The organism is Pedobacter sp. GR22-6, assembly GCF_037402555.1.
GTDB lineage: Bacteria > Bacteroidota > Bacteroidia > Sphingobacteriales > Sphingobacteriaceae > Pedobacter.
Window position 1 is genome coordinate 173,015 of record NZ_JBBEUC010000003.1, and the last position, 57,671, is coordinate 230,685.

At 47.2% G+C, this 57,671-nt stretch carries 53 protein-coding genes (2 of these 53 running past the window's edge); 31 read left to right on the forward strand and 22 right to left on the reverse strand.

Annotated elements, in window-relative coordinates; genetic code table 11:
* The 5 genes in view from WAE59_RS14540 to WAE59_RS14560 are tightly spaced (at most 44 nt apart) and all read left to right on the forward strand, a layout consistent with a single transcriptional unit that may run on beyond the window.
* On the forward strand, nt 1–54 hold the 3' end of the coding sequence (locus tag WAE59_RS14540; protein ID WP_337856705.1) for a hypothetical protein. Its footprint begins 840 nt before the window's first position; 54 of the gene's 894 nt are visible here — the last part of the coding sequence; its start codon lies off the left edge, out of view; it ends in the stop codon at nt 52–54.
* A 44-nt stretch (nt 55–98) separates the two neighbouring features.
* Nucleotides 99–782, forward strand: coding sequence for a DUF4129 domain-containing protein (locus WAE59_RS14545; RefSeq protein ID WP_337856706.1), 684 nt, complete (start codon nt 99–101; stop codon nt 780–782).
* Entirely contained in the window at nt 779–1,960 is a 1,182-nt protein-coding gene (locus WAE59_RS14550) for a DUF4350 domain-containing protein (protein ID WP_337856707.1), read from the forward strand. The genes WAE59_RS14545 and WAE59_RS14550 overlap by 4 nt, the downstream gene beginning before the upstream one ends.
* Before the next feature lie 3 nt (nt 1,961–1,963).
* Complete coding sequence (locus WAE59_RS14555; protein ID WP_337856708.1) at nt 1,964–2,941, forward strand: AAA family ATPase; 978 nt, start codon at nt 1,964–1,966, stop codon at nt 2,939–2,941.
* 11 nt (nt 2,942–2,952) lie between these two features.
* Nucleotides 2,953–4,299, forward strand: coding sequence for a DUF58 domain-containing protein (locus WAE59_RS14560; protein WP_337856709.1), 1,347 nt, complete (start codon nt 2,953–2,955; stop codon nt 4,297–4,299).
* On the opposite strand, the gene WAE59_RS14565 is transcribed toward WAE59_RS14560, so the two are convergent.
* The 8 genes from WAE59_RS14565 to WAE59_RS14600 all read right to left on the reverse strand — a co-directional run bounded on the left by WAE59_RS14565 (nt 4,296) and on the right by WAE59_RS14600 (nt 12,748).
* The gene (locus WAE59_RS14565; protein ID WP_337856710.1) at nt 4,296–5,723 is read right to left on the reverse strand and encodes an L-serine ammonia-lyase; all 1,428 of its coding nucleotides are present in this window, start codon (nt 5,721–5,723) and stop codon (nt 4,296–4,298) included. The genes WAE59_RS14560 and WAE59_RS14565 overlap by 4 nt on opposite strands.
* A gap of 66 nt (nt 5,724–5,789) precedes the next feature.
* On the reverse strand, nt 5,790–7,430 hold the full coding sequence (groL, locus tag WAE59_RS14570) for a chaperonin GroEL (RefSeq protein ID WP_337856711.1): 1,641 nt from the start codon (nt 7,428–7,430) through the stop codon (nt 5,790–5,792).
* A gap of 44 nt (nt 7,431–7,474) precedes the next feature.
* The gene (locus WAE59_RS14575) at nt 7,475–7,765 is read right to left on the reverse strand and encodes a co-chaperone GroES (RefSeq protein ID WP_337857423.1); all 291 of its coding nucleotides are present in this window, start codon (nt 7,763–7,765) and stop codon (nt 7,475–7,477) included.
* A 230-nt stretch (nt 7,766–7,995) separates the two neighbouring features.
* Nucleotides 7,996–8,349: a preprotein translocase subunit SecG gene (gene secG / locus WAE59_RS14580; protein ID WP_337856712.1), complete on the reverse strand. Its 354-nt coding sequence runs from the start codon at nt 8,347–8,349 to the stop codon at nt 7,996–7,998.
* 14 nt (nt 8,350–8,363) lie between these two features.
* The gene (locus WAE59_RS14585) at nt 8,364–9,404 is read right to left on the reverse strand and encodes a hypothetical protein (RefSeq protein WP_337856713.1); all 1,041 of its coding nucleotides are present in this window, start codon (nt 9,402–9,404) and stop codon (nt 8,364–8,366) included.
* Nucleotides 9,405–9,437: 33 nt separating this feature from the next.
* On the reverse strand, nt 9,438–9,935 hold the full coding sequence (locus WAE59_RS14590; protein ID WP_337856714.1) for an LptE family protein: 498 nt from the start codon (nt 9,933–9,935) through the stop codon (nt 9,438–9,440).
* 3 nt (nt 9,936–9,938) lie between these two features.
* Nucleotides 9,939–11,177 (reverse strand): sigma-54 interaction domain-containing protein, encoded by a 1,239-nt coding sequence (locus tag WAE59_RS14595; RefSeq protein ID WP_337856715.1) that lies wholly within the window; start codon nt 11,175–11,177, stop codon nt 9,939–9,941.
* A gap of 23 nt (nt 11,178–11,200) precedes the next feature.
* Nucleotides 11,201–12,748: a MiaB/RimO family radical SAM methylthiotransferase gene (locus WAE59_RS14600; protein WP_337856716.1), complete on the reverse strand. Its 1,548-nt coding sequence runs from the start codon at nt 12,746–12,748 to the stop codon at nt 11,201–11,203.
* Nucleotides 12,749–12,927: 179 nt separating this feature from the next.
* Here WAE59_RS14600 and WAE59_RS14605 point away from each other — a divergent pair, with 179 nt between their 5' ends.
* The 12 genes from WAE59_RS14605 to WAE59_RS14660 are packed head-to-tail and all read left to right on the forward strand — an operon-like array spanning nt 12,928 to nt 27,585.
* Nucleotides 12,928–13,728: a methyltransferase, TIGR04325 family gene (locus WAE59_RS14605; protein WP_337856717.1), complete on the forward strand. Its 801-nt coding sequence runs from the start codon at nt 12,928–12,930 to the stop codon at nt 13,726–13,728.
* Nucleotides 13,721–14,734, forward strand: a complete 1,014-nt coding sequence (locus tag WAE59_RS14610) for a glycosyl transferase (protein ID WP_337856718.1) — start codon at nt 13,721–13,723, stop codon at nt 14,732–14,734. The genes WAE59_RS14605 and WAE59_RS14610 overlap by 8 nt, the downstream gene beginning before the upstream one ends.
* Nucleotides 14,718–15,104, forward strand: a complete 387-nt coding sequence (locus WAE59_RS14615; RefSeq protein WP_337856719.1) for a sugar 3,4-ketoisomerase — start codon at nt 14,718–14,720, stop codon at nt 15,102–15,104. Before WAE59_RS14610 ends, WAE59_RS14615 begins: the two co-directional genes overlap by 17 nt.
* Before the next feature lie 38 nt (nt 15,105–15,142).
* Nucleotides 15,143–16,183 (forward strand): DegT/DnrJ/EryC1/StrS family aminotransferase, encoded by a 1,041-nt coding sequence (locus WAE59_RS14620; RefSeq protein ID WP_337856720.1) that lies wholly within the window; start codon nt 15,143–15,145, stop codon nt 16,181–16,183.
* Nucleotides 16,184–16,239: 56 nt separating this feature from the next.
* Complete coding sequence (locus tag WAE59_RS14625; protein WP_337856721.1) at nt 16,240–16,725, forward strand: hypothetical protein; 486 nt, start codon at nt 16,240–16,242, stop codon at nt 16,723–16,725.
* A gap of 4 nt (nt 16,726–16,729) precedes the next feature.
* Nucleotides 16,730–17,377, forward strand: coding sequence for an RNA polymerase sigma factor (locus WAE59_RS14630; RefSeq protein WP_337856722.1), 648 nt, complete (start codon nt 16,730–16,732; stop codon nt 17,375–17,377).
* A 10-nt stretch (nt 17,378–17,387) separates the two neighbouring features.
* Nucleotides 17,388–18,380 (forward strand): FecR family protein, encoded by a 993-nt coding sequence (locus WAE59_RS14635; protein ID WP_337856723.1) that lies wholly within the window; start codon nt 17,388–17,390, stop codon nt 18,378–18,380.
* Complete coding sequence (locus tag WAE59_RS14640) at nt 18,361–20,919, forward strand: TonB-dependent receptor (protein ID WP_337856724.1); 2,559 nt, start codon at nt 18,361–18,363, stop codon at nt 20,917–20,919. Before WAE59_RS14635 ends, WAE59_RS14640 begins: the two co-directional genes overlap by 20 nt.
* A 3-nt stretch (nt 20,920–20,922) precedes the next feature.
* A complete protein-coding gene (locus WAE59_RS14645; RefSeq protein ID WP_337856725.1) occupies nt 20,923–21,777 on the forward strand; it encodes a DUF4249 family protein in 855 nt (284 codons plus the stop codon).
* Nucleotides 21,778–21,827: 50 nt separating this feature from the next.
* The gene (locus tag WAE59_RS14650; protein ID WP_337856726.1) at nt 21,828–23,660 is read left to right on the forward strand and encodes a hypothetical protein; all 1,833 of its coding nucleotides are present in this window, start codon (nt 21,828–21,830) and stop codon (nt 23,658–23,660) included.
* Between the two features lie 13 nt (nt 23,661–23,673).
* Nucleotides 23,674–25,494, forward strand: a complete 1,821-nt coding sequence (locus tag WAE59_RS14655; protein ID WP_337856727.1) for a hypothetical protein — start codon at nt 23,674–23,676, stop codon at nt 25,492–25,494.
* 45 nt (nt 25,495–25,539) lie between these two features.
* Entirely contained in the window at nt 25,540–27,585 is a 2,046-nt protein-coding gene (locus WAE59_RS14660; protein ID WP_337856728.1) for a prolyl oligopeptidase family serine peptidase, read from the forward strand.
* A gap of 35 nt (nt 27,586–27,620) precedes the next feature.
* Here WAE59_RS14660 and WAE59_RS14665 read toward each other — a convergent pair whose 3' ends face one another.
* The 3 genes from WAE59_RS14665 to WAE59_RS14675 form a co-directional block, all read right to left on the reverse strand.
* A complete protein-coding gene (locus WAE59_RS14665; protein ID WP_337856729.1) occupies nt 27,621–29,681 on the reverse strand; it encodes a S9 family peptidase in 2,061 nt (686 codons plus the stop codon).
* A gap of 98 nt (nt 29,682–29,779) precedes the next feature.
* Nucleotides 29,780–31,144 carry a hypothetical protein gene (locus WAE59_RS14670; RefSeq protein WP_337856730.1) on the reverse strand — a complete coding sequence of 455 codons (1,365 nt, stop codon included), beginning with the start codon at nt 31,142–31,144 and terminating at the stop codon, nt 29,780–29,782.
* Nucleotides 31,141–31,695: an RNA polymerase sigma factor gene (locus WAE59_RS14675; protein WP_337856731.1), complete on the reverse strand. Its 555-nt coding sequence runs from the start codon at nt 31,693–31,695 to the stop codon at nt 31,141–31,143. Before WAE59_RS14675 ends, WAE59_RS14670 begins: the two co-directional genes overlap by 4 nt.
* Before the next feature lie 143 nt (nt 31,696–31,838).
* On the opposite strand from WAE59_RS14675, the gene WAE59_RS14680 reads away from it, so the two are divergent.
* Nucleotides 31,839–32,750 (forward strand): class I SAM-dependent methyltransferase, encoded by a 912-nt coding sequence (locus WAE59_RS14680; protein WP_337856732.1) that lies wholly within the window; start codon nt 31,839–31,841, stop codon nt 32,748–32,750.
* A 42-nt stretch (nt 32,751–32,792) separates the two neighbouring features.
* Here the strand turns inward: WAE59_RS14680 and WAE59_RS14685 are convergent, their stop codons facing one another.
* Genes WAE59_RS14685 through WAE59_RS14695 form a run of 3 tightly spaced genes read right to left on the reverse strand, consistent with a single transcriptional unit; the run spans nt 32,793 to nt 36,165 of the window.
* Nucleotides 32,793–33,860: a branched-chain amino acid aminotransferase gene (locus WAE59_RS14685; RefSeq protein WP_337856733.1), complete on the reverse strand. Its 1,068-nt coding sequence runs from the start codon at nt 33,858–33,860 to the stop codon at nt 32,793–32,795.
* A gap of 26 nt (nt 33,861–33,886) precedes the next feature.
* Nucleotides 33,887–35,185, reverse strand: coding sequence for an HAD-IB family phosphatase (locus tag WAE59_RS14690; RefSeq protein ID WP_337856734.1), 1,299 nt, complete (start codon nt 35,183–35,185; stop codon nt 33,887–33,889).
* A gap of 8 nt (nt 35,186–35,193) precedes the next feature.
* Nucleotides 35,194–36,165: an NAD-dependent epimerase/dehydratase family protein gene (locus tag WAE59_RS14695; RefSeq protein ID WP_337856735.1), complete on the reverse strand. Its 972-nt coding sequence runs from the start codon at nt 36,163–36,165 to the stop codon at nt 35,194–35,196.
* A gap of 75 nt (nt 36,166–36,240) precedes the next feature.
* Here WAE59_RS14695 and WAE59_RS14700 point away from each other — a divergent pair, with 75 nt between their 5' ends.
* Nucleotides 36,241–37,422, forward strand: coding sequence for a formimidoylglutamase (locus WAE59_RS14700; RefSeq protein ID WP_337856736.1), 1,182 nt, complete (start codon nt 36,241–36,243; stop codon nt 37,420–37,422).
* A gap of 66 nt (nt 37,423–37,488) precedes the next feature.
* On the forward strand, nt 37,489–38,628 hold the full coding sequence (locus WAE59_RS14705; protein ID WP_337856737.1) for a TlpA disulfide reductase family protein: 1,140 nt from the start codon (nt 37,489–37,491) through the stop codon (nt 38,626–38,628).
* Nucleotides 38,629–38,845: 217 nt separating this feature from the next.
* Here WAE59_RS14705 and WAE59_RS14710 read toward each other — a convergent pair whose 3' ends face one another.
* Together WAE59_RS14710 and WAE59_RS14715 are read right to left on the reverse strand one after the other, a co-directional pair.
* Nucleotides 38,846–39,478, reverse strand: coding sequence for a DUF6266 family protein (locus tag WAE59_RS14710; protein WP_337856738.1), 633 nt, complete (start codon nt 39,476–39,478; stop codon nt 38,846–38,848).
* A gap of 221 nt (nt 39,479–39,699) precedes the next feature.
* Nucleotides 39,700–40,176, reverse strand: coding sequence for a YdeI/OmpD-associated family protein (locus tag WAE59_RS14715; protein WP_337856739.1), 477 nt, complete (start codon nt 40,174–40,176; stop codon nt 39,700–39,702).
* Nucleotides 40,177–40,407: 231 nt separating this feature from the next.
* Here WAE59_RS14715 and WAE59_RS14720 point away from each other — a divergent pair, with 231 nt between their 5' ends.
* Both WAE59_RS14720 and WAE59_RS14725 read left to right on the forward strand, forming a co-directional pair.
* The gene (locus WAE59_RS14720) at nt 40,408–41,253 is read left to right on the forward strand and encodes an AraC family transcriptional regulator (RefSeq protein ID WP_337856740.1); all 846 of its coding nucleotides are present in this window, start codon (nt 40,408–40,410) and stop codon (nt 41,251–41,253) included.
* Between the two features lie 48 nt (nt 41,254–41,301).
* Nucleotides 41,302–41,889, forward strand: a complete 588-nt coding sequence (locus WAE59_RS14725) for a sigma-70 family RNA polymerase sigma factor (protein WP_337856741.1) — start codon at nt 41,302–41,304, stop codon at nt 41,887–41,889.
* Nucleotides 41,890–41,902: 13 nt separating this feature from the next.
* Here the strand turns inward: WAE59_RS14725 and arsB are convergent, their stop codons facing one another.
* From arsB to WAE59_RS14745, 4 genes are read right to left on the reverse strand one after another with little or no spacing between them, the layout of a single operon-like run.
* Nucleotides 41,903–42,943, reverse strand: a complete 1,041-nt coding sequence (gene arsB / locus WAE59_RS14730) for an ACR3 family arsenite efflux transporter (protein WP_337856742.1) — start codon at nt 42,941–42,943, stop codon at nt 41,903–41,905.
* Nucleotides 42,940–43,353 carry an arsenate reductase ArsC gene (locus WAE59_RS14735; protein WP_337856743.1) on the reverse strand — a complete coding sequence of 138 codons (414 nt, stop codon included), beginning with the start codon at nt 43,351–43,353 and terminating at the stop codon, nt 42,940–42,942. The genes arsB and WAE59_RS14735 overlap by 4 nt, the downstream gene beginning before the upstream one ends.
* 28 nt (nt 43,354–43,381) lie before the next feature.
* Nucleotides 43,382–43,951 (reverse strand): DUF6428 family protein, encoded by a 570-nt coding sequence (locus WAE59_RS14740; RefSeq protein ID WP_337856744.1) that lies wholly within the window; start codon nt 43,949–43,951, stop codon nt 43,382–43,384.
* A gap of 38 nt (nt 43,952–43,989) precedes the next feature.
* Entirely contained in the window at nt 43,990–44,319 is a 330-nt protein-coding gene (locus WAE59_RS14745) for an ArsR/SmtB family transcription factor (RefSeq protein ID WP_337856745.1), read from the reverse strand.
* Nucleotides 44,320–44,557: 238 nt separating this feature from the next.
* Between WAE59_RS14745 and WAE59_RS14750 the strand changes: the two genes are divergently transcribed.
* Nucleotides 44,558–45,820, forward strand: a complete 1,263-nt coding sequence (locus tag WAE59_RS14750; protein WP_337856746.1) for a FecR family protein — start codon at nt 44,558–44,560, stop codon at nt 45,818–45,820.
* 795 nt (nt 45,821–46,615) lie between these two features.
* Here the strand turns inward: WAE59_RS14750 and WAE59_RS14755 are convergent.
* A complete protein-coding gene (locus WAE59_RS14755; protein ID WP_337856747.1) occupies nt 46,616–46,939 on the reverse strand; it encodes a phage holin family protein in 324 nt (107 codons plus the stop codon).
* A 105-nt stretch (nt 46,940–47,044) separates the two neighbouring features.
* A complete protein-coding gene (purD, locus tag WAE59_RS14760; protein WP_337856748.1) occupies nt 47,045–48,316 on the reverse strand; it encodes a phosphoribosylamine--glycine ligase in 1,272 nt (423 codons plus the stop codon).
* A 135-nt stretch (nt 48,317–48,451) separates the two neighbouring features.
* On the opposite strand from purD, the gene WAE59_RS14765 reads away from it, so the two are divergent.
* From WAE59_RS14765 to WAE59_RS14800, 8 genes are all read left to right on the forward strand, one after another.
* On the forward strand, nt 48,452–48,754 hold the full coding sequence (locus WAE59_RS14765; RefSeq protein ID WP_337856749.1) for a hypothetical protein: 303 nt from the start codon (nt 48,452–48,454) through the stop codon (nt 48,752–48,754).
* A 132-nt stretch (nt 48,755–48,886) separates the two neighbouring features.
* A complete protein-coding gene (secA, locus tag WAE59_RS14770; protein ID WP_337856750.1) occupies nt 48,887–52,198 on the forward strand; it encodes a preprotein translocase subunit SecA in 3,312 nt (1,103 codons plus the stop codon).
* A 15-nt stretch (nt 52,199–52,213) separates the two neighbouring features.
* Complete coding sequence (locus WAE59_RS14775) at nt 52,214–52,657, forward strand: SPOR domain-containing protein (protein WP_337856751.1); 444 nt, start codon at nt 52,214–52,216, stop codon at nt 52,655–52,657.
* Nucleotides 52,650–53,837: a M20 metallopeptidase family protein gene (locus WAE59_RS14780; protein ID WP_337856752.1), complete on the forward strand. Its 1,188-nt coding sequence runs from the start codon at nt 52,650–52,652 to the stop codon at nt 53,835–53,837. Before WAE59_RS14775 ends, WAE59_RS14780 begins: the two co-directional genes overlap by 8 nt.
* Before the next feature lie 8 nt (nt 53,838–53,845).
* Nucleotides 53,846–54,793 (forward strand): hypothetical protein, encoded by a 948-nt coding sequence (locus WAE59_RS14785; RefSeq protein ID WP_337856753.1) that lies wholly within the window; start codon nt 53,846–53,848, stop codon nt 54,791–54,793.
* 22 nt (nt 54,794–54,815) lie between these two features.
* Nucleotides 54,816–56,816 carry a DNA primase gene (gene dnaG, locus WAE59_RS14790; protein ID WP_337856754.1) on the forward strand — a complete coding sequence of 667 codons (2,001 nt, stop codon included), beginning with the start codon at nt 54,816–54,818 and terminating at the stop codon, nt 56,814–56,816.
* Between the two features lie 4 nt (nt 56,817–56,820).
* Nucleotides 56,821–57,183 carry a YraN family protein gene (locus tag WAE59_RS14795; RefSeq protein WP_337856755.1) on the forward strand — a complete coding sequence of 121 codons (363 nt, stop codon included), beginning with the start codon at nt 56,821–56,823 and terminating at the stop codon, nt 57,181–57,183.
* On the forward strand, nt 57,164–57,671 hold the beginning of the coding sequence (locus tag WAE59_RS14800) for a glutaminyl-peptide cyclotransferase (protein ID WP_337856756.1). Its footprint extends 584 nt past the window's final position; the window shows 508 of its 1,092 coding nt (coding positions 1–508); the start codon lies at nt 57,164–57,166; its stop codon lies beyond the right edge, outside the window. Before WAE59_RS14795 ends, WAE59_RS14800 begins: the two co-directional genes overlap by 20 nt.

Sequence of the window (57,671 nt, forward strand, 5' to 3'; positions counted from 1 at the left end):
GATCAGTTTGGTAAGCCTGATGCTGATTTTAACGCTAGCTCCGAGGAATATTAGGTATGCGGGTTGCTTTATTGTGTGCCTTTTTGCTCTGCTTTGGAATGCAGGTTTCTTTTGCTGATACCACAAAGGTATCGGCTAAGCGTCCCATTGTGGTACGGCTGGACAGTACTAAACTGCAACTGCGGAGTTTTGATGCGGCCACACTCAAAGCCTACAAAACACAAAAAGAATTTATCTATGATGATGAAGCTCCGGTATCGGACAGCCTTTGGGACCGTTTCTGGGCTTGGTTCTGGAAACTGGTCGACCGCATCTTTGGAGATCGGGTTTCCGGCAAGCTCGTCAAATACCTGGTCATCGCCGCTTTTGCGGCCCTGCTGGCCTTTATTATTGCCAAATTGAGTGGCATCAACCTGATGATGTTTTCAAAGCGGTCTAAAGCGGTCGCTGTGCCCTACCATGAGGCGGAAGAAAACATCCATGAACTCAATTTCGCTGAGGAGATTGAAAAGGCAACATCCGCCGGCAATTACCGCCTGGCCATTCGCTTGTTTTACCTGCTGTCACTCAAAAAACTGAGCGACCGTCAACTAATCCACTGGCTGCCGGAAAAGACCAATCAGCATTACCTGGATGAATTGAAGGATGAAGGGAAAAAGCAGCAGTTTGCTTTGCTCACCCGACAGTTTGAGTATGTCTGGTACGGCGAGTTTATGATCAATAAAGAAGTTTTTAACCAGTTCAGAGCTTCCTTTGAGCAATTTAATGCGGACTTGTCATGAAGGGACTGAGAAGATACCTCATCGCCAGCGCCATCCTCCTGGTCGGCTACCTGCTCGCACAGTACTTCCGGCCGGTACCTACCGATTGGAAGGCTACTTATCTGAAGGAAGATAAGATCCCTTTTGGTACCTATGTGCTTTATCAGCAGCATGCAAACATTTTCCCTAAAGCGGAAATGCTGGTTACCAACAGGCGGTTGTACAATAACCTCAAGGGGAAAAGTTTCAGAAACACCAACTTGCTCTTGCTGGGTACTGCAGTGGATCTCGATAAAAACGACCTGCAGCAATTGCTGCATTTTGTCAGGGCTGGCAATGCGGTGCTGATCGCCTCCTTTGACCGCAGCACTCACCTGGAGAAATATTTCTCCATTGCTTCCAGTTCTTCCTTTGAGTATGCGAGGAAAAAGAGCATCGCCATTAACTTCACCAACCCCATGCTGCAAAGGGCTAAGGGCTATGTATTTGATAAGGGGCTGGGCGACCAGTTCTTCAGTAAATTCGACAGCGTAAAAGCGGTAGTGCTCGGGAAAAATGCGGAAGGGAAGGCCAACTTTCTCCAATATCCTATCGGCAAAGGGGCAGTCTATTTTCTGCCAAACCCACAGTTGCTGACCAATTATAACCTCCTCAATCCGGCGGGCGCCGACTATGCAGCTAAAGTATTGTCTTACCTCCCTCCGGCCAAAACCTTTATCTGGGACGAGTTCAATACCCGCGCTTACGAGGAGGACACCTCTGTGCTGAGGGTCATTTTTGGAAACCAGATGTTGCGCTGGGGCTATTACCTGGCATTGTTTAGTCTTGTCGCCTTCGTCCTGTATGAAATGAAAAGGAGGCAACGCATCATTCCCATTATCGAGCCGCTGAGTAATTCCTCGGTCGACTTCGTTAAAGTGGTAGGCAAGGTGTATTACCAGCAGCGCGACAACCAGGACATTGCCCATAAGAAAATGAATTACCTGCTGGAGCATATCCGGAGTACTTACCAGCTCAAGACGGCGGAACTGGATGCGGAACTCGGAGCAAAGCTTGCACAGCGCTCCGGAGTTTCGGAAGAGACCATTAGCGCAGTTTTTCAACTGATGCGCCAGCTCCGGGCGGGCGCCTTTGTGGATGATCAGATGCTCATCAGCTTCAATAAATTAACAGAACAATTTTACCAACAATCTCAATAAGACATGGAAACGGAAATGTTTAACGAAAGAACGGATTTAAGCCAGCTCAATATCGCAGTAGATCAGATCAGGAAAAGCCTGGGCAGCATCATCATCGGGCAGCTGGAAACCATCGACTTCCTCATAGCCGGGCTGTTGGCAGATGGGCATATCCTCCTGGAAGGTGTACCGGGTGTAGCCAAAACGCTCAGCGCAAAGCTGGTCGCCAAAAGTATTGATGCTTCCTTTTCCAGGATCCAGTTTACACCCGATCTCATGCCTTCCGACGTATTGGGTACCTCTGTATTCGATCCGCGCAGCGCTACTTTCGAGTATAGAAAAGGCCCTATCTTCGGACATATTGTATTGGTCGATGAGATCAACCGCGCCCCGGCCAAGACACAGTCGGCCTTATTCGAAGTCATGGAGGAAAGACAGATCACGGTCGACGGGCATACCTATCCCATGGATGAGCCTTTCATGGTGCTCGCCACGCAAAACCCGATAGAGCAGGAGGGTACCTACCGCCTGCCAGAGGCTCAGTTAGACCGTTTTCTGTTCAAAATAGAAGTGAAATACCCTACACTGGAAGAGGAGATCCAGATCCTGCAAAATCAGCATCACCAGAAGCTGGATGTAGAGATTGCGGAAGTGAAGCCCGTGCTCAGCATCGCCCAGATCAAGGCCTGTCGCGACATCATCAAAGCGCTCCATGTAGAGCCGAAGCTGATCGAATATGCCGCAAAGATTGTACATGAAACGCGGAGCAACAAATCGCTCTACCTGGGTGCTTCACCCCGCGCTTCCCTTGCGCTCATCAACAGTGCGAAGGCCATCGCCGCCATGCAGGGCCGTGATTTTGTAACTCCGGAAGACATCATTAAGGTGGCAGCCCCGGTGCTTGCACACCGCATCATGCTTACGCCAGATAAAGAGATGGAAGGTATCAGTGCTGCTGATGTAGTGGCCCAGATCATTCAGAAAATAGAAATCCCCCGCTAAACAGGACCAACTTGAAGCATCTTTTCAGCACCTATTATCGGGACCTCTTTTTAAACAAACGGCTTTTCATCGGCCTAGGGCTTTGTGTCGCACTTTTCCTGCTGGCCTTCTTCCTGCCATGGCTGGGCGAGTTGCCGTTCATTGCTTTGTGGATGCTCCTGGCACTACTGGCGCTGGATATCCTGTTGCTGTTCCGGCAGCAGAAGGGCGTTTTTGCCAGGCGCGATTTGCCCGAGCGGCTCAGCAATGGCGACGATAATGAGCTCAGCATTTACATCGAGAACTTTTACACATTTACCACCAGGATCGGTATCATCGATGAGATCCCTTTCCAGTTCCAGAAACGCGACCTCTGGTTCGATATCAATCTGAAAGCCCAGGCCCACAAAACCATCGCTTACCAGCTGCGTCCCACCAAAAGGGGAGAATACGTGTTTGGTATGCTCAGGATATATGTGCAATCGCCCCTGGGCCTGGTCAGCCGCCGCTTCAACTTCGGTACCGAAGCTACAGTTTCCGTGTACCCTTCCTTCCTGCAATTGCGCAAATACGAACTGATGGCGGTCTCCAACCGCTTGCAGGACATAGGCATCAAGAAAATCAGGCGTGTCGGCCACAGCATGGAATTTGACCAGGTCAAGAATTACGTGCAGGGCGATGATTACCGGACGGTCAACTGGAAGGCTACGGCAAGGCGGGCTGAGCTGATGGTCAATTCCTTTACCGATGAGAAGGCACAGCATGTGTACAACATTATCGATAAATCCCGGGCTATGAAAATGCCCTTCGAGGGCATGAGTCTGCTCGATTATGCGATTAATGCCAGCCTCATTCTTTCCAATGTTGCATTGGTCAAGGAGGATAAAGCAGGCCTGATTACCATAGCGGAGAAAACAGGTAGCGTCATTGCTGCTGACCGCAGACCGGCTCAGCTCGGTAAGATCATGAATGTGTTGTATAAGGAGAAAACCCGCTACCTGGAGACCAATATGGAAGCGCTTTATACCAGCATCCGCGCTGTGCTCAAACAACGGAGCCTGATTGTATTCTATACCAATTTTGAAAGCATGTCGGCCTTACAACGGCAACTGCCATTCTTAAAGCGCATCGCCAGATTTCACCTGTTGCTCATTGTCTTCTTTGAAAACACCGAACTGAAATCGCTTACTGAAAAGTCTGTTGCCAATGTGGAGGACATCTACATCAATACCATTGCCGCAAAATTTGCCTATGAGAAAAAGCTGATGGTTAAAGAACTGGCGAAGCACGGGATCCTGAGCATCCTAAGTCCACCCGAAAAATTAACCGTCAATGTGATCAACCGCTACCTGGAAATCAAAGCACAACAGAAGATCTAACACTCGGGCAAACTGATCGGGATGTTGGTCGCCAGTCCTCCGTCGGAAGTCTCTTTGTATTTCGAATTCATATCCAGTGCAGTTTCCCACATCGTATTCACCACTGCATCCAGACTGACTTTAGCCTTGTCGGGATTACTTTGCAGGGCAAGCTGACTTGCCGTAATTGCTTTGATCGCGCCCATGGTGTTCCTTTCAATACAAGGGATTTGTACGAGTCCGCCGATCGGGTCACAGGTGAGGCCCAGGTGGTGTTCCATGGCGATTTCAGCAGCCATCAGTACCTGCCTTTGTGAACCGCCCAGGCACTCTGTCAGTGCCGCTGCGGCCATCGCTGAAGATACGCCGATCTCCGCCTGGCAACCGCCCATCGCGGCAGAAATCGTTGCTCCTTTCTTGAATATGCTTCCGATCTCCGAAGCGCAGGCAATAAATTGGGTAATTTTCTCTTCGGTAAATCCGTCACAAAAAGTGATGTAATATTGTAGTACAGAAGGGATCACGCCCGCAGCCCCGTTTGTAGGTGCAGTCACTACCCGTCCGAATGAAGCATTTTCTTCATTTACGGCGAGGGCAAAACAGCTGACCCAGTCCAGGGTATAGTTGAATCCGTTTCCACCGCTCCTGATTGCGGCTACCCAACTTTCGTAATCGGTGTAGAGGTTGTCTGCAATAAGCCTCTTATTCAAAGCTGCAGCTCGCCGGCCTACATTTAGTCCTCCGGGCAGGAAACCTGAGGTATGACAGCCTCTGTAGATACACTCCTTCATCACATTGAAATGCTGCATGATGCCTGCCCTGGTTTCCGCTTCAGTACGCCAGGCCAGCTCATTTTCCATGACCACCTCGGAAACTTTCAGTCCGGTGGTCATGCACCAATGCCAGAGGTCATTGGCTTTCTCCACGGGGAAGGGGAGTTCCACCTGTTCCTTTTCGCTTCCGCTTTCTCCTTCTTTGACTACAAAGCCCCCGCCTATGGAATAATAGGTTTCAGAGATGGCCTTTCCGGAACTTAAAAATGCCTGAAATGTCAAGCCATTGGGATGGAAAGGCAGACTTTCAAAAAATAAGAACATGAGGTCTTCATTGTAATTGAAGGAGATCAACTTTTCTCCTGACAAGCGAATGAGCTGGTCATTTTTGATGGTTTCGATGGTAGAATCGATGGCATTGACATCGAAGGTCACCGGATCACCTCCATTTAGTCCCAGGAGGATGGCAATGTCGGTGCCGTGGCCTTTGCCGGTCTTGGCCAGTGAGCCATATAAGAGGATCTTCACCTGTTCTACTTCATCGAGTACGCCCTGCTGTTTCAATGAAGCGGTAAATTGCTGTGCCGCTCTCCATGGGCCAAGTGTATGTGAACTTGATGGCCCTATTCCTATTTTAAAAATATCAAATACCGATATCTGTTCCCTTTGCATGGCTACAAAGCTAAATAAAAAAACCCGCCATTAAAGCGGGTTCTTTGTAAGCTATTTGTGATGGAATTACATCATTCCACCCATACCGCCGCCGCCCATTGGAGGCATACCAGCACCAGCCGGAGCATCTTCAGGATCATCAGCTAAAACACATTCCGTAGTCAACAGCATAGCTGCGATTGAGGCTGCGTTTTCTAAGGCTACACGACTTACTTTAGTTGGGTCGATAACACCAGCAGTAATTAAGTTTTCATATACATCAGTACGTGCATTGTAACCGAAGTCAGCAGTACCTTCTTTCACTTTCTGTACTACGATAGAACCTTCGATACCTGCATTTTGGCAGATTTGACGCAATGGCTCTTCGATCGCACGACGGATGATCTGGATACCAGTAGTTTCATCATCGTTAGCACCTTTCATACCTTCAAGGGCTTCGATAGCGCGGATGAAAGCAACACCACCTCCAGCAACGATACCTTCTTCAACTGCTGCACGTGTAGCATGTAAAGCATCATCTACGCGGTCTTTTTTCTCTTTCATTTCCACTTCAGAAGCAGCACCTACGTAAAGAACTGCAACACCACCAGCCAATTTAGCCAGACGCTCCTGCAATTTTTCTTTATCGTAATCAGATGTTGTGGTCTCGATTTGAGCTTTGATCTGGTTTACGCGGGCTTTGATGTCTTCAGACTGGCCAGCACCGTTGATTACTGTAGTATTGTCTTTATCAACAACCACTTTCTCAGCAGTACCCAGGTAAGTAAGGTCAGCATTTTCTAATTTATAACCTCTTTCTTCAGAGATCACTGTTCCGCCAGTCAGGATTGCGATGTCTTCCAGCATAGCTTTACGACGGTCGCCAAATCCAGGAGCTTTTACAGCCACTACTTTCAGTGAGCCACGGATCTTGTTCACTACCAAAGTAGCTAAAGCTTCACCGTCCAGGTCTTCAGCAATGATCAATAAAGGTTTACCTGTTTGTACTTGTTTTTCCAATACCGGTAGCAATTCTTTCATGTTGCTGATCTTTTTATCGTAGATCAGGATGTAAGGGTTTTCCAGTTCTGCTTCCATTTTGTCAGCATTGGTCACGAAGTATGGAGAAAGGTAACCACGGTCGAACTGCATACCTTCTACTGTTTTTACTTCAGTTTCAGTACCTTTTGCTTCTTCTACAGTAATTACACCATCTTTTCCAACTTTACCCATTGCCTCCGCGATCAAAGAACCGATCACTTCATCATTGTTGGCAGAAATAGAGGCCACTTGTTTGATTTTGTTGTTGTCCTCACCTACAGTTTGCGACTGCGTTTTAAGGTTAGCTACGATTGCAGAAACTGCTTTGTCGATACCGCGTTTCAGGTCCATTGGGTTTGCACCAGCTGCTACGTTTTTGATACCGGCAGTTACGATGGCCTGAGCCAAAACAGTTGCAGTAGTCGTTCCGTCACCTGCAATATCAGCAGTTTTAGAAGCCACTTCTTTCACCATCTGAGCACCCATGTTTTCAATAGGGTCTTTCAGTTCGATTTCTTTAGCTACAGTTACACCATCTTTAGTTACCGCAGGTGAACCAAATTTTTTATCGATAATTACATTACGGCCTTTAGGACCTAAAGTTACTTTTACAGCATTAGCTAAAGTATCAACGCCTCTTTTCAGGGCGTCACGTGCTTCAACGTTATATTTTACTTGTTTTGCCATTTTAATTTTTGGTGTTTAATGTGTTAATACTTCGTTATCAGGATCTAGCCTAATACCGCATAGATGTCAGTTTCACGCATGATCAAATAATCTTTACCGTCAATAGGAAGCTCAGTGCCGCCATATTTACCATAAAGCACAACATCACCAACTTTAACTGTCGGTTTTTTACCTTCTGAATCTTCTTCAGAAACTGAAACTACAGTTCCTTTGGATGGTTTCTCTTTTGCAGTATCAGGAATGTAAATCCCTGAAGCAGTCTTTTCTTCAGCCGCAGCAGGCTCAACAATCACTCTGTTTGATGTTCCTGAGATGGGTTTAAGGTTTAAAGCCATAAATGATATAAATTTATTTTTTAATTTAACATATAAATACGCAGTTGCTGCGTACCCCATGTCGTATCAGTTTTTATGCCAAGCAGAACTGCTTGCCAATTTTTCACCGGAATGTCAGCAAATGATATTTATGGAACGAAAATTTGTGTCAGTCTGTCAGCAGGGGCATAAAAAAGCCCTGCAGGTTTTGCTCAAACTGCAGGGCGCTTTTTTAATCTATATTGGTTATACTATTTCGTCGTATCTGGTGTTGCAGCAGGTGGAGGAGTGTTACGTGCAGGTGCTGCGCCGCCCAGTGGAGATGGAGTAGGCACTTTGTCCATTTGCTCTTTGATCCTGGATTCTACGCCCGCAGCTGATGAACCGCCCGATTTAGCAATTGTAGTGATCGACAAAGTCAATACCACGATCAATGCCAGCAATACCCAGGTTCCTTTTTCCAGGACATCACCAGTCCTTTGTACGCCGAACATGTTGCTTCCGGCACCACCGGTTGCAAGGCCACCGCCTTTAGGGTTTTGCACGAGAACAAACAGCGCCAATGCGATGCAAACAATGATTAATACTATAATTAAAAAAATCATATGATGTTATGTTGTTAAATTTTCTTTTCTATGGATTGGATAAGGTCGGCAAAGTAACGGCTTTTTTCTGGAAACTTCAAAACTAATTTTTCATAAGTCTCTATGGCCTTGTCATAAAGCATTTGCTCGATATAAATTTTAGCCAGGGTCTCTGAAACCAGGTCGTTATGGTCCTCCGCACTTTTTTTGGCTTTGTTCTCCGTATTGATCTGTTCGGGGTTCGGTGGACTGATCTGAGGCTCATTCCTGATGAAGCTTTCTATGATCTCATCTCCTTTGCTGGCCCGTTTGAACTGACTTGGTGTGTAGCTGTTGTCCTCTTCCTGAAAAGGGCTTTGCATGTGGAAGATGTGCTCTACATATTGCTGCTGGAGTTCATTAGGCTTACCTGGTACCGTACTTCCCTGTTGCACCGTTTGCTTCCTTGGTGAGGCGTAGGGCTGAAAGATTTGCTGGTGCTCTTTCCTTGTTTTGGCCAGCCACCATAAAAATGTATAAGGTAATTTATCATCATCATATTTGCTGATGATCTTTTCCTCTGCTTCAGCTTCTTCCACCGGAGCGGATTCTTCTGTAACAGCCGGCTCTACTTTAAAATTCTCCTGAAAGGCGAAGAAATCTGTGGCCACGATGTTCTCCAGTACCAGTTCATCTTCCAGTTTTTCCTTTCCGGAAATTTCCGCTCTCAGTTCCTCTTCTTCCGCTACTGTTTCCTGTACTTCATCAATGGCTGCTTCATCCAGTGCTTCAGGTTGGTTGGGGTCAGTCCCAAAACTCACTGGCAGTACCAGTTCAAATTCATTGGAGATCAGTGCTTCCGGTGCGTGCAGGAAATTATGGAGTAATTGCCCCTCCGCGTAAAGTGCGGCATGTGCCAGTGCATTTCCGGCAGTTTCTTCCTGTTCTTCTGCTTTGGCGCGGAGTAAATGTAATGGCTGGAAATAGGGATACAGCGTGCTGAGTTCCTGCAGCACAGGAATATCCTCCCGGGATATGTTTTCTGGTGCTGCAATGAATGCCTTAAGCTGCTTAATGATGTCTGTTTCCTGCTCCACGTTGCTAAGTTACTAATTGATCTCTATTTTAGCTTACCATTGTGCAAAAGCCTTGTTAAAAATGTCTTCCGTCAATTGCATAATTACATCTTGCCTGTTGGCAGCTTCTGCGGCCTGTAAAGAGCCTGTTAGTTTAAAAACTTTAAAACGTTCGAAAGATTCTTCAAAGCTCAGCTTCGGATTCAGGTTATTGGTGTATTTTACATTGATCCTGATGGTCAGCCTGTTTGCTCCCGCAACAGGGTTCCTGTTGTCGGTAATCGCCTCAGGTGTGATGCCATAACCAGTGATATTACCTGAGAATACGCCCTGTGGATCATTTGTTGTAATGCTCAGCCTGGTCTGGTTCCTGATCCTGCTCTTGAGTTCCTCGGTAAATTTGGAACTGAGGTCGGCAACTACCAGCGGGGCATTGTTTTCGAACACAGTTACATTGATGGTTTTCATCTCAGCAGGAATCGAAGTGCCTTCCAGGGCAATCTTACAGCCGCTCATCATCAGCAGGCATAGCAATCCGAATAGGTATTTCATCTGTTATAAGTTGAGTTCTTTAATCTTTCTATATAAGGTACGCTCAGAGATGCCCAGTTCCTGGGCAGCAAATTTACGTTTGCCCTTGTGCTTCTTCAATGCCTTTTTGATCAGGTCCGATTCCTTGTCGATCAGGGAAAGGGATTCTTCCACTTCCTCCGCTTCATGCGTATAGTTGTAGTCTACGGGCGCTGGCTGCATGGGTTTTTTGATCGTCAGTGTATTGGTATCATGGTTGTTGGTCTGATCAATTTCCTGGTACAGCTGGTTGATGTAATGGGGATTGTCGGCCATGATGTGTGAGGTATTACCTCCACTCTGGATGATTTCAGCAACCAGTTTCTTCAGTTCCATCATGTCCTTTTTCATGTCAAACAGCACCTTATACAGGATATCCCTTTCGGTGTAGTCCTCTTTATTGCTGCCGCCATTGATCGCCATAGGCAAATTATTGCCGGCGCTTTCATTGGGAATGTAGTTCAGCAACGCTGCTCCGGTAACATTCCTGTCTTTCTCCAAAACGCAGACCTGCTCCGCTATATTTTTGAGCTGACGCACATTTCCCGGCCAACTGTAATTGCTCAGGATCTGAATGGCATCCGGTTCCAATTGTATGCCCGGACTGCGGTATTTGTCGCTAAAGTCGGCCGAAAACTTACGGAACAGTAAGTAAATATCCTCTTTGCGTTCATGCAATGCCGGGATACGCAGCGGCACTGTATTGAGTCTGTAGTAAAGGTCTTCGCGAAACTTCCCTGATTTTACGCGGTTGTACACGTCTACGTTGGTAGCCGCAATGATCCGTACATCCGTTTTTTGGACTTTTGAAGAGCCCACCCTCAGGTATTCCCCGCTTTCCAGGATCCTCAGCAGGCGTGCCTGTGTTCCAAGGGGAAGTTCTGCCACTTCATCCAGAAATATAGTACCTCCGTTAGCTACCTCAAAATAACCTTTACGTGCTTCATGCGCACCGGTAAATGATCCTTTTTCGTGTCCGAAAAGTTCTGAGTCGATTGTACCTTCGGGAATAGCACCGCAATTCACCGCAATGAATGCACCGTGTTTCCTGGTGCTCATCTGGTGGATGATGTGAGAAAAAACTTCTTTACCGCTGCCGCTCTCACCTGTAATGAGCACAGACATATCGGTAGGTGCCACTTGTCTGGCAATATCTATTGCCCGGTTCAGCAGGGGCGAACCTCCGATGATCCCAAAGCGGTTTTTAATATCTTGTATATCCATCAATTCATGAAATCAATAATACCTTAATTGTATTTTTCCACAACCCTGCCAATGAGTGTTGCCGAAGTGCAGCGTTCTACATATACATGGGCATACTCACCTGGCTTTACCGCATCGGTAACCGGAAACACCACCATGGCGTTTTCATCGTTACGGCCCCGGTATTCCTGGTCAGATTTTTTAGAAAAGCCTTCGATGAGAACTTTGACGGTTTTGCCTACAAACTCTTCCAGGCAGGCCAGGGAATCTTCCTGTTGTTTTTTAAAGATTTCTGCCAGGCGGCGGGCCTTCACGTCCTCCGGTACATCATCTTTATACTTCCTGGCAGCCAGTGTTCCAGGCCGTTCAGAATAAGAGAAGGTATAAGCAAAGTTGTACCTGGCATAATCCATAATGCTCAGTGTATCCTGGTGTTCTTCTTCCGTTTCTGTACAGAATCCTGCAATGATGTCGGCAGAAATGGCGCAACCCGGAATGATGCGTCTTACCGCGTCAATCCTGTTCATGTACCATTCCCTCGTATAGGTACGGTTCATCAGGGCCAGGATCCTGGAGTTGCCCGATTGTACAGGCAGGTGAATATAATTGCAGATGTTGTCGTATTTTTTGATCGTGTACAACACCTCATCGGTGATGTCTTTCGGGTGAGAGGTAGAGAAGCGGATCCTGAGGTCCGGGCTGATCTCGGCTACCATGGACAGGAGCTGTGCGAAATTAACTTCCGCGTTACCCAGTCCGGCTTTTAAGCGGTGTGCCGGGAGTTCGCTTTCTTTACTCAGGGCATCCAGTAGCGCATCACCAGTCAGGGTATTCATGTCATCGGACAGGTCATTTGCTTTGGGTTGATCAGCTTTCGGCTGGTTCCACTGATAAGAATCTACATTCTGTCCCAATAAAGTGACTTCCCTGTATCCCCGTTCAAACAGGTCACGTGCTTCAGCGAGGATAGAATGCGGGTCCCTGCTGCGCTCACGCCCCCTGGTAAATGGCACTACGCAGAAAGAGCACATGTTGTCACAGCCCCTCATGATGGAGATGAAAGCGGTAATGCCATTTCCATTCAGGCGGACCGGACTGATGTCGGCATAGGTTTCTTCCCTCGACAGCAGAACATTGATGGCTTTGTGTCCTTCTTCGACCTGATTGATGAGCTGGGGCAGGTCACGGTAAGCATCAGGGCCCACCACTACATCTACCAGTTTCTCTTCATCCAGGAACTTGGCTTTAAGGCGTTCGGCCATGCAGCCCAATACGCCCACGATCAGTTTGGGGTTTCTGCGCTTTTCAACGCCAAACTGCGACAGTCTGTTGCGCACCCGCTGTTCGGCATTTTCACGGATAGAGCAGGTATTGATAAATACCACGTCTGCCTCCTTGTAATCTCCGGTAGTTTCGAAACCCTGGTCCAGCAATATAGATGCAACGATTTCACTGTCAGCAAAGTTCATCTGGCAGCCATAGCTTTCAATATAAAGTTTCCGACCGTCGCGTAAAGCAGGAGCGTCAATAATCAGGGCCTCACCCTGGCGCGCTTCATCGTGTTTTTTATCAGTCAGCTCTAGATCAATCATAAAATGCTAAATAGTATTATGGGCTTCAAAAATACGGAATTTTATTTGCAAATGACAAATTGGCAGGGTGCTAAATGAATATTGCGTGACAATCAGTTTTTTTTAAAAAAAATTGATTCATCTTATAGGACCTTTTGTAAATCCTGTTGTCTTGATATCAGAAATTGATATCAATCACTATGCTGAAGAAACTTTTTTCGAAGTCTGTAAAGAATCCATATGGCTGGTCCGGCGATTATCCCTCCTGGGATAAGGTCCTTACCAAAGCCGGGGGCTACGATGAAAAGACCATTCTTGAATGTACCAAAAACGCCTTACTGAAGGTGAAGAACGGCGAAGCTGTCTACGAGCGGGATTCTGTTATTTTCGATAAAAAGGAATATCCCTACGCACTGATCGCCTTTTTAAAGCTTAGTGCTGCTTTGAAGAAAAGACCACTTCACATCCTTGATTTTGGGGGTTCGCTGGGCACCACCTATTACCAGCTGAAAGAATTTCTAGGAGCTGAACTTTGTGCCAGCTGGAATATTGTAGAACAGCCTCATTACGTAGCATGCGGCAAAGCAAACTTTGCCGATGAGCTCCTGAACTTTTACAGCTCGATCGGGGAATGCCTCGCAGATCAGAAGATCGACTTTGTACTGCTTTCCAGCACGGTGCAGTACCTCCCAAAACCTCATGTATTTCTGAAAGAACTGGCAGATTACAATTTTCCATTTTTGTTATTTGACCGGACAGCTTTCAATACTGTCCCCAATGACCGGCTTACTTTGCAGGTCGTGCCACCTGAAATCTATCCCGCATCATATCCTTCCTGGTTTTTCCATGAAGAGTTTTTTTTAAGCCATTTCGCTTCCAGTTATAAAGTGATCGCAGACTTTCCTTCCTATGTGGAAGGTGAGGCAGTCATGTATATTGATGGGAAGCCAGTGGGAACTAACAAAGGATTTTACTTAATTCATTCATCCGAAAATGCTTAAATTTTGTACACTATTTAATTCCGCATACCTTTCCAGAGGGCTTGCAATGTACAATTCCCTGTTGCTGCACAATGAGGATTTTCACCTGTACATCCTGGCTTTTGATTCAGATTGTTTCTTCGCCTTGTCGAAGCTGAAACTGGCACATGCCACCATTATCAGTCTGGATGAATTTGAAAATGAAGACTTGCTCCGCGTGAAAGCGGGACGTACTGCTGCGGAATATTGCTGGACCTGTGCTTCTTCCAGCATCAAGTATTGCATGGAGACCTACAGCCTGGACCACTGCAGCTATATTGATGCAGATATGCTGTTTTTCAGCGATCCGAAGGTACTGTATAAGGAAATGGAAGATGCAGGTAAATCAGTAATGATCACCAGGCACCGTTATACACCGCAATTTGACCAGTCGGAAACCAGTGGTATTTATTGCGTCCAGTACATGACCTTCAAAAACAATGAAGCAGGGATGGCCGTACTGAACTGGTGGGTTGATGCCTGCATGGACTGGTGCTACGCCCGTTTTGAAGATGGAAAGTTCGGCGACCAGAAATACCTGGACGATTGGACTTCGCGCTTCAACTGTGTACATGAGCTGGAGCACCTGGGTGGCGGCGTTGCGCCCTGGAATGTACAGCAATATGCTTTCAGCAGGAAGGACGGACAGGTTACCGGCAGAGAATTGGCCACAGGCCAGTCTTTTGATCTGGTGTTTTATCATTATCACGCCTTTAAATATGCATGGAACAATACTTTTCGCCTCACCGATGAACAATATACTTTGACGCGGAGCCAGGTCAAACAGCTTTACAAGCCTTATGTCTATGCTTTGGCCACCTCGGAAGATCAAATTGCTGAGCGGGCTTCGGACATTGCTTCTTATAAACGCTCGGAAGAGGGGGTTTTTATCAGTGAAAGGCTTGGCCGCTTGCTGGTATTTTACCTGATGGGCTTCTACAAAAAATTTTACGCAAAACGTTTTTTCAGCTGTGGCATCTTTAATTAACCTTAAGACATTTACAGATGAGCGGGGAAACCTGACCGTCATCGAAAAAGTGGTGCCTTTTGACATCAAAAGGATTTTTTACATCTATGGTGTAGATGATAGTGAAAGGGGTGGACACAGGCACCTGAAGACCCTTCAGGCGGCCATCTGCATCAGAGGGCATTGTGTCATCTACAACAACAATGGCAAAGAGGAATCGAGCTTTTTGCTGGATTCTCCGGACAAATGTTTGCTGATCCAGCCGGAAGACTGGCATACCATGCACAGCTTTAGCGAAGACGCTATTCTGATGGTATTGGCATCGGAGTACTTTGATGCGAATGATTATGTACACACACCTTATCCTTTTCAGTACAGTAAAGCAGTATGATCCCTTACGAAGACCTTTATTTGCTAAATCAACCTTTTATGGAGCAGTACCGGGATAGTTTTTCGGACAGCCTGGACAAAGGCTGGTTTATACTTGGCAATAAAGTGACAACTTTTGAAGCTGATTTTGCAGCGTATTGTGGCGGTGGTTATTGTGCGGGACTGGCCTCCGGACTGGACGCCCTCGTCCTGGCCCTTCGCTACTTCGAATTTCCTGAAGGCTCAGAAGTCATTGTCCCTTCCAATACTTACATCGCTACCATCCTGGCCATTTACAACAACGGTCTGGTGCCTGTGCTGGTAGAGCCGGATCTGGCGACATACAATATCGACCCGCTGAAGATCAGTGCACACATCACCCCAAATACCAAAGCGATTATGGTCGTGCACCTGTATGGCAAGGCCTGCGATATGAATTCCATTACGGCCATTGCCAATCAGCATGGTTTAAAAGTGATTGAAGATTGTGCGCAGTCACACGGTGCTTTATACAAACAACAACAAACCGGTACTTTCGGAGATTTCGGTGCATTTAGCTTTTACCCTACTAAAAACCTGGGTGCGTTAGGCGATGGTGGTGCATTGCTAAGTGCCGCTCCGGACCGGATTGAAAAGATCAAGGCATTGCGTAATTACGGATGCCATGAAAAATATTACAACAAATACATAGGGATCAATTCCCGCCTGGATGAGATACAGGCCGGCTTCCTGTCGGTAAAGCTGCCTTTTCTCGATGAAATCAATGCACATAAACGAAAACTTGCAGCGATGTACCAGGCCGGATTGAAGGCTGATTTTGTGCTTCCTGTGGTACATCCGGATTACCAGGATGTATACCACATTTATGCGATCAGGCATCCCGAACGTGACCGCTTGAGGGCATATTTGCTGGAACATGGGATTAAGACAGAGATTCATTATCCCGTCCCTCCGCATCGGCAAGATGCCTTAAAGGATAAACTGGATGGTGCTTATCCGATATCAGAGCTGATTCACGAGACTACTTTGAGCCTGCCCGTTTCGTATTGCCATGACGAAACGCAGATCGAAAAAGTCATCTCAGTGATGAATGCTTTTTAAGCAATAGGGTAATATCCCGGAAATTAGTATTTTAGCCTGTGTGTTAATCGACTAAAATGAGGGATATGATCAATCGGGGCTTTTTGAAGGGATTGATGGCGTTTTTGCTGCTATCAGCTGTGCTGGCGTGTAAAAAAGAGCTTGCGCAGGAGGATGATGCGAAAGTGAAACCACCGGTAAGGACTTATGTGGTAACGGCTAGAATTGATAAAAAAGGCACCAACAGCAATTCGGAGGCCACAGCAGTACTCAAAGGGGAGTACGATGAAAGTACCAAGGTATTGGTTTATACCCTGGAATGTGAAAAGATAGAACCAGTACTCATTACCCTGAGAAGCGGAGCCAAGGGTTCCATCGGGGCGATGATCGCTGAAATTTACCGGAAAAAGCCAGAGGTTCCGGTGGTGTATCCGGTAAAGGGGCTTTACACACTGAGCCCGCTTCAGGAGCGGAATCTCTTAAAGGGGCTCTGGACAGTAGCGGTAAATTCGGCGTCCATGACACCGGAGATATCAGGGGTGCTTACTTTAAAACAGAAGTAATGCCATGATGTTGAGGCGGCAACTGGAGAATATCAATGAAGAAGATGCAGCGTTCGTAGAGGCCATTGTGCAGCGCGATAAGCGGCAATTTGAAATATTGTATAAAAAATATTATCAGCAGTTGTTCGCGCTGGCTTACAGGTATGTAAAACAGCAGGAAATTGCAGAAGAAATAGTTCATGATGTGTTCATCACGATCTGGAACAAAGCAGACCAATTGAATATCCAATATTCGATCAGGAGCTACCTGTTCAGATCTATTGTAAACTCCTCATTGAATCATCTCAAAAAAGAAAAAATGGATACAGAAAAACGGATGGTCTACTTGTCTGCACAGGATACCCTGCTTGCCGATGAATCCTTCAACGAGTCAGAACAGGCGCTGTTGAACGGTTTGGAGGAGGCATTAGCATCGCTTCCCGCCAAGTGCAGGGAGGTCATGTACCTGAGCCGCTTCGGTAAACTGAAGCAAAGCGAAATTGCGGCGCAAATGGACATCTCTGTGAAGACGGTTAAAAACCATTTGACCTATGGTTTTAACAAAATCCGTGAACATCTGAACAAACGAAAACACATCATCATCTCATTAATAGCACTCACGACGTTCTCTACACTGCTGATGCAGGCGTTCTCTAACCTATTAATGTTTTAAACTACGCCATATGGAACAATTTGAAACAAACGAAGAATTTATTTACTCCCTGATCATCGAAGATCTGGATGGGGGTATCAGCGCCTCCGATAAGCTTTTGCTCGATAACTGGAGGAAAGCCGATGGGGAAAATGAAAGGACTTACCTGGACTTCCGGAATATACAACTTGGTTTGGACCTGCTGTACGCACACCCTCCTGTAGATGCCGACATTTCCTGGAAGGAACTCGAAGAGAAAATCGATGCAGAAGAAAAGATCGAACTGAACCCGGCCAGAAGCAGTAGACTCTGGTTCCAGATCGCCGCAGCAGTGCTGCTCCTGCTATCGGCAGCTTATTATTTTTCCCCGGGCAATAACTATACGCTCGTCAGTACCGAAGACAATGCCTCCATTACACATGTCGTGCTGCCTGATGGTACCGACCTGAACCTGAATGCCTCAACCACCATCCGCTACCACAAAACTAATTTCAATGAAGACCGGAGCCTGGAGCTGTTAAAGGGGGAAGTGTTCATCAAAGTGAAGAACCACGATAACCCCGCACAGTTCAAAGTCAAGATTGGAGAGGTAGAAGCCCGGGATATCGGTACCAGCTTCAATGTGCGCAAGACTGATGACCAGGTTGCGGTGATTGTGGAAGAAGGTCAAGTGGCCCTCAGCCATGCTGCTTCAGGGAAAGAAGTGATGCTGACACCTGGAAAATTGGGGATGTATAACCAGAACAATAAAGCGCTAAGTGCCCTGAACAATGTCAACCTGAATTACAAGGCATGGATTGACCGAAAATTTATTTTTACAGAAGTAGCTGTACAGGAGGTAGTTGATCAGGTGGGCGAAGTTTACCAGACGCCGATCCGGATACTGGGCAATGGACTCAAAGAAAGAAAACTTACGGCCAGGTTACATTATCAAACTTTAGACAGCGCACTTGCCGTTATTTCTGCATCTTTACAGTGCAAAATAACCAGGGAAAAAGACGCTTATGTTTTATCAGACAAATAAACGGCTCTCGCTTTTAATTGTTCTGTTTATCCTGCTGGGTGCTTCACACAAAGCCCTGGCACAGCATAAAGATCAGCTCGATCGGCTGGTCACTATAAATTTTGCACCTGATTCACTGATCAGGTCCCTCCGCAAACTCGAAATCCACAGCCATACCAGCTTTGCTTTCGATCCAGATCAACTGCGGGATAAAAGAACCACGGGATTCCGGTTTACACAGACGCCTCTGGGTACTGTGCTCGACAGGCTGCTTTTCGGATCCGGGCTGTCGTATCAGTTGATCGGCAATGACATTGTGATCAGCCCCAGGAAATCTGCAGTCTATTCCATTCACGGACACATCAAGGACAGTTCCAATGGCGAACAACTGATCGGGGCAACCCTGCAGATCAGCGAACTGGAAGTGGGTGTAAATACCAATCAATATGGTTTTTATTCCCTTTCAGTACCGGAAGGCAATTACCAGTTGCTGGCAGTTTACCCGGGCTACGAAACCAAACGCATCCTCATTCATCTCGATAAAGACCTGCAGCAGGAGATTGAACTGTCGCTGCAGGAACATAAACTTAAAGAGGTGGTGATCCGAAATACACGGGTAAATCCCAATCCCATTTTGCTGAACGAACAAAATTTTGGCATCAAACAGTTGAACAATGCAGCCTATTATGCGGGTGAAACGGATGTGCTGAAGCGCTTGCAAATGGAGAACGGCATCAAAGCGATCACTGAAGGCAGTTCAGGACTGTTTGTGCGTGGCGGCAATGCAGATCAAAATCTGATCCTGCTTGATGAAGCGATTGTTTACAATCCCTCACACCTGTACGGACTGGTTTCTGTGTTCAATTCAGACGCGGTAAATAACCTACAGGTTTACCGCGATTATATGCCTGCCAACTTTGGTGGCAGGTTGTCTTCTGTGATCGTGAACCGCATGACGGAGGGTAACAATAAGGAATTTCACCTGAGCGGCGGCCTCAACCTGATGTCGGCACGCGCCGCCATAGAGGGACCCCTGGTCCGGGATAAAGGGTCTTTTATTGTCGCTTACCGCCGGAGTTTGCTGGATGTTTTTCAAAGTAAATTCAAGTTGTTCAACCCCAATTCGGTTTATTACGACCTGAATGCCAAAGCGAACTATAAGATCAATAAAGACAATAGTGTATTCTACTCGGTTTATCTGGGTAAAGACCATTTGTTGTCAGAAAACTCGTACACCAATAACTGGGGCAACCTGACCTCCACGCTGCGCTGGAACCATATTTTCAATTCTCGGGTCTTCCTGAATGTTTCCGCCATTTACAGCAATTACAGCAACCTGCTGGACCTGAATGCCGATACCCTATCTCAAAAGAGTCAATGGAGCACAGCCGTCAAAGACCTGACGCTGAAGGCAGATTATACCTATTACAGGAGTCCTACGAACCAGATCAAATTTGGGATATCCGGAATTTACCACCAGTTCAGGCCAGGGGAAATCTTCAAGCAGGAAGAATTTGAATTCAATATTGCCAGGGATCGCTCCTTTGAATCAGCTTTGTACTTCTCACAGCAGATCGCATTGAGCAGGTCTTTTGAACTGAACTACGGACTCCGGCTGGGCAGTTTCTACAATACGCAGGAAAGGCTGAATGTGTTTGATGAACAAGGAAACCGCCTGGAGACCTATGAACATAAATTTTATTTCAGGCCTGAGCCCAGGATCAACATCAGTTACCTGCCGACAGCGGAGCAGCGGATTTTTGCCACCTACAACCTTAATTTCCAATATCAGCAGCTGATCCAAAATAGTACATTGGCTTTCTCCTCACTGGAACCCTGGATTCCAGCTTCCAAAAACATCAAACCACAGCGTGCCAACCAGCTGGCCTTAGGTTACCGTTATTCCCCCTCCGGCTACAGCTTTTCTACCAGTGCGTATTATAAACGGCTCGCCAACCAGTTGGACCTGACCGGTCATGCCCAGATCATTGGCAATCCGGGCATCAGGGAACAGTTGAGGTCAGGGAAATCTAAAGCCTATGGACTGGAGTTTGAACTTAGTAAAACTACAGGTCAGTTGTCCGGATCACTGGCCTATACGTATTCAAAGGTTTTCAGGACAATTCCCGCGCTCAATTTCGGCAATAGGTTTGTGGCCAATTATGACATCCCGCATGAACTCAAAATGAGCTTAAAATACGAATTGAGCACTGCATTTTCCTTTCAGTCATTTTTCACCTGGTCCACAGGCAGGCCGCTTACCCTTCCGGTAGGCTATTACCAGCACGATGGTTTAAATGTGCCGATTTACGAGGGCCGCAATACCTCGAGGTTCCCGGATTTCAGCCGGCTGGACCTCTCGGCCCATTACCAGTTCCGGAACCGTGTTGCCGGGCGCCGTTTTGTATCCCATACGATCTCCCTCGGGGCGTACAATTTATATAACCGGAAAAATCCCTTATATTACCATTTGAATTCCTCTTCCTTTGAGCCGAGGCAAAGCACAACGGAATATGGATTCGGATTTTATCCATGGATTGCCTACAGCTTTAAGATCTGATATATGAAATGGCTTTGTACAAATTTGATCGCATTGGTTTCGCTGCTCCTCATCTGGGGCTGTGAAAAGACCAATATGCGGCAGGATGAATTTCTACACCCGGTTCGTGTTTATGATATGGCCATAGAAGGCGGGATCAATACGGCTTATTCAGGGCAATATATCCGCCTGACCAAGCCCTCGCTCCATGCGGATTCTTTACCGACACCTATCCGGAAAGCCAGCGTAGTGGTCAATGATGGCAGGAGGGACATTGTTTTTCGTGAGATCAACAATACGCCGGGTGTATATTTTGGGGTTACTACCGGGGACCCCAACTATAATAAAGCTTATATGCTCACCATCAAATACAACGATAAAACTTACACTGCGGTAGATACATTGAGGCTGGCGGTCAACATTGCCGATGATTTCCTGCCGCTTTCCACCCGGCCAGCAGGTAACGATTCTGTCCTGTTCACGGTTCCCAAACATACCTTTGGTTACCTGAACCCCAATAAATGGCTCATTTCCTACACCATGAAGGGCGATACCGTTCCTGCCTGGAGACCAGATAAATTTGGACAGGCAAAATTTTTTAGTTACACCCATATATTGGGATCACCCAATTCGCTATACCCTCTGAACAACCTGAAACGCAGCTTTAAAGTCGGTAAAGGAACTTCTATTATGATCCATAAGCTCTCCCTTTCAGAAAACTACGCCAAATACCTCTATTCGGTATTCATGGAGACCGACTGGAGCGGGCTTTTTAGCGGAGTGCCGGTGAATGTGGAGGGTAACGTATCGGGCAATGTGCTGGGTTACTTCTCCGTGAGTGATGTAGATAACAGGTCTTATCTGGCCAGAGAACTCTAGCCTTTAAACTTTATGGCGCTGATATTGTTGGTATGGTACAAATACACAACATGGAACAGGCAAACAAACCCCGGAAATATAGAGTACTGAAATGGATCGCCGGAATTATCGGATCAATTCTGCTGATCCTTGGCATTGCAGCACTTTACTTAAGTGCCAAGTGGAAACCACTCCTGACTGAAAAGATCAAACAAGGTGTACAGGATGGTTCGCATGGCCTTTATCGGATCGATTTCCAGGACCTGCACCTGAACCTGCTGACGGGCAGCGCTTCCCTGGACAGTGTACGCCTGGTTCCGGATACGGCCGTATTCAACCGGCTGAAAGCTGCTCAGCAGGCACCGCTACATTTGTTTGACATTAGCCTGGCCAAATTGCAGTTGAGCCGTGTGGGAATCCTGACTGCCTATTTTAAAAAGAAAGTAGAGATGAACGCCATCATCCTGGATCATCCTTCCATCAACATCATTCAGCACAAGCTGAGTAAAAGACCAGATACCCTCAAAGAGGAAAAGACATTGTATGAACAGATTTCCAAAACACTGAGATCTATTCATGTGAAGGCCATCCGCATCGTGGATGCCGATCTGGATTACATCAATGGCGCTACGGGCAAACCATTGAATACGATCAGGCATTTAAATGTCAATGTAAAGGACCTGCTGATCGACTCCCTTGCTCAATACGATACCACCAGGTTTTATTATACCCGGGACATTGATTTCCTGCTGACCGGATACCGTTCTACAGGGAAAGACAAGATGTATTCCATGAAGGTCGATACGATCCGCGGTTCAGCTGCCGGCAAAAATATGGTGATCAGGGGATTCCAGATGATCCCCTTACATCCGGATCTCGCCTTTACCAGGAAGTACACTTACGGCAAAGACCGGTACGACCTCAAATTTGATGAGATCAGTTTTGCAGGGGTAGATTTCGCGAGGTTGAATACGGATGGCGATTTCCATGCACGATCCCTGAAGATCGGTCCCGCAAAAGCAGGGATTTTTGTAAACCGTGAATTGCCCCCTCCGCCGGGACTCAATAAACTACGTAACTTCCCTCATATGGCCCTGAAAAGGTTGCCTGTGCCCACCGTTATCGATACCGTCAAGCTCGATAACATCGACGTAGCCTATACCGAGTATAATCCCATAAGTCAGAAACGCGGCACCATTTATTTTCAAAACCTGAGCGGTACCATTAAAAACCTGACCAACGATTCAGCAAGGCTTGTCAGGAACAATCACGCTATCGCCAATCTGCATGCGCTGGTCATGAAAACCAGTCGCATCGACATAGAAATAGATTTCAACCTGACGGCCAAAGATGCTGCTTTCAGTTATAAGGGAAAAGTAGGCCCGATGGACATGAAGGTGCTCAATCCTGTAGCCAGGGATATGGGACTGGTGGAGATCGAAAGCGGAAAAATGCAGAGTGCCAGTTTCGACATACAGGCCAATGCTTCCGGTTCTACCGGCCTGGTACATTTCAATTATACGGATTTGAAGATCAAACTGCTGAAGGAAGGTGAGGATGGGGAACCAACAAAGAAAAAAGGACTCTTGTCCTTCCTGGCAAATGAACTGCTGATCAAGGACCAGAACCCCTCCAAAGGGGAAGCAGCGCGGACCGCCAGGGTAAACTTTCAGCGGACTCCAGGAGCATCCTTTTTCAACCTGCTCTGGAAAAGTTTTTTCATCGGCATGCGGGAGATCGTGGGTTTAGGCGTGGTGCCGGTGAAGAGCCCGGAACAGGGTTTGAAGAAAGTCAATGACAAGCTGGAAGAACGCAGAGATAAAAGAGAAGAGCGCCAGAAAAAGCGGGCGGAGCGAAAAGCAGAAAAAGCAGCAAAAAAGGCGAAGGATAAAGCTGGAAGCTGAATAATTTAGTATATTGGAGGAAACGCTACTGCCTATGACCAGGAAAGCCCGAAAGAGTTACAATGCCCTGAAATGGGTCTTAGGAATCCTGTTCTCGGGTATCCTGCTCCTCACGGCCATCTCCTGGTACCTCAGTGTGAAGATTCAGCCGATCATCAAAATCCAACTAAGGGAAATGGTACTCAATGCGACCGATAGTCTGTATCGTATTGAATTTTCGGATGTGAGTACCAATTTCATTACCGGATCAGCAGCTTTAAATGATGTCTCCATTAGTCCCGATACCCTGATCTACCAAAAGCTTGCGGCACTCCGAAAGGCACCGAACAATCTGTACCAGGTACGGCTCAAAAAGCTCATGATCAAAAATTTTCATCCCTGGAGGGCCATCTGGAAGCGTAAACTGAAAATCGATGTGCTGCTTTTTGATAATCCGGAGGTTGTGATGACCAACAGGCAGTTTGATTTTAATGAATCGGGTGGGAAGCATAGCGACCGCTCCCCCTACGACTACATCTCGGCCTACCTCAGTGAACTGAAGGTAAAGACCATAGATTTCAAAAACATCAGCTTCAAATACATCAATAAAAATTTTCCTGTGCCCGAAGCAGATTCGGTAAGGAACCTGGATATTACCCTGAAAAACTGGCTCATCGATGCCCATTCCTCCAGCGATGAGAGCCGCCTTTACCTCTTGAAAGATATCGTGGTCAAGCTCAATGATTATACCTACGCCACACCCGACAGCATGTACCACCTCAAGCTCAACCAGCTTGATTTTTCTGCCTCCTCGGGTAAACTGAACATCCGCAGTTTCAGTGTGCTCCCACGCTACAGTGAGATGAAATTCGGAGCGGTTGCCGGTTTTGCCAGGGACCGCTTCCACATCCAGATGAGCAATATGAGTATGGAGGGAATTGACCTGCCCTTATACATGCGCAAGCAAGAACTGTATGCCAAGGAAATGGAAATTTCCAATGGTTTTGTAGAGGTGTTCAACAATAACGAGCTTCCCAAAAAGGAAGTGCTGCGGACGGGCAGGGATCCCCACCAGCTGCTGCAGAAACTGAAATCCCTGGTGACGGTGAAACAGCTGAGCTTAAACGATGTCGACATCAGTTACGCAGAGTTCGATAAAGACAGTAAGCAAAAAGGAAAGATCACTTTCGAACATACTTCAGGGATCATCACGAATGTGACCAATTCCCCAAAGGTAAAGGCAAAATACCCCTACCTCTTCGCCAGTCTGAGCAGTTATATGATGGGACAGGGCAAGCTGGACATCAATTTCCGCTTCGATCTTGAGGCGAAGGACGGCGCCTTCCGCTATTCCGGGAAACTTGGCCCCATGGATGGGCGGGTCCTCAACCGCATCACCAAGCCCCTGGGGATGATAGAGGTCCGTAGTGGCAGGGTAAAGCAACTGGAGTTTGACATCAGGGCAAATGACCGGCTTGCTACAGGCAAACTGGATTTTGCCTTCAACGATCTTTCGGTAGGCATCCTTAAAAAAGACCAGTTGCAGGACCGCCTGGTAAAGCAAGGACTCATTTCCTTCCTGGCCAATGCCATGGTCATCAATTCCGATAACCCCAATGCTGCCGGCGTATTGGTAAGGGCCCCGATCCGCTACCAGCGGGTGGCCACCGCTTCCTTCTTCAGTTTCATCTGGAGGACCCTGTTTACGGGCATCAAACATAGTGTAGGGGTCACTACAGAAAAGGAGCAAAAGATCAAATCCCAGATCGCTAAATTCGAAAAAATGAAATCGGACCGCGATAAACGCCGCGCGGAGCGCCAGCGACGCCGTGCGAGAAGAGCGATGGAGCGCTGAGCATTCCTTTTTTTTCGTAAATTCAGCGGCACTTAGCAATCAATAATGACCTATCCCGAAACCCAGAAAACTGAAATCAAAGACACTTATTTTGGAACTGAAGTTGCAGATCCTTACCGCTGGCTGGAAGACGACCGCTCAGCAGCAACCCATGAATGGGTAGCAGCGCAGAATGCCCTGAGCCGCGGCTTCCTGGACAAGATCCCTTACCGGGAGGCAATCAAAAACCGGCTCAGCAACATCATGAATTATGAAAAATACTCCAGCCCTTTCAGGGAAGGGGAGTACACGTATTTTTTTAAAAACACAGGGCTGCAAAACCAAAGCGTCTTGTACCGGCAACAAGAGGGAAAGGAAGCAGAAGTTTTCCTGGACCCGAATACCTTTTCAAAGGAGGCAACGACGGCACTTGCCGGACTGTCTTTTACCAAAGACGGGAGCATACTGGCCTACCAGTTGTCGGCCGGAGGCTCAGACTGGACCAGTGTGAAGGTCATGAAGGCCGGGGACAGCACGCTCCTGGAAGATAACCTGCAGGACATTAAGTTTTCCGGGATTGCCTGGAAAGGCAATGAAGGTTTTTATTACAGCACTTACGATAAGCCTGAAGAAGGCAGCCAGCTGTCAGGACTCACCCAATACCACAAACTGTATTACCATCAACTGGGTACTGCCCAGCAAGATGATGTGCTGATCTTTGGCGGGGAGCAAAACCCGAGGAGGTATATCTGGGCTTCATTAACGGACGACCAGCGGTACCTGATCATATCGGCAGCCAATTCTACGTCCGGTAATGAGCTTTATCTTCAAGACCTGAGCCTGGAAGGGGCAGAGATCGTCACCATCGTTGGGGATTTTGAGAAAAGCCATGATATCATCGCCAATACAGGCAGCAAGCTATACCTTTATACCAACCTGCAGGCGCCCAATGGGAAAGTAGTTACGGTCGATGCCGCCCATCCACAGCCTGCCAACTGGAAGGATTTCCTGAAAGAGACAGACAATGTATTGACGCCTGCTACGGGCGGAGGGAAGTTATTTGCCAATTACCTTAAGGATGCGGTCTCAGTCGTACTGCAATACGACATGGAGGGAAAACTGGAACATGAGATTGAACTGCCTGGTTTGGGCACAGCCTCAGGCTTCAGCAGCAAAGAGGAAGAAAAAGAACTGTATTATACCTTTACTTCCTATGTGTATCCGCCTACGATCTTCCGCTACCAGGTGCAGAGCGGCAAATCTGAGGTTTATAAAAAGGCGGGGGTCGATTTTAACCCTGCCGATTACGAATCCAGGCAGGTGTTCTATACCGCTAAAGACGGCACCAAAGTGCCCATGATCATTACCTATAAAAAAGGACTTCAACTGAACGGCAGGAATCCCACGCTGTTGTATGGGTATGGAGGTTTCAATGTCAGCCTGACACCCGCTTTCAGCACGTCCAATATGGTATTGCTGGACCAGGGCGGGATTTATGCAGTGGCCAACCTCCGTGGTGGCGGAGAGTATGGAGAGGCCTGGCACCTTGCAGGAACCAGGCTGAGGAAACAAAATGTTTTCGACGATTTTATTGCCGCTGCCGAATACCTGATCGCTGAAAATTATACCGCCTCAAAATACCTGGCCATTATGGGCGGTTCCAATGGCGGACTGCTGGTTGGGGCTACGATGGCACAGCGCCCCGATCTTTTCCAGGTGGCTTTCCCTGCGGTGGGTGTGATGGACATGCTGCGCTACCATAAGTTCACTGCCGGGGCGGGATGGGCATACGACTATGGCACTTCAGAAGATGATAAAGAAATGTTCGAATACCTGTACCGTTATTCCCCGCTTCATGCACTGAAGGAAGGTGGAAAATATCCGGCTACACTGGTGACTACGGCGGACCACGACGACCGTGTGGTTCCAGCGCATTCTTTTAAGTTTGCTGCCAGGCTCCAGGAATGCCAGGCGGGCGATGCGCCGGTACTGATTGCCATACAGACCAATGCCGGTCATGGTGCGGGTAAGCCGACAGACAAGGCGATAGCAGAAATCGCAGACCGCTGGGCATTCATGTTTTACAATATGGGGCTGGAATACCAGGAATAAAAAAAGACCGGGTTCTTTGCCCGGTCTTTTAGATTTTATTTCAGTAAGTCTTCAGGAACAGGCTTGTTCAGCAGGTTCTGATAATAGAAGCGGAAACGCTCTGCCCGGTCATGCGGCGATTTTGTGCCACCCCATCCATGCCTTCCACCAGGATAGATCATCAGTTCAAAATGCTTATTGGCATCCTGTAATTTATCCACGAGCTGGATGGTATTTTGCATGTGTACATTGTCATCCATATCGCCGTGCATGATGCGCAGCAATCCTTTATAATTATTTACATAGGTCAGCACCGAACCGTTTTTGTAACCTTCAGGGTTTTCCTGTGGCGTGTCCATGAAACGTTCTGTATAGTGGCTGTCATACAGTTCCCAGCTGGTTACCGGTGCCCCTGCATAACCGAAATCGAATACATCTGCTGCTTTGGTAAGGGCGAGGCAGGTCATGTAACCTCCATAACTATGACCAGTGATCAGGAGTTTTTTATTGTCTACCCAGGGTTTTGCCTTCAGCCACAGGGCTGCGGTCGAATAATCTTCTATTTCCCATTTACCCAGGTTGCGGTGCATCAATGCCACGCCCGCTTTACCAAACTGTCCGGAAGCACGGTGGTCTACCGAAATCTGGATGACGCCTTCATTGGCCCACCATTGATTACCTGTCCCTTTCCAGGTATTGGTCACATTGCCTGCATCCGGACCGCCATAGATACTCATCACCACCGGATATTTGGTGTTTTCGTTGAAATCCGTAGGGTAAGTAATGACTGCCGGAAGCTGATAGCCATCGGCTGTAGGGATTTTGATCATTTCCGTTTTACCGAACCGGTAGTTCGCAAAATCGTCTGCTTTACTGTCGCCCAGTTCCTTGATCAGTTTTCCTTTATGATCAAGTAAGGCCCTTTTAGGAGGGGTCGTTACATTGGAATAAGTGGTAATGAAATAAGAACTGTTAGGGGAGATGCTCACCTGGTGTGTATAGTCGCCAAAGCTCAGTCGTTTCAGGTTCTTGCCGCTATAGTCGACCCGGTAAAAGTCCGTCTGTGTGCTAGCTTCCTTGCGTGCATTGAAGTAGACCACTTTATTTTTTTCATCCACCTGTACCAGGTTGGTGACCTGCCATTTTCCGCTTGTCAATGGGTTCAGCAGTTTTCCGTCCAGGGTATAGAGGTAAAAATGTGCCCAGCCCGTCCGGTCACTTCTCAGGATGTAGTGTTTTTTATCTTCCAGATAGGTAATGCGTCCGCCAAAATCCAGGTCTACCCAGGAACTTTGTTTTTCATCGTAAATCTCTTTTTTGAGTCCGGTATTTGGATCTACAGCGTAGAATTTCAGGTTGTCCTGTCCACGGTTCATCCATTGTACCATGAGGTTGCTGCCGTCGAAGCTCCAGTACGGCGTTCCGAAATACTGGTCATCTTTCTCGTTGAAGGCTGCCCAGGTGACCTTGCCGCCTGCTACAGGCACAAAACCTATTTTAATCTCCGGGTTAGGATCGCCGGCCTTGGGGTAGCGGGTCTTTTCCGTATAGCCGTGCTGACCGGTAGAACCATTGATTGGGAACATGGGTACTTTGGTATCGTCAAAGCGCATGAAGGCCAGTTTTTTACTATCCGGCGACCACCAGAAGGCTTTGTAATTGGTCGCCCTGCCCAGGATTTCCTCATAATATACCCAGGATGACCAGCCATTGTAGATCACATCTGTGGCATCTGTAGTGTAACGGATCTCCTTACCTGTCGCTATTTCCCTTGCGTAAAGGTCATTGTTATAGGTAAAGGCGACGTATTTGCCGTCCGGGGAGAGGGTAAGGTTTTTTTCACCCTCTTTTACGGCCACAGGCACATCGGATGTATTGCGGGCAGTGGAGGTATAAGGAGTCTTGCTCCCTGTTTTTACATCTACGGCGTAGCGCTTCCGGTCCTGGAGATCGATCTCGATGTAGTGGTTGTCGTCACTCCAGCCATTGACCATTGGCATTTGTTTCGTCAATGAAGGCAGGCCTCCAAAGATCTGCTGCTGTGTCAGTTTCTTTTGCTGGGCTTGTACAGTGACGAGCAGCGAGAGGGCTACTGTGGTCAGTAAAATTCGTTTCATGGTGCTGATCCGTTTGTTTGGGTTTTAGAATGCCGGAAAATTACTAAAGTCCCCGCAATCTGCGAAAAATGTGAGATAGATGTTACGGTAAACAGCCGCTAAAATCGGAATCCCAAACCCAACTGCAGGTTTTTATACTTTTTCCGGTAACTGCCAAGCTCGCTGCTGATGCGGTAAGGGCTTAGGTTCTGCAGGTAGGTCGTCTCCAGGTTAAACCTTCCGAAACGGAGGACGAAGCCCGCCTGATAGCCCAGTGTCATTCCGCCCGATAGCTTGCTGGCAGCAAGCGCTGTAAGGATATTTTTACCGTTCATGAGGGTATCGGCCGGATTGCTTACCGCTCCAAGTTTACTTCCACGGCCGCCCTGTTTCAGTTGGATGCCAAGTACCGGCCCGGCTTTAAAGCTGATTTTATGGGTGATCCGGTATTCGAGAAGAAGAGGGATGTCGAGTACATTGAGTTCCCGTTCATCCTCTATAGGAATCGTTTTCCGCTTCAGGGAATCACCTACATTGTAATTTGAAGCCATGTACCCGCCTGTCCATAAGCGTCCGGTATTGAGCCTCAGACCGCTGCTCAGGGCAAAACGCTCACTGAGGCTATAGTGGACTGCAGGAGCGAAAAATAAGCCGATTTTTGCCCTGGATACATTCAGCCCTGCTGATATGGAATAGCTCAGGCTGGTGTCGCCCTGTGAAGTGCTTTTTTGCCGTTTTATTTTCGGGACTTTGATTTTTCTGTCGCTGATCTGTACTGCTTTATTGTTCCGTGCAGTTGCTGTACGTTCCAGGATCCTTGCCGACCTTCGATCTGTTTTACTGTCGGCAGACTCATTTTTGATGCGGATCAATGGATTCAGCCTCGCTTGCGGTACGTTCCATACCAAATGATTTGCGGTATCTTTTAAAAGGACAAGGTTGGTTGTCCGGGCAACAAGACCAGCGGTTTTTTCATGAAGATCACTGCCGGCAGCTGAGGCTCCCGGGATCAAGTCAGTATCCGGTATCACTGAAGAGCGATTTTGGGACTCATTTCCCGAAATGAACAGCACAGTATCCGCAACAGCTGTAGGGGCCAAGGCTGCGGCGGCAATTGCTGTGTCCGGACTTAAAGTATCGCGATGGCTGCTGTCGGTGGTTTTCACAGCGCTTTGCTTCAGGACCGATTTGGGGTTGCTTTTCTTCAGGTCTTTCGGCTTTGCCGGTTCTTTCAGTGCTACATAAGTGATGATAGACACCATGGCTGCTGCTGGTAGGATATACCCGAGCATGGTAGCGATTTTGCTGCCAATAGTCTTAATTGCACTGCCGCCCGTCTGCGTACCGCCATTAGTTGGTTGCTGCGGCATTTGCTGATCAAGGATTGACTGCATCTCTGACCAGGAAAGATCCATGTTCTCCTGTACCGGCAGTTCGTCCAGTTTTTTGTTCCAAAGTTTATGATGCCATCCTGAATTTTTCATTTTATACTTCCTTTAGGATCAAGTAAACCTCTTAATTGTTTTTTTGCGGCAGATAAATGCCACCTGGATGTGCTCTCAGTGATTTGGAGTTGTTCGCCTATTTCTTTGTGTGTATATCCTTCCAGTACCGATAGGTTAAAGACCATTTGAGCGGCATAGGGCAGGGACTTGATCATCAGTAACAGGTCCTGCGCATAAAGTTTGTCCAGCGCCTCCGGAGCAATGAACACATCTTCGTCGCCGGGGAGCTCATCAATATCCGTTTTGAACCGGAGTTCTTTGCGTCCCAGATCAATGCAGGTGCGTACCATGATCGTCCTGATCCAGCCGCCCAGGTTCCCTTTTTCCGCATTGAAGGTTTGCATCTGCTGAAATGCCTTCAAAAAGCCCATGTTCAGGGCCTCTTTAGCCAGATCAGTGGTCCTGAGGTACCGGATGCAGATCCTGAGCATGTCTGCATAGAACATCTTGTACAGCATTTCCTGTGCGGCCCGTTCATTGGCCATACAGCCTTTAATCAGGACTTCATCTCGCATAAGGGAACGGCTCATTTAAATAGTTCTGGGGTCGAATATACATCTTTCTATATACCATTACGGAAGCCAGTGACAAAACGCGGGGTCTAAAAATAAATATTTTTTTACACCAACGGAAGCTGGCCGAAAGGCGTAATCCCTTAAAGAAGAGAAGTCAGATGTTCAACAAAAAAAGTTACGAATTACATGCCGCCTGGTACAACCGGCAGTTTCCGGACGCCGTTGCCAAACGGAGCTACCTGAGCCGGTACAGTCAGTCGGATGATGACATTGGCAGCTGGCTGCAACAGCTTTTTTTCTCTTGTCTGGATCCCTTACTGAAACAGAAAGATCAGCATTGGCTCAGCATTGGTGATGCCTATGGTTTCGATGCCGCCTACATTTTGGGAAAGGGAAACAGGGCGGTAGCGAGCGATCTCAATACTGATTTTCTAACACTGGCATGGGAGGAAGGGATCGTCACCGATTTCTCCGCGCAAAACGCCGAGCAGCTCGGGTATCTGGACGGTGCATTTGACTACCTGTTGTGCAAGGAATCTTACCATCATTTTCCGCGGCCCTATGCTGCACTTTATGAAATGATCCGCGTGGCCAGCAAGGCCATTGTGCTCATAGAACCACAGGACCCCATCAGTAAAATGCCCGGTTTGTTATGGGTCACCAACATCCTTTCTGTACTGGGACGTAACCTGATCGGCAAAGTATGGAAGAACCGTTTCTCCTATGAGCCCGTTGGCAATTTTGTGTACAAGGTGTCCGAAAGAGAAATGGAGAAATTTGCGGCCGGACTGGGCCTGCCTTTACTTGCTTTCAAAAAAATCAACCCTAATTTTTATTTTAAAGGGGCCGAAACGGTAAAGGCGGAGTTGCGCAATCCGAAATTTTTAAAGATCCGACTCAGAAAAGGCTTGGCAGACCTGCTGGTTAAGCTCCGGCTGATACCCAGCCAGGTGTTGTGTGCGGTGATCTTTAAGGAGCTCCCGGGAGATCCGTTGTTAAAGGAGTTAAAGACCGGGGGTTATGAATTGCTGTACATTCCTCAAAACCCCTATGTGAAGGGGCAGACATAAAAAAAGCGCCTTTGAGGGGCGCTTTTAAAAAAATATGCTTGCTTATTGAACAATCCAGTTCCAGCCCAGTTCATCAGGCGCCAGTCCGTAGCGGATGTCATTTAAAGTCTTGGCAATACTTGAAGAAATGGTACGTGTTGAAGGATCAGACAAGGTATAGATTTTACCATTGTAACCGATCTCGCCGATAGGCGTTACCGTTGCGGCAGTTCCGGCAGCAAAAGCATCCGTTACCGTTCCGTTTTCGATACCGTCGAGGATTTCTTTCACGCTCACACGTCTTTCTTCCACTTCAATACCGGCTTTTTTGGCCAGGGTAATGATGGTATCGCGGGTTACACCGTCCAATACTGTACTCCTTACAGAAGGAGTCACCAGTTTACCGCCGATCACGAAGATCAGGTTAGCTGTACCAGCTTCCTCAATATACTCATGAGAAATGGAGTCTGTCCAGATCAGTTGGTCGAAGCCTTCTTTTTGTGCTTCGGCAAAAGGATATAAGGAGCGGGCGTAGTTACCTGCAGTTTTGGCAAAGCCAACACCACCGTCGTCCGCGCGTGTAAACTCAGTTTCGATCTTCACTTTCAGGGCTTTGCTGTAGTAAGGGCCTGTAGGTGTAGTCAATAAGGCAAAAGTGTATTTGTCAGAAGGTTTTACACCCAGGTAAGGATCAGTAGCGAACATTACCGGGCGGATGTACAAGGAGTATCCATCCTGTGCAGGTACCCATTTTTCATCGATATCGATCAATGCCGCGATGCCCTGCATGAAAATCTCTTTAGGGATAGCTGGCATAGACATACGGGCTGCAGATTTATTGAAGCGCTCGTGGTTTTTGTCGCCCCTGAACACAGAGATTTTTCCATCAGCCTGGCGGTAAGCTTTCATTCCTTCAAAGATCGCCTGTCCATAGTGCAGGGCAGAAATGGCAGGGCTCATTGGGATCGGGCCATAAGGCAGGACCTGCAGGTTCGACCATTCGCCGTTATCATATTCTGCAATAAACATGTGATCGGAAAATACTTTTCCGAAAGGTAATTGAGAGAAATCTGTTACCGTTAATCTGCTTTGATCAGCCTTTGTGATCGTGATGTCCAATGTCTCGTTCATTATCGTAATATTTCGTAGGGACAAATTTAATATAAAACCCTGAATTTAATGGTATGCTCGATCTTCTTTAAGAATTTAAATAGCTGTTTGTCATACTGGGTATTGATGTCGGTGATCACATAACCGATGCTGGCATTCGTCATGAGGAACTGTCCTACGATGTTGATGTCATGGTAAGCGAAAGCCGTATTGATCTTCGCCATGATACCCGGAACATTCTTGTGGATGTGGATCAGTCGGTGTGATTTGTCGATCCTTGGCAATTGCAGGTTCGGGAAATTGTGGCTGAGGTGCGTAGTTCCCGTGTTCATAAAGTCGATCATCCTTTTTGGGATGAAGACATTGTTTCTCGGGTTGCCTTTCATATCATCAAACACGACAATCCCCTGCTCCGTGCATTTTTGCAGGTCGATCTTTCCTTTTGCACTGCCCAGGTAACCGATGGTCTTCAGGGTCAGGGCCCTTTCCAGTTGCTCATCTGTGATCTTTTCGCCATCTGCGAGCAGCATCATATGTACATCGGCCACATATTTATCTTCGAAGCTTTCTTTATGACGGATAGAAAAACCGTCTTTTTTCAGCAGTTCGATACTTTTAGGGTCTACTTCACCGATCACCAGGCAGAGGATCCTGTTCTTTGGATAAGAAATGGCCCGCGGCAGGTTGTTTACATAGAGGAATTCATCGAAGCTCGGCGTCACGTGATCAGCCTTCTTCACGATGCTTTCCCTGGAAATATTTTCCGTAAAAGCATAGAACTTCTTGATCAGTCCGCTTTCGCGCAATTGAAAATCAGAATAACCATCGCCGATGCCATAGAGGTCGCCCTCCAGGTTCAGCTGTTGCATCAGTTTCACTTTCCCGCCTTCTTCACTCAGGGGATTGCTATGGTCGTAGTCAATAATCTTTCCATCACCGGTGGTTACGAAGGTATTGGCGTAGATGTTCTCTTTCTTGATGTGGTACTGGCTCACCACCGGGGTGATGAACTCTTTGAATCCGCCAGAAACGATCAATACTTCATCGGCATGCTTTTTAAAGAAGGCCGCATTGCGGGAAAAAGAAGCAGAAACTTTCTTTTTCAGGTGCTTGATCAGTTTTTTCAGGTGATCTTCATTTGCTTCCAACAATTTTACACGTTGCGCCAGGCTCTCACTAAAGGACAGTTTGCCTTCCATAGCCAGGTTGGTCAGGTCCTCAATCTTTTGAAAAATGGCTTCCTTATCCGGATGCTTGGTCAGGGAGATCCTGGCCAGTTCGTCCAGTGCCTCTACCTGGGTGAAGGTACTGTCAAAGTCAATGATGTAAATGTTCTTTTGCTTCATGGTTTAATTTAGGTATTAGATAAAGCCCTGCAGGTCTCAGCGATGCTTTGCGACAGGGGCTTGAATGTGATTCCGGTGGTATTTTTGATTTTTTCGTTGCTGTACAGGCTCTCATTGAGGCTGCTGCGCGCAGCATCGCTGGTCAGTGCGGCAGGTTTTCCTGTAAAGAGGGAAGCCAGTTTCGCAGCCCTCCAGGCAATGCCCAGCATCCAGGCTTTTGCCTCTTTTGCCGGGGCTTTTACGTTGAAACCTTTGGCGATCTCGGCAAAGAAATCCTGGTAGTGGTAGTTTTCTGCGGAAAGGATAAAGCGCTCCTCAGTAACTGTACTGTTCATGAGCAGGACCATGCTTTTAGCGACATCGCTGACATCCACAAATCCGGTAGCACCTTTAGTATAGTAGGAGAGGCCATCCTTTACCAGTTTAAAGATGGCACCGCTGCCTTCAAAGCCGGCCGCCGGCCCGATGATCACAGAAGGGTTTACGATGACCGCATCCAGTCCCTCGGCAATGCCGCGCCAGACTTCCATTTCCCCTTCGTATTTGGAGATGGCATAGCTGTGTGAGCCAGCCTCATATTCCCGGAAATCTTCTTCCCCGATCAGTGTTGCCCCTTTTTTAGGATTTCCCAATGCCGCAACAGAACTGACATGCAATAGCCTGGCACCATATTCCAGGCAGAGGTTTACGATGTTGCTGGTGCCTTCGATATTTACCCTTAACAATTTGGCTTTATCTTTCGGGTTGAAAGATACCAGTGCTGCACAATGATATACCTGATCGATATCCTCAAAGGCATCTTCCAGGGCGGTGATGTCATTAATGTCGGCAGTTACCCATTCCAGCAGATCATTTTGCTGCAGGGAGGACGGTATTTTAGAATGTTCGCGTTTCAGCGCCCTGAGACGGATCCCCTGTCCTGTCAACTGACGAATTAATTCTGCTCCTAAAAATCCAGTAGCACCGGTAACCAATATCATTTCATTTTTTTTAGGATGTTCATTAAAATATGCGCTCAAAAATAGATATTTGATGCCATACATTTATAGTACCCTATGTCTTTATCAGATTTTTTTTCACCCTTAAGTCCAGACAAATTTAGCCCGAAAGCAGGTTTTTTGACCAGCCAGCTCGGTTTAAAGACTACTTTTTTTGTAGATCATTTTCCGGAATTGGAGGAAAACGCTTATGATATTGCCATTATCGGGGTACAGGATGACCGTGCGGCGGTCAATAATGAAGGTTGCGCACTGGCTCCTGACTACTTTCGGGAGCAGTTTTATACCCTGCATGAAGGGCCTTACCTCACAAAGATCGTTGATTTGGGAAACATCAGGGCCGGGTCTGCGATCTCCGATACCTATGTCGCCCTGAAAATGGCGGTGACCGAACTGGTGAAATTGAATATTGTACCGGTGATCATCGGTGGTGGACAGGACCTAACCTATGCACAATACCTGGCCTATGAAGACCTGGAGCAAAAGGTAGACCTGGTCGTGGTCGACAATAAATTTGACCTTGACGAAGACGATGACGAAGGGCTTACGGCCCGTTCCGATACCTACCTGAACAAAATCCTCTTGCACCAGCCCAATTACCTGTTCAACTTCAGCAACGTCGGTTACCAGACCTATTATGTGAACCAGGACAGCTTGAAGGTGATGAGCAAACTCTATTTCGATGCGCACCGCCTGGGGGAATTTGCAGAAGATATGTCGCTGGCCGAACCCATCATCCGGAATGCCAACATGATCAGTTTCGACATTGGTGCCATCCGTTCCTCGGATGCCGGTGCCAACGCCAATGCGGGGCCCAACGGTTTCTATGGCGAACAGGCCTGCCGCATCACCCGTTATGCAGGGATGAGTGACAAGCTCAGTTCCATCGGCTTCTATGAATTCAACCCCGCATTCGATCAGAACGGGCAGACTGCCATGTTGCTGGCCCAGATGGTCTGGTATTTTATGGACGGTTATTACAACCGTAAAAAAGACTTTCCGCTAAGCCCAAAATCACAATACCTGATCTACCGCGCCAGTCTGAGCGACGGCACCGGAGAGATGCTGTTTGTGAAGAGCAAAAAATCCGACCGCTGGTGGATGCAGGTCCCTTATCCGACCGGAATTTCCAAGAACGAGCGTTTCCACCTTGTGCCCTGCCGGTACGAAGATTATACGACTGCGGTAAACGGCGAAATGCCTGATCTCTGGTGGCGTACCTTCCAAAAGCTACTATAATTTTACAATTGATTTTGCGTTAAGTAATTGTTGATTTCTCTACATTTACATCAAACTTAAGTACTCATGAAAAAAATATTATTATCTGCTATGGCGCTTTTGCCGTTGGCAGTACTGGCACAGAAGCCTTTCAGCATCAACGCAAATATCAAAGGTTTGAAGGCAGGCGACAAAGTATACCTGGCTTATAAAGGGGATGCGGGCAACGTGACTGACTCTACAGTCGTAGCCAATGGCGCATTTGCATTTAAAGGAACCTTAACTTCACCAACCAGGGCAAACCTTTTCCTGAACAAAAACCTGATGGTGAGCCGTCCGGCACCAGGCGAAAAAGTAGACATGCTGGCCCTTTACATTGAGCCTTCAGCCATTAAGCTTGCTGCTGCTGATTCTCTAAAAAATGCGGTGATCACGGGATCATCAGTCAACGATGATGACAAAAAACTGAAAGCGCTGACCAAATCATTGGCAGATCAGATGCAAGCCATCAACGTACAGTACAATAACCTGAGTGCAGAAGAGAAAAAAGCACAACAGGAAGTATTGGGCAATAAATATGGTGCTTTGCAGGATCAGATGAAGCCGATCCAATTGAATTTTGCGAAAAGCAATCCTAAATCTTACATCAGCTTAACTACATTGGGCCAATTGGCTTCTGATGCAGACCTGGCTGCAGATGCAGAGAAAGCATTCACTGCCCTGAGCCCTGAACTGAAAGCCAGCAAAGCAGGTACTGACCTTGCACAATTGTTCGCAGCAGGCAGAAAAACTGCGATCGGCGTAATGGCGATGGATTTCACACAAAATGATGTGAATGACAAACCAGTGAAACTGTCAGATTTCAAAGGAAAATATGTATTGCTTGATTTCTGGGCTTCATGGTGCGGACCATGCCGTGCAGAGAACCCAAATGTGGTAAAAGCTTACAACGACTTTAAAGATAAAAACTTCACTGTACTTGGCGTGTCACTGGATCAGCCAGGTAAAAAAGATGCCTGGTTAGCAGCGATCGAAAAAGACGGTTTAACCTGGACTCACGTATCAGACCTGAAATACTGGGATAACGAAGTTTCTAAAATGTACGGCATCCGTGGCATTCCAGCTAACTTCTTAATCGATCCAACAGGAAAGATCATCGCTAAAAACGTAAGAGGCGAAGAATTGCAGAAAAAACTGGCAGAAGTACTGGGCGCAAAATCTAAATAAGCCGTTCAGTTTGGATGTTAGGTCTAAGTCTTCAGACTTAGACCATGTTAGTCCAGGTCTAACCTATGTCTGAAGACTTAGGTTAGACCTGGACTAGGAAAGTCGTCAAGACTTATAAATGACGTCATTGCGAGGTACGAAGCAATCCCCATAGTGAGATTGCTTCGTACCTCGCAATGACGTTTTTGCGTCTGGTCCCTCAGACGCTATTTTCTTTTTAAATCCCTCCGGCCCACACGCTGTCGCTCACATTTTTCAGGTCACTGGCGACAAAAGCGACATAACACTGCATAGGCCTTTGCAGATCCCGGCTCGGCAGTGCGATAAAATCCTGTGCTTCCCGTCGCCTGGCACCGCTCAATACGTACTTCGCTTCCATCTCGTCCGTAAAGTACAGCAGCAGCATGGCGCGGTCCTGCCAGGTTCCCCAGTCCGTACTTTCATCAAAGTCCCAGTTAAACCTGATTCCCGCTTCCGTTTTTGTAACCTTGGGCTGTATGGCCGGAGCCAGAGTTCCCATGCTGAGCATGGCTTTGCTGTAATCCATGTGTATGTCCGGATAGCTCCCCTGCATCGCATGTTTCTTATTGTAAGATACCGCTTCATTGTGCTGGTTCCTGTCTGTACCTTGTACAGCAAAGAAAAATCCAAGATTGATGAAAGGCAGTACCGGTTTCAGAAAAGCATTTACCACCGCCATTTTCTGGTAATTGGCTAATTTGGCCGGACTTGGCGCTTTATCAGAATGGCCAATCGTGCGCGTCACATTTTTGCCCTTGCTCGTATAGCTCACCAGGTTGCCTACTCTCCCATTGAGGTGTCCAAAGGCACCATTTTTTAAAATTCCCATATGATGATCAAATCTTTGTTGGTGCAAAATTAGTGCAGCTTCTTTTTTTAGCGCTTACACCCACGTCACAAAGAGGAACTGATTTTAAACTCTACAACAGCAGATCAACAGTTTTACCAGTTGCAAGAAAGCCTTCCATAGGCTATTGGCCCATGCAAGGCTTGATCAACCCTTGAGCAGGGCTTAAGTAGGATCTGATGCGGGTACCTTATCACCAAACTTTAATGCGAACTGGAAAGTAGTACATCTATGGCACGGGCTATCCGCTGTACCCTGGCCTCATCATGTTTGGCTTCGGCGATCCAGTTGAGTAAAGATTTTTGTTCGGCTTCGCTATAGTTCATAAAAGCCTGATGTGCTTTAGGCTCATCCTGGAGGCAGGTGATGAGGTCTTCAGGACTGGCCATAGCGGCGATGTCCTGCATTGCAAAGAGGGTCAGTTCCACCCGGTCTCCTTCCTGTTTGCCAATTTCCTTGCGGATTTCTGCTTTTATGGGAAGAAAGAATTCCCCCGTTTTCATTGGCATGAGGTTGTATTCGATGAGCTGATAGCTGTCTATTGTCCCGTTGACCTTCACCACTCCAAATTTAGATTTGAGGTCTGCACTGATTCCGGACAGCCTGATGTAGGTCCAGCCGCCCTTCATTTGCATCCTTTCCAATAGGAAAAAGCCTGATATGATCGGTGTTTTTGACATGTTCAATTAAGGGTACAAGATACCAATCATTTTCCAGAGAAGTGTTAATTATGGCTGAACAAATATTGTTCTGTATGGCTTCATTTCGACATTTCTTTCAAAATAAAATTTGCTGAAATTGCGATTTGAGTACATCCTTTGCGCTTTCGTTCGGTGAGTTTGTTCAGGTCAGGATCTTCAGCGAATTTTGCCGGTTGATGTTGAATATGAACCAAAATTAGCGGTTAGCAGATGATTGAATTGAGAACGTTGAAACACCGTAGGGCTGTGGTCGTGTCCGGTACGAAGTCGGGTTGCGGTCAGGCAGGCCCTGGCGAAATGCTGCCCGAAGTGTACCGCCTGGAGCGAATGAGGGGGATTCCGCTTCCCTCCAGGTTATTCAGTGGCTATGTTGTGGTTTTGGTATTGAGTGGTGAGGCCTTATTCACGATGGGTTACCGGAACTATACCGGGCAGAAGGGCAGGTTATTTGTATTCCATCCCGGCTGTCTGGGCGGCATGGACCTGAAAGATTCCAAAGGATGGTTCCTGCGTTTTGAGGAAGCCGCTTATTGTGCTTTTTGCAATCATTACCCTGAACTGAAAGACCGGGGTCTTTTTGATGAAAACCTGGAGCCGGTATTTCAGGATCTTCCCGGAGCTCAGGAAAAGACATTGAAGTCGCAGTTTGCCGAACTTCCACACAGTTTTTACCGCCTCTTGAAACAGATCGTTCAGCTTTCCAGGCGGGCAGAGCCGGTACAGCCAGCGGAGAGCTGGACAGAAGCGAAGCTGCGGGAATTTGAGGAATTGCTGGACCGTTTTTTTAAGCAGGAGCGGACGACTGGCTTTTACAGCAGGAAGCTGGGCCTGACCGACAGGCGCCTCAATTCATTAGTTGCGGCTAAATATGGCAAGACAGTACGTAGCCTGATCCTGCTGAAAGTGGCGGATGAAGTGCTGCGGATGTTGAAGGAGACAGATCAGGAAATCCCCTTGATCACAGAAGAACTGGGTTTTTGCGATACGAGTCATTTTTATTCTTTTTGTAAGAAAACTTTTGGCGCAGGTCCAATAAGGATCAGGAAGAAGTTCTGAGTTTGTTTTCTGAAAAATTCCTAACTTAGCATATCATATAAAAACTGGATGGCACTGAGACCATTACATCATGAAAAGGAATTGCTGGCCCGTGTGGCTGGTGGCGATGAGGCAGCTTTTACCGAACTCTTTTACGGGTATCATAACCAGTTGGCCGGCTATGTGCAATTGCTGACAGCATCGAAAGAGCTGAGCCAGGAGATTGTGCAGGATGTGTTTGTGAAGGTGTGGATGAACAGGGAAGCACTGCAGGAGCTCCACAGCTTCAGTTCGTATTTGTTCATCATAACCAGGAATTACACGCTCAATTGTATCCGGAAGACTGCCAGGATACAGGGGCTGGTAGAGACTTATGATATCGATCTGTTAAAAGATGAGCTGGAAGATTTTCAGGAGCGCTCATTGCTCGATGATCCGGAATACATCGCTTTGGTAGAAAGGGCAGTAGCGCAGTTGCCGCAACAACAGCAGCGGGTATTCAGGCTACGCCAGCAAGGCCTGAAAAATCCTGTGATTGCCAGCCAAATGGAAATCTCAGTAGATTCAGTAAAGAAATATCAGCAATTGGCGGTCAAAGCAGTCGCAGAGTTTGTGAAAGCACATGCAGCATTGTCGATATTGCTGATGGTTAAATAGAATTTGTTAGGATTTATGGCCTTAAAGATTCCTGCTGGCTATAATACTTTTTCCGGAACCAGAATGCGAGTTTGACCAGGGCAATTAGTGCCGGAACTTCAACCAGCGGACCTATCACACCAACAAAGGCCTGTCCGGAGTTGATGCCGAAGACTCCGATGGCGACAGCGATAGCCAGTTCAAAGTTGTTGCCAGCAGCCGTAAAGGCAATTGATGCACTTTGTGGGTAGTCGGCACCCATCCTCTTACCGGCAAAAAAGCTGATCAGGAACATCAGTCCAAAATAGATGACCAGAGGTATGGCGATGCGGATTACATCCATAGGGATTTGAAGGATCAGTTCACCTTTGAGGCTGAACATGACAAGAATGGTAAAGAGCAGGGCGATCAGGGTGATGGGTGAAATAAAGGGAATGAAGACTTGTTCAAACCATTGTTGACCTTTGAGTTTGATCAGCGCATAACGGCTGATCAGCCCGGCGGCAAATGGAATGCCCAGGTAAATACCCACGCTTTTTGCAATTTCAACAATAGTGATGTTCACATCCAGTCCCCGGATGCCAAAGAGCGGTGGGAAGACGGTGATGAAGAGGCAGGCATAAATGCTGTAGAGCAATACCTGAAAAATACTGTTCAGCGCAATCAGTCCTGCCGCGTATTCCCTGTTGCCTTCAGCCAGCTCGTTCCATACCACTACCATGGCGATGCAGCGAGCGAGCCCGATGAGGATCAGCCCGATCATATATTCGGGATAACTATGCAGAAAAGTAATGGCCAGTATAAACATAAGCACAGGTCCGACTATCCAGTTTAGGAAGAGTGAGGTTCCAAGTACTCTGGTATTGCGAAAGACCTCCGTCATTTTTTCATAGCGGACTTTGGCCAGCGGCGGGTACATCATGAGTATGAGGCCAATGGCAAGTGGCACATTGGTTGTGCCACTTGAAAACAAATTGATAAATCCAGCAGAACCAGGCACAAAATAGCCAATGCCAACACCGATGGCCATTGCCAGAAATATCCACAGTGTCAGATAACGATCCAGGAAGCTCACAGGTTTTCGTTTACGAAGTGCTGTGCATACTTTCTGATCATTTCCCGCACGGCTCTAAACTGCTCCATCACCTCTTCATCGCTTCCTGTAGCTTTTGCAGGATCCGGGAAATTATGGTGCAGTTTGACGGCATTGGATGGGAAGTAGGGGCAACTTTCCTTCGCGTTGTCACATACTGTGATGACGAAGTCGAAGTCGATTCCGGTGTATTCATTCAGGTTATTCGAAGTATGGCCAGAGATATCTATCCCATCCCTTTTCATGATTTCAATGGCTTTGGGGTTTACACCATGCGTTTCAATGCCTGCGCTGTAGATTGTAGCAGCATCGCCTGCGAAATGTCTCAGATAGCCTTCTGCAATCTGACTGCGGCAACTGTTGCCAGTACATAGTACGAGTACTTTTTTCATTTTTATAATTGAAGTTTGGTTTTTGGTATTAGCAACAGCCCGAACCTGGCTCGCATACCTGCGAATCGCCAGCAAGATTGATCAGTTGTATTTTTGTTTTTTCTGTGTTTGTGGCAGGCGCACAGCATTCTTCGCCGCTGTCTGTGGTTCCGCAACGCTCTCCGCGCCCGATGGCTTTACACTGCGTAAAGTCCGGAACCAGGTTGATGATGAGGTTGTCCCCCTCAATGATAAATTCTCCCGGATACATTTGTCTGGTGTCAAAAGCGGAATTGCCGAACTCAATTTTTACCATAGCCAGGGGATTGAGCGGTAACGATTTTTCGACAATTTTTACAATGGACAAAGCCTTGCTGACCTGCATTGCCCTTTCACTGTCTTGTACAGAGGGCTCCCAAAGCTGCATGATCACTTCAGTCCAGGTGTTCATCTTTCCCCCACAGTCGACAGACACAATCGGAGCCTGTTTGATTTCTGTAATGTGATAAGAAGCATCCACCCATTTGCCTTCGGCGTACTGGAACTGTAAGATCAATTCCGGATGTTGCGCTAATGTGCCTTTAAAGGTCTGCCAGTTCATAAATTCTGTATTGTTCATAATATTGCAATTTTACGATTGATATAAGTAAAAAAAGGTTAACAGCAGGTAGTTTCGCCTTTGTAAGAACCTAAAAAGGCACCAAGCTGATCTTCCAGTAATTTCCAGGTTTTAGGGTTGATGCAATAGCAAACACTAACGCCCTCGATAGTGCCCTGTATGATCCCAGCTGTTTTCAGTTCTTTCAGGTGTTGCGAAATGGTTGCTTGTGCCAGGCCGAGTTCGCCTACCAAATCCCCACAAATACAAGTATTTGAGATGATGATCCTTTGCAGAATGGCGATGCGTGCCGGATGAGCGATCGCTTTCAGCAATGTGGAGAGCTGGTTCTGCTCGTCTGTGAATATTTCTGATTTAGTGAGTCCCATAGTTTGTATCGCAATATTACGATATGTTTTTGACATTCGCAAACTTGCCTGGAAATTCTCATCAATTTGTTTTGATCTATATTTAGATTTTCCGTAAAAATACTAAGCAAAGTCTGCCATTAAACGGTGTAAAACAACGCCACTAAAAAGTACCAACTCCAGAACTAAATAAATATTTTTAAATACCGCATCCACTTTTTTGAATTTCTGTGTCTTTAGTAGTAAAGCGCAGAAATAAATGAACAAGGACCGTCTTAGCCAACTATTCGAACTGCAGGTGAGCCAAGGTGCTACCGAGGCTGAGCGTAATGAGCTGCGGGGCCTTATGGCCTTGCAGGAACATGAAGAGCAGCTGAAGGTCTTACTTGCAGAATTATGGGATAAGTATACTGCTGAAGAGCTGGTTTTTAGTGCGGAGGAATCGGCAGCAATGCTGAAACGGGTTTTTGAGGTGGTAGCTGGTACAGCGCAGGGGCTTCCTGCACGGCCAGAGCGAGGCAAACTGCTGAGTTTGTGGCCGAGGTGGCGCCTGGGCGTGGGCGTAGCAGCTGCGGTAGCCACTATTGTTTTTGGCATTTGGTTTTTTAGCCCTTCTCGTCATTCCGGCGCAGGCCGGAACCTCGTACTAGCAGGATCTGACATAGCCCCCGGAAAGAGTGGAGCGACTATCACGCTGGCCAACGGCCAAGTGATCCAACTCGACAGTACTAAGCAAGGCGTAATTGTAGGAGATGCGCTGAAGTATGACGATGGCGAGATCCTGAAACAAGTTCAGGAAGACGACCGCCTTAGTAGCAAAGCGCAAATGCTCACCGCCACCACAGCCAAAGGCCAAACCTATAAGTTTACACTGCCAGACGGAACACACGTATACCTAAACGCAGATTCAAAAATCATTTTTCCTGCACAATTTTCTGGAAAAGAACGCAAAATATTGTTAGAGGGGGAGGCCTACTTCTTGGTAGTTCACAACGAAAAACAACCTTTCCGGGTAGAGAGCAAGGAGCCAGGAGGTGGCAAGCAAACCGTAGAGGATATCGGAACAACGTTCAACATCAATGCCTATGCAGATGAAGGTATCGTAAAAACTACATTAGTAGAAGGGGTTGCTGCGGTGTACGCGGACCTAAGTTCGTCATCGCGAACAAGTGCAGCGGCGAAGCAAGCTCCGATAATCCTGAAGCCCAGTCAGCAATCTAGCCTGAGCGGAGGCCAACTCGAAGTAAGGAGGGTAAACACCGAAGATGTGCTGGCCTGGAAAGATGGCCAGTTCAGGTTCAACAATACGCCGCTTTCGGAGATTTTACGGCAGATAGGCCGTTGGTACAACCTGGAGATCGTATACGAAGACCGGGAAGCGGGCAAAAGAACTTTTACAGGAGTGATCAGGAGAGATTCCAGGCTTTCGGAAATCCTGAGGGTATTTGAGAAAGGTGGCATTCAGTTCCGCGTTGCAGATCCCAGGAAGGCAGGCGGGGCCAAGCGACTGATTGTAATGTAATTAAAGAAACAACTAAACAACAATTCATAACCAGAACAAAAGAATCGCGAACCACAAACAAAGACACATGAAGAGATAAAAAGGACCACCACAGCTTAAAGAGGTTGCTAAGTGAAAAAACCGCTCCGGCGTCGGACCCGGAACGGCTATATCGCTTAGGTAAAACCCGTCCCTTTAGAAAAGAATCCAGTTTTAACCCTCCCGGAAAAATGCCGGGAACAAGCTTATCAAAGATATGCAAATTAACTTATTGCGGGAAGGACGCTATAAACAGCGTTTTATTCCGCACAAATTTATTTTGGTAATGAAAATTACAACGTTTATTCTGTTGGCGTGCTTTATGGAGATTTCGGAGATAGTATCCACCTCTTTTCGGGCCAAAGTGTCCAGTCAATTTTCACCCAACGCTTTCTGGATCCCCTGGACCTGGCGCTAGGTATTTCTGCCTGATAAATGCGCTTAGATAAGCGTTAGTAGCCTCCCCAATTCAATTCTTTATAACTCTGTGTTTAGAATCCAGATTTTACCCTATTTTCAGTACGCTGAGCTTTCTGAAACTGCTCAGCAGACCAGGAATGCAGACCCCATATAAATGATGATTCAAAGCCTTTAAAATCAGTCAAGTGGATACTTTGGCTGAAATTAGTGGACATTTTGCAGCGAAATGGCTGGACAGCGGATTCCGAAATCAGGTGGACAGTATTGCCGAAACCTCCAGTCTTAGTATTGTGACGCTCATTGATCCATTTATTTTGATCAATGGTAAATTCTACTTTTTGGATGTCGACAATGCAATTACAATATCCAGCCGGCGAGTGACATGACCAATGCGATGATGACGGCGGGGGCGAAGCCTTTAATGTAGAAATCTGAGAAAAGCTTGTCGGCAAGTTTGATCATCAATGCAGTGACGACGAGGTGGATCAAAAAGGAAAGAAGTCCGAAAGTGACGATGTTGAGGGGGAAACGCAGGAACCAGCCAAGTGTAGCATTGAGGATCCCGATCACAAGAGCTACAAGTACGGCAGTACCATAATTCTTAATGGTCACTGTTGGGAGGATATAGGTCATGCCCAGGATGACAGCGGCATTGACGAGAAGTTGTATAATAAAGTCCATCGTGTTTTGTTTTAAACTAATTTTTACTTAAGCTGGTTGCTTAAGCTATCACCAGAATGCAAACAGGCGAAAGCTCGCAGACTGGTGACGCTTAAAAGAAGGATTTTATACTAAATCAAATCCTATGTCTTCCCGGAAGTATTTTCCGTCAAAATAAAGTCTTGCTGCATCTGCGGTGGCAGATTGCAGGGCATCAAACTGGTTGTCCTGTAAGCTGGTTACAGCGATCACACGGCCGCCATTGGTCTTGATGACACCGCTTTCTAAAACTGTGCCGGCATGAAACACGACCGACTGACGCACATTGTCGATTCCGGTGATGGTTTTGCCTTTTTCGTAATCGCCGGGATAACCGCCTGCTACAACCATCACGGTTGCTGCGTTTTTAGGGCTAATGCTGAGTTTATAATCTTTCAACTGTTTTTTGGCAGTGGCCATAAACAGCTCTACCAGGTCATTTTCAATACGCGGGATCACACTCTCGGTTTCCGGATCGCCCATGCGGCAGTTGTATTCGATGATCAGCGGCTCATCTCCAACTTTAAACAGGCCGAAAAAGATAAAGCCGGAATAATCGATGCCGTCTTTCTTCAAGCCGTCAATGGTCGGGATGATGATCTTTTGTTCTACTTTGTCTAAAAAGGCCTGGTCTGCAAATGGAACTGGCGATACGGAGCCCATTCCGCCGGTATTCAGACCACTGTCGCCCTGACCGATTTTCTTATAGTCTTTGGCTTCCGGCAGGATCACGTAATTGTCGCCATCCGTCAGGACAAACACGGAAAGTTCGATGCCGGTCAGATATTCTTCAATAACCACCAATGAACCGGCGCTGCCGAATTTACCGCCCAGCATGGCTTGCAGTTCTTCTTTAGCTTCAGCTACAGTCTGACAGATCACCACGCCTTTTCCAGCGGCCAGGCCGTCGGCTTTGAGCACGATGGGCAGACTGTGGTTGTCGAGGTAGGCCAGACCTTCCTGCAGGCTTTCATTGCTGAAGGATTCGGAACCTGGTGTCGGAATGCCATGACGGGCCATGAACTGCTTGGAGAAATCCTTACTGCCTTCCAGAATGGCACCTTCTGATTTAGGGCCGATCACCGGAATTTTGGCCAGGGACTCATCCGCCAGGAAAAAATCATGGATGCCACGGACCAGCGGCTCTTCCGGACCAACGACCACCAGCTCGATATTTTCTTTGAGTACCAATGCTTTTACCGCCTCAAAATCATTAGGGTTTAGGTTGATGTTTTTGCCATAAGCACCTGTACCACCATTACCGGGTGCGATAAAAAGTTGTGCGCAAGCGGCCGACTGGCTGATCTTCCAGGCGAAAGCACTTTCTCTTCCTCCTGATCCTAATACTAATATATTCATTTGTAAATGCGATTTAATTGTTGGTCTATGCGGGCAAATATACCGCTTTAACCAAATTATTTACAGCTAAATTGAAGTAATAAGCGGAATGAGATTTCTGTATGTAAAAGATTAAAATTAGATTTGCCCCCGATCATGAGACATATCGTAACGTTATCGCTGGTATTTTTTAGCCTTACCCACCTTGCAAAAGCAGAGCGGGTAGAGGGGCTAAGGCTATTGACGGAACGCTATTGCAACAAGCACCAGGTAAGTATTGATTCGGTTTCGGTGAATTCTGACCAGACTGATGACCAGGTACATCCTTTCTTCCTGACCTATAGTGAACTCAGTGCGATCGGCCTTTCTTCTGAACTGCGTGTGATGAAGTACCGGGCTTATAACAATGTCATTGCCGACCTGACCATACGGGCAAAGCCGAAGAATAATAGTCCTTAGTTGTGTAGATGACACCCGCCAGGGGATTGTAAATGACTGACAATGTGACCTAAGGTTACATTGGTCTGGTTGTTGTACCTCGAAATCACAATTAATAAGAAGCACATTACCAATAAAACACAATCATAAAGCATGTTAGGATTTTTAGCCAAGTTATTTGGAAGCAAATCAGAAAGAGATATAAAGGCATTACAGCCTATAGTTGTCAAAATCAATGAAGAATACGCAAAACTGTCGGTGCTCAGCAATGACGAGCTGCGTAACAAAACGGTATATTTTAAAGAAGTAATTGCCAAAGCCCTGACCGAGATCGATGAGAAGATCAACGGACTGAAAGCTGAAGCAGAGAACCAGGAACTTTCACTGGCAGAAAAAACAGCCTTATACGATCAGATCGATGCCCTTGGCAAAGACCGAGATAAGGAACTGGAAGTGGTTTTACAGGAAATACTGCCTTCAGCATTTGCTGTAGTGAAGGAAACTTCGAGAAGGTTCTCTGAGAATGCCTTCCTGGAAGTAACTGCCACACAGTTTGATCGCGATTATGCCGCACGCAAGAAGAATGTAACCATCCAGGGCGATAAAGCACTTTGGGCCAATAAATGGGATGCTGCCGGAACAGAAGTGGCCTGGAACATGGTCCACTATGATGTACAGCTGATCGGTGGTATGGTATTGCACAGCGGTAAGATTGCCGAGATGGCAACTGGTGAGGGTAAAACCCTTGTGAGTACCCTGCCGGCATATCTGAATGCTTTGGCCGGACAAGGTGTACACATCGTAACCGTGAATGATTACCTGGCACGACGTGACTCGGAATGGAACGGTCCTTTGTTTGAATTCCATGGCATTAAAGTAGATTGTATCGATAAGCATGAGCCGAACTCCCAGGAGCGCAGGGATGCTTACCTGGCCGACATTACTTATGGTACCAACAACGAGTTTGGTTTCGATTACCTGCGCGATAACATGTCGCAGACCCCCGACCAGCTGGTACAGCGCAAGCTGCACTTTGCAATGGTGGATGAGGTCGATTCCGTACTGATCGATGATGCACGTACACCATTGATCATCTCTGGCCCGGTACCTTTCGGTGACCAGCATGAATTCCATGAGCTGAAACCACGCATCGAACGCCTGGTGAATGCCCAAAAAGAATATGTAAGCAAGGCTTTGAATGAGGCCAAGAAAATGATCAATGACGGTAAAGCCGGTCCCGATGAGGGCGAAGGTGGTCTAGCACTCTTACGTGCACACCGCGGTTTGCCTAAAAATAAGGCCCTGATCAAGTTTTTGAGCGAAGGCAGCGTAAAGCAGACCTTATTGAAAACGGAAAACTATTACATGGCTGATCAGTCGAAGAACATGCCTAAGGTAGATGCCGAACTGTTCTTCCACATTGATGAGAAAAACAACCAGGTGGAACTGACCGAGAAAGGGATCGAGCTGATCACCAAATCGGGTGAGGACCATAATTTCTTCGTATTGCCTGATGTGGGTACAGAGATCGCGGAGATTGAAAAATCGTCGCTGACCGCTGAAGAGAAAATTGCACAGAAGGATGCCCTGATGCGTGATTATTCGATCAAGGCAGAAAGAATCCACTCGGTAAACCAGTTGCTGAAAGCTTATACCTTGTTTGAGATCGATGTGGAATACATTATCGATGAAGGTAAAATTAAGATCGTAGATGAGCAGACAGGCCGTATCATGGATGGCCGCCGTTATTCTGATGGACTGCACCAGGCGATTGAAGCAAAAGAGAATGTGAAAGTAGAAGATGCTTCACAAACTTATGCAACAGTGACCTTGCAGAACTTCTTCCGGATGTACCACAAACTTTGCGGTATGACGGGTACGGCAACTACGGAGGCTGGCGAGTTCTGGTCGATCTATAAATTGGATGTGGTAGAGATCCCGACCAACAGGGTGATCTCCAGAAAAGACCAACAGGATTATGTGTACCGTACGGTGCGTGAAAAATACAATGCAGTAGCGGAAGAGATCGTGAAACTGACAGAAGCGGGCAGACCGGTATTGGTAGGTACGACTTCAGTAGAGATCTCCGAATTGCTGAGCCGAATGCTGAAACTGAGGGGCATCAAACACAATGTGCTGAATGCCAAGATGCACCAGAAAGAGGCAGACATCGTAGCGGAAGCAGGTCAGGCAGGACAGGTAACCATCGCGACCAACATGGCTGGCCGTGGTACGGATATCAAGTTGGGCCCTGGCGTGAAAGAAGCCGGTGGTCTGGCCATCGTAGGTACAGAGCGTCATGAGTCTCGCCGTGTAGACAGACAGTTGCGCGGTCGTGCCGGTCGTCAGGGAGATCCGGGTTCATCCCAGTTCTTCGTTTCACTGGAAGACAATCTGATGCGTTTGTTCGGTTCTGAAAGGATTTCCAACATCATGGTGAGAATGGGTATCGAGGATGGTGAAGTGATCCAGCACTCGATGATCACCAAATCTATAGAGCGTGCACAGAAGAAAGTAGAGGAGAACAACTTCGGGATCCGTAAGCGTTTGCTGGAGTATGATGATGTGATGAACTCACAGCGTTCGGTGATCTATGCAAAACGTAAAAATGCGCTGTTTGGCGAACGTCTGGATGTAGACATGAGCAATATGGTGTTTGACGTGGCAGAAGACATTGTGACTGAATATAAAGAAGAAGGCAATTACGAAGGCTTTAAGCTGGAAGTGATCAAGAACTTCTCTGCAGATACGACCATTGATGAAGCAGAGTTCAACTCCAGGAACATCCACCACCTGACCGACAAGTTGTTTGAAGAGGTGAGTGCATTCTACGCCAGGAAATCAGATGCGATCATCAGTCAGGCCATGCCGGTACTGACGCAGGTATTTGAAGAACGTGGTGAGCAGATCGAACAGATCATCGTTCCTTTTACAGATGGACTGCGCCATGTACAGGTTCCGGTAAGTTTGAAAAAAGCAATTGAGAACCACGGACGTGAGGTGACCAAATCTTTTGAGAAAACAATCGTGCTGGCACTGATTGACGAGTCATGGAAAGAGCATTTGCGCGAGATGGACGAGTTGAAGCAATCGGTACAGAATGCGGTATACGAGCAGAAAGATCCTTTGATCATCTATAAGATGGAGGCTTTCAACCTGTTCAAAAATATGCTGAACGCAGTAAACAAAGAAGTGGTGAGCTTCCTGTATAAAGGAGGTATCCCGGTGCAGACTGACCCAAACGACGTGAGGGAAGCACAGGCCCCAAGGCCGGCTCCCAGCAAGTTGAAGATGTCGAAGCCTGAGTTTACACAATCGAGCAGCACAGGTATGCCGGAAATGGAAGATACCCGCGAAGCGCAGCCTCAGCAACCGATCCGCAAGGATGTAGTGATTGGAAGAAATGAGCCTTGTCCATGTGGCAGCGGTAAAAAATATAAAAACTGCCATGGTGCAGGATTGTAAACGAAACTGATTTTAATGAGAAGCTTATTCACTGGTGTATTGATCTGTTGTGCTATTGGCCTGTCTGCACAGACCAAAGGCCTGGTCACGGTACTGAAAGATCCGATGATTGACAGTTTGATCGCGAAAAGAATAGCTTTAAATACCAGTACTAAGATCGTTGCAGGTCCGGCCGCGGCCAGACCTGCAACCATTGTTTCCTCCATGGGCTACCGTGTGCAGGTATTTTACGGTTCAGACCGCAGACAGGTCTACAGCCAGCAAGCAAAGTTCAGTAGCCAGTATCCTTCGCTAAATACTTACATTACTTATAAGGAACCTAATTATTACCTGCGTGTGGGAGATTTCAGGACCCGTTTGGAGGCACAGCGCCTTCTGAATGAACTGAGGCCCAGCTTTCCTACCCTGTTTATTTTTAGAGAAAAGATTAACGCCCCTAACTTAGATTACAATGATTAATAAAGATCAAATCCAGGCCCTGTCAGGCGAGATATTTGAGCAGGTAGTAGGCTACCGCCAGCACCTCCATGCGAATCCCGAACTTTCTTTTCATGAGTTTGAGACTTCTGCCTATATCAAGAAACAATTGACGGAATGGGGGATCCCTTATACAGAAATGGCGAATACTGGTGTGGTTGGACTGATCAGCGGTGAGCTTCCTTCGGACCAGGTCATCGCATTGCGTGCGGATATGGACGCACTGCCCATCCTGGAGGCCAACGAGAAACCTTATACTTCCAAAAATACCGGAGTAATGCATGCCTGCGGCCATGATGTACACAGCTCTTCCCTATTGGGTACGGCGTACATTTTGAACAGCCTGAAGGCAGATTTTGGCGGTACGGTAAAACTGATCTTCCAGCCGGCAGAAGAACTGCTGCCAGGTGGTGCAAGCATCATGATCAAAGAGGGGGTACTGGAAGACCCGACACCCCAGGCCATTGTAGGCCAACACGTAATGCCATTGATCGAGACCGGTAAAGTCGGTTTCCGTCCGGGCATCTATATGGCTTCTACAGATGAACTTTATGTAACGGTACACGGAAAAGGCGGACATGGTGCGCAGCCGCACCAGAACATCGATCCGGTGCTGATTGCTTCCCATATCATCATCGCACTACAGCAGATTGTGAGCAGAAATGCCGATCCGCGTCTGCCATCTGTGCTTTCCTTCGGAAAGGTACAGGCAAACGGGGCTACCAATATCATTCCGAACGAAGTAAAGATCGAGGGAACTTTCAGAACCCTGAATGAGGAATGGCGTAAAGAGGCGAAACGCCTGATGAAGAAAATGGCCGAGGGTATTGCTGAAAGCATGGGCGGAAGCTGCGATTTCAGGATCATGGACGGATATCCCTTCCTGATCAATGAGCCGGTACTGACCGATAATGCGCGTGCCTTCGCTGAGGATTACCTTGGCAAGGAAAATGTAATAGACCTGGACATCTGGATGGCGGCGGAAGATTTTGCCTATTATTCGCAGGTGACCAATGCTTGTTTCTACAGGCTGGGTACTGGGAATGCGGCTAAAGGCACGACGTATTCCGTACATACGCCAAACTTTGATGTGGATGAGGATGCGTTGAGAACGTCTACAGGTTTAATGGCGTACATTGCGCTGAAACAATTGGGGAACTAAGCGAATTCATGAGCAGGGGACTGGTATTTGCGGTATTGATGATGGTATACCTTTGCGGGTACACACAGGAAATCAAGCGCTTCAATCCGGATACCCTGGAGACGATTCAGCTGGATTCTGTGGTAAATATCAAAGCCCAGAAATTTGGGACGGAAACCTTCATCAATGCCATCATTACAGATAACAGCTTTTATCAGGCATTCCGGAACATGAAGAAATACGGCTTTACGGCCGAGAACCGGATTTATACCTACGACAAAAAGAATAAAGTAGACGGCAGGATCTACCGCAAGATCAAACACCATGCTTCCGGCCCTAAAAAGATGGAATACCTTGTGAAACAGGATACCGGGAAAGTCTATAAAAAGAACGGAAAATACCAATTGTACACCATTGAGATGTTTGATTACATCTTTATGAATGCCTACCAGACCGATTTCGTAGCTGATGCCCCGATGATCGCAGGCAAAGCTGAAGACAGCAACCAGGGTTACAAAGACAAGCTGAAGACCCTTATTTTTTCTCCCGGAAAACCGATTAGAGGACTGCCCTTCATCGGCAGTAAGACGGAAATCTTCACGGCCAATATGCGCCAATACTATGACTATGCCTACCATAGCGGGACCTATCTGGATTCGATTCCGGTATATCGTTTTAAGGTGACAGTGAAACCCGATCTGAGCAACAGCACCAAAGATGGACTGATGATCAAGGAACTGACGACCATTTTCGATAAGCGGACGTTTGAGATCCTGGGCAGGTATGTAGACATGAAATACAGTAATATGCTGTTTGATTTTGATGTACAGATGAACATCGAAACCAGTTATTTTGAGGGAGAGAAACTCCCTGTAAAAATCAGTTACCAGGGCAACTGGGACTATCCTTTTAAGAAAGAAGAGCGCGCCAGCTTTTTGGTACTCCATAAGGACTACCACCTTGAAAAGGGCAAGTAATTTCCCTAACTTCGTAAAATAAATGATCAACCAGGATACCATAAACAAAATCATGGAGACCGCCCGTATTGAGGAGGTCGTAGGCGATTTTGTGTCCTTAAAAAAACGCGGAACCAGTTTAATCGGCAATTGTCCATTTCACAATGAAAAGACACCGTCCTTTAACGTATCGGTTACCAAGGGCATCTATAAATGCTTTGGCTGCGGCAAAGGTGGGGATTCGGTCCATTTCATCATGGACCACGAGAAGTATTCCTATCCTGAAGCCCTGAAATTCCTGGCCAGGAAGTACAATATCGAAGTGGAGGAGACGGTACAGTCGCCCCAGAACATAGAAGCACAAAATGCCAGGGAAAGCCTGTATATCGTTTCAGAGTATGCTGCGGATTTCTTTGCCAATGAACTCTGGACCGGCGATCAGGGCCGCGCGATCGGGCTAAGCTATTTCAAGGAGCGGGGATTCCGGGAAGACATCCTGAAGAAATTCCAGCTGGGTTATTCACCGGATGTCTGGGACGCACTGATCCAGAGTTCAGTAGGCGCCGGACATAAGGAAGAATACCTGGAAAAGACCGGTCTGGCCATCAGGAACGATAAGGGCAAGACCTATGACCGTTTCAGAGGCAGGGTCATGTTCCCGATCCATAACTTTACCGGCAGGGTAATCGGCTTTGGCGGAAGGACGCTGAAGACCGATAAGAATGTACCGAAATACGTCAATTCACCGGAGAGTGACATTTACCATAAGTCCAATGTGCTTTATGGTCTGTTCCATGCGAAGCGTGCGATCCGGGAGACCGACAACTGCTACCTGGTAGAGGGCTATGCCGATGTGCTGGCTGTACACCAGGCAGGCATAGAAAATGTGGTGGCCTCATCGGGAACTTCACTCACGACAGAGCAGATCAGGCTGATCAGCCGCTTCACGCAGAATGTAACCATTTTATATGATGGCGATGCTGCGGGGATCAAAGCTTCCCTGAGGGGGTTGGATATGATACTGGAAGAAGGGCTGAATGTAAAGGTGGTTTCCTTTCCGGACGGTCATGATCCCGATTCCTACATGCACCATGTTGGCGCAGGGGAGTTTAAGAAATACATTGAGAACAAGCGTAAGGACTTCATCCTGTATAAGGCGGAAATCCTCTTGCAAGATGCCGGGACTGACCCGATCAAACGGGCCGGCATCATCAGGGATATCGTAGAGAGTATCGCGAAAATCCCGGATGACATTAAGGCGGCCATTTTCATCAGGGAATGCAGCAATTTGCTGCAGCTGGAGGAAAGGATCCTGCTGTCGGAACTGAACAAGATCAGGGCTGCGAAGTTCAAGAAAGCAAGTAACCATACCCAAAACAATACAGGAACGGCTCCGGCATCAGGCTATCAGCAGGCGAGTCCATACGGCGATATGCCGCCGGACAACCTTTTTGAAAATCCGGACCCCTCTGCAGGACTGGCTCCGCAGGAGCATACCACAGCAGAACAGGTAGAAACGGACGAGATCCAGGAACAGGAGATCGTGAGGCTATTGCTGGCCTTTGGGCATGAATTGGTGAACTGGGACCAGATCGACAACATGTATATTGGTTCCTTTATCATACAGAATTTATCAGATGTCAGTTTTGAAGATGCCCTTTGCAAGCGGATCATTGACACCTATCGCGATGAGATCGAAAATGGACACCTGCCCGTAGCCAGTCAGTTCATCAATGGACAGGACCGTGAGCTTGCTAACCTGGCGATTACTTTGTCGACCTCCCCATATTCCTTAAGTGAAAACTGGTACAACAAGCACCAGATCTATGTGCGGGATGAGACGGTGAACCTGAAGGCGACGATCCTGGGTGGAATCTTTCACCTGAAAAAACGCAAGGTAGACCGGATGCTGATCGGGATCCTCCAGGAGATCAAGACGGAAAAAGATCCGGTAAACCAGGAAATCCTGATGCAGCGGTATTCCTTTGTAAAGGGAGTGGAACGGGAAATTTCTAAATTCCTGGGTTCGGTAATTTTAAAATAGCAAAATGGCAAGTCACAATGATCTGGGCACGAGGGGCGAGGATATCGCAAAGGAATACCTGGAAAACCTGGGTTACCGGGTATTGCGCATGAACTGGAAATATGGAAGGGCAGAGGTGGATGTGATTGCACATCACCGGGATACCCTGGTATTTGTAGAAGTGAAGACCCGGAGTTCTGTCGATTATGGTCTGCCCGAAGATTTCGTAAATACCAAAAAAGAGCGTCAACTGGAGTATGCAGCCAATGAATACATTGAGGACAGCAACTACCAGGGAGAGATCCGCTTCGATATAATTGCAATTGTATTTGAAAATAAGCACATTTATAAAATAAATCACATAGAAGATGCATTCTGGCCTAATTAAAAAAATCAAATTTTCATTTGTGGCGCTTTGCCTGTTATTGAGTAGTCTTTTCATCAGTTCCTGTAAGGATGAAGCCTCGGCTTCGGCATTTGGCTTTAAACTGCCGGAACAGAGCCAGCGTTTTGGTCTTGGTGAAGAAATCAAGGTAGAACTGGATGTACCGAAAGGTGCTGCGATTGGTGGCGTCAGCTACCTGGTAGATGGGAAGGAAGTTGGTACCAGTGCCGATGCAAAACCATTTATGCTGAAGACCACAGGTCTGGCAGTGGGCTTTAAAGTCATCAGCGCCGTCATCTCCAATGGGGACGAAAAAGATACCCTGAGTGTGAATGTTGAGTTGAAATCCGGCCTTAGTCCGGCACTCTACGGTTACACGATTCAGAAAACACATCCGCATGATACGAGTTCCTATACGCAGGGACTGGAATATCACGGTGGCAGACTGTTGGAGAGCACAGGTCAGGATGGCCATTCGACTTTGAGGTGGG

What these genes read in the sequence shown, in the direction of transcription:
- WAE59_RS14775 (WP_337856751.1), top strand. Translation starts at nt 52,214, where the DNA reads ATGAGAAGCTTATTCACTGGTGTATTGATCTGTTGTGCTATTGGCCTG.
- WAE59_RS14795 (WP_337856755.1), top strand. Translation starts at nt 56,821, where the DNA reads ATGGCAAGTCACAATGATCTGGGCACGAGGGGCGAGGATATCGCAAAG.
- WAE59_RS14665 (WP_337856729.1), bottom strand. Translation starts at nt 29,681, where the DNA reads ATGAAACGAATTTTACTGACCACAGTAGCCCTCTCGCTGCTCGTCACT.
- WAE59_RS14695 (WP_337856735.1), bottom strand. Translation starts at nt 36,165, where the DNA reads ATGATATTGGTTACCGGTGCTACTGGATTTTTAGGAGCAGAATTAATT.
- WAE59_RS14620 (WP_337856720.1), top strand. Translation starts at nt 15,143, where the DNA reads ATGGAGCAGTACCGGGATAGTTTTTCGGACAGCCTGGACAAAGGCTGG.
- WAE59_RS14650 (WP_337856726.1), top strand. Translation starts at nt 21,828, where the DNA reads ATGGAACAGGCAAACAAACCCCGGAAATATAGAGTACTGAAATGGATC.
- WAE59_RS14625 (WP_337856721.1), top strand. Translation starts at nt 16,240, where the DNA reads ATGAGGGATATGATCAATCGGGGCTTTTTGAAGGGATTGATGGCGTTT.
- WAE59_RS14690 (WP_337856734.1), bottom strand. Translation starts at nt 35,185, where the DNA reads ATGAAGCAAAAGAACATTTACATCATTGACTTTGACAGTACCTTCACC.
- WAE59_RS14765 (WP_337856749.1), top strand. Translation starts at nt 48,452, where the DNA reads ATGAGACATATCGTAACGTTATCGCTGGTATTTTTTAGCCTTACCCAC.
- WAE59_RS14780 (WP_337856752.1), top strand. Translation starts at nt 52,650, where the DNA reads ATGATTAATAAAGATCAAATCCAGGCCCTGTCAGGCGAGATATTTGAG.
- WAE59_RS14595 (WP_337856715.1), bottom strand. Translation starts at nt 11,177, where the DNA reads ATGGATATACAAGATATTAAAAACCGCTTTGGGATCATCGGAGGTTCG.
- purD (WP_337856748.1), bottom strand. Translation starts at nt 48,316, where the DNA reads ATGAATATATTAGTATTAGGATCAGGAGGAAGAGAAAGTGCTTTCGCC.
- groL (WP_337856711.1), bottom strand. Translation starts at nt 7,430, where the DNA reads ATGGCAAAACAAGTAAAATATAACGTTGAAGCACGTGACGCCCTGAAA.
- WAE59_RS14610 (WP_337856718.1), top strand. Translation starts at nt 13,721, where the DNA reads ATGCTTAAATTTTGTACACTATTTAATTCCGCATACCTTTCCAGAGGG.
- WAE59_RS14590 (WP_337856714.1), bottom strand. Translation starts at nt 9,935, where the DNA reads ATGAAATACCTATTCGGATTGCTATGCCTGCTGATGATGAGCGGCTGT.
- WAE59_RS14745 (WP_337856745.1), bottom strand. Translation starts at nt 44,319, where the DNA reads ATGGGACTCACTAAATCAGAAATATTCACAGACGAGCAGAACCAGCTC.
- WAE59_RS14715 (WP_337856739.1), bottom strand. Translation starts at nt 40,176, where the DNA reads ATGTCAAAAACACCGATCATATCAGGCTTTTTCCTATTGGAAAGGATG.
- WAE59_RS14565 (WP_337856710.1), bottom strand. Translation starts at nt 5,723, where the DNA reads ATGCAAAGGGAACAGATATCGGTATTTGATATTTTTAAAATAGGAATA.
- WAE59_RS14545 (WP_337856706.1), top strand. Translation starts at nt 99, where the DNA reads ATGCAGGTTTCTTTTGCTGATACCACAAAGGTATCGGCTAAGCGTCCC.
- WAE59_RS14680 (WP_337856732.1), top strand. Translation starts at nt 31,839, where the DNA reads ATGTTCAACAAAAAAAGTTACGAATTACATGCCGCCTGGTACAACCGG.
- WAE59_RS14630 (WP_337856722.1), top strand. Translation starts at nt 16,730, where the DNA reads ATGATGTTGAGGCGGCAACTGGAGAATATCAATGAAGAAGATGCAGCG.
- secA (WP_337856750.1), top strand. Translation starts at nt 48,887, where the DNA reads ATGTTAGGATTTTTAGCCAAGTTATTTGGAAGCAAATCAGAAAGAGAT.
- WAE59_RS14720 (WP_337856740.1), top strand. Translation starts at nt 40,408, where the DNA reads ATGATTGAATTGAGAACGTTGAAACACCGTAGGGCTGTGGTCGTGTCC.
- WAE59_RS14685 (WP_337856733.1), bottom strand. Translation starts at nt 33,860, where the DNA reads ATGAACGAGACATTGGACATCACGATCACAAAGGCTGATCAAAGCAGA.
- WAE59_RS14645 (WP_337856725.1), top strand. Translation starts at nt 20,923, where the DNA reads ATGAAATGGCTTTGTACAAATTTGATCGCATTGGTTTCGCTGCTCCTC.
- WAE59_RS14670 (WP_337856730.1), bottom strand. Translation starts at nt 31,144, where the DNA reads ATGAAAAATTCAGGATGGCATCATAAACTTTGGAACAAAAAACTGGAC.
- WAE59_RS14605 (WP_337856717.1), top strand. Translation starts at nt 12,928, where the DNA reads ATGCTGAAGAAACTTTTTTCGAAGTCTGTAAAGAATCCATATGGCTGG.
- WAE59_RS14635 (WP_337856723.1), top strand. Translation starts at nt 17,388, where the DNA reads ATGGAACAATTTGAAACAAACGAAGAATTTATTTACTCCCTGATCATC.
- WAE59_RS14740 (WP_337856744.1), bottom strand. Translation starts at nt 43,951, where the DNA reads ATGAACAATACAGAATTTATGAACTGGCAGACCTTTAAAGGCACATTA.
- WAE59_RS14555 (WP_337856708.1), top strand. Translation starts at nt 1,964, where the DNA reads ATGGAAACGGAAATGTTTAACGAAAGAACGGATTTAAGCCAGCTCAAT.
- WAE59_RS14575 (WP_337857423.1), bottom strand. Translation starts at nt 7,765, where the DNA reads ATGGCTTTAAACCTTAAACCCATCTCAGGAACATCAAACAGAGTGATT.
- WAE59_RS14725 (WP_337856741.1), top strand. Translation starts at nt 41,302, where the DNA reads ATGGCACTGAGACCATTACATCATGAAAAGGAATTGCTGGCCCGTGTG.
- WAE59_RS14785 (WP_337856753.1), top strand. Translation starts at nt 53,846, where the DNA reads ATGAGCAGGGGACTGGTATTTGCGGTATTGATGATGGTATACCTTTGC.
- WAE59_RS14660 (WP_337856728.1), top strand. Translation starts at nt 25,540, where the DNA reads ATGACCTATCCCGAAACCCAGAAAACTGAAATCAAAGACACTTATTTT.
- WAE59_RS14755 (WP_337856747.1), bottom strand. Translation starts at nt 46,939, where the DNA reads ATGGACTTTATTATACAACTTCTCGTCAATGCCGCTGTCATCCTGGGC.
- secG (WP_337856712.1), bottom strand. Translation starts at nt 8,349, where the DNA reads ATGATTTTTTTAATTATAGTATTAATCATTGTTTGCATCGCATTGGCG.
- WAE59_RS14710 (WP_337856738.1), bottom strand. Translation starts at nt 39,478, where the DNA reads ATGGGAATTTTAAAAAATGGTGCCTTTGGACACCTCAATGGGAGAGTA.
- WAE59_RS14700 (WP_337856736.1), top strand. Translation starts at nt 36,241, where the DNA reads ATGTCTTTATCAGATTTTTTTTCACCCTTAAGTCCAGACAAATTTAGC.
- WAE59_RS14600 (WP_337856716.1), bottom strand. Translation starts at nt 12,748, where the DNA reads ATGATTGATCTAGAGCTGACTGATAAAAAACACGATGAAGCGCGCCAG.
- WAE59_RS14750 (WP_337856746.1), top strand. Translation starts at nt 44,558, where the DNA reads ATGAACAAGGACCGTCTTAGCCAACTATTCGAACTGCAGGTGAGCCAA.
- WAE59_RS14705 (WP_337856737.1), top strand. Translation starts at nt 37,489, where the DNA reads ATGAAAAAAATATTATTATCTGCTATGGCGCTTTTGCCGTTGGCAGTA.
- WAE59_RS14640 (WP_337856724.1), top strand. Translation starts at nt 18,361, where the DNA reads ATGTTTTATCAGACAAATAAACGGCTCTCGCTTTTAATTGTTCTGTTT.
- WAE59_RS14550 (WP_337856707.1), top strand. Translation starts at nt 779, where the DNA reads ATGAAGGGACTGAGAAGATACCTCATCGCCAGCGCCATCCTCCTGGTC.
- WAE59_RS14735 (WP_337856743.1), bottom strand. Translation starts at nt 43,353, where the DNA reads ATGAAAAAAGTACTCGTACTATGTACTGGCAACAGTTGCCGCAGTCAG.
- WAE59_RS14675 (WP_337856731.1), bottom strand. Translation starts at nt 31,695, where the DNA reads ATGAGCCGTTCCCTTATGCGAGATGAAGTCCTGATTAAAGGCTGTATG.
- dnaG (WP_337856754.1), top strand. Translation starts at nt 54,816, where the DNA reads ATGATCAACCAGGATACCATAAACAAAATCATGGAGACCGCCCGTATT.